Annotated in this window: 46 protein-coding genes (2 of these 46 cut by a window edge); 19 read left to right on the forward strand and 27 right to left on the reverse strand. The window is 39.5% G+C overall.

Features of this window, described 5'->3' with window-relative positions; all coding sequences use genetic code 11:
* Both I6F42_RS04695 and I6F42_RS04700 read left to right on the forward strand, forming a co-directional pair.
* A protein-coding gene (locus I6F42_RS04695; RefSeq protein WP_169043456.1) for an OprD family outer membrane porin crosses the window boundary here: on the forward strand, positions 1–236 show its end. It extends 1,090 nt beyond the left edge of the window; 236 of the gene's 1,326 nt are visible here — the last part of the coding sequence; the start codon falls outside the window, past its left edge; it ends in the stop codon at positions 234–236.
* A 107-nt stretch (positions 237–343) separates the two neighbouring features.
* Entirely contained in the window at positions 344–1,213 is an 870-nt protein-coding gene (locus I6F42_RS04700) for an alpha/beta fold hydrolase (RefSeq protein ID WP_169043457.1), read from the forward strand.
* A gap of 68 nt (positions 1,214–1,281) precedes the next feature.
* Here the strand turns inward: I6F42_RS04700 and I6F42_RS04705 are convergent, their stop codons facing one another.
* Positions 1,282–1,671 (reverse strand): DUF2750 domain-containing protein, encoded by a 390-nt coding sequence (locus I6F42_RS04705; protein ID WP_007585609.1) that lies wholly within the window; start codon positions 1,669–1,671, stop codon positions 1,282–1,284.
* Positions 1,672–1,918: 247 nt separating this feature from the next.
* Here I6F42_RS04705 and I6F42_RS04710 point away from each other — a divergent pair, with 247 nt between their 5' ends.
* The 10 genes from I6F42_RS04710 to I6F42_RS04755 all read left to right on the forward strand — a co-directional run bounded on the left by I6F42_RS04710 (position 1,919) and on the right by I6F42_RS04755 (position 21,186).
* A complete protein-coding gene (locus tag I6F42_RS04710; RefSeq protein WP_007585611.1) occupies positions 1,919–2,962 on the forward strand; it encodes an alkene reductase in 1,044 nt (347 codons plus the stop codon).
* A gap of 202 nt (positions 2,963–3,164) precedes the next feature.
* Entirely contained in the window at positions 3,165–5,534 is a 2,370-nt protein-coding gene (locus I6F42_RS04715) for a TonB-dependent receptor domain-containing protein (RefSeq protein ID WP_197151206.1), read from the forward strand.
* A 73-nt stretch (positions 5,535–5,607) separates the two neighbouring features.
* Positions 5,608–6,735: an alkaline phosphatase family protein gene (locus tag I6F42_RS04720; protein ID WP_197151211.1), complete on the forward strand. Its 1,128-nt coding sequence runs from the start codon at positions 5,608–5,610 to the stop codon at positions 6,733–6,735.
* A complete protein-coding gene (locus I6F42_RS04725) occupies positions 6,732–7,793 on the forward strand; it encodes an alkaline phosphatase D family protein (RefSeq protein ID WP_197151212.1) in 1,062 nt (353 codons plus the stop codon). The genes I6F42_RS04720 and I6F42_RS04725 overlap by 4 nt, the downstream gene beginning before the upstream one ends.
* Positions 7,794–7,953: 160 nt before the next feature.
* Complete coding sequence (gene recC, locus I6F42_RS04730) at positions 7,954–11,253, forward strand: exodeoxyribonuclease V subunit gamma (protein WP_010554051.1); 3,300 nt, start codon at positions 7,954–7,956, stop codon at positions 11,251–11,253.
* Positions 11,240–14,818, forward strand: coding sequence for an exodeoxyribonuclease V subunit beta (gene recB, locus I6F42_RS04735; RefSeq protein WP_010554052.1), 3,579 nt, complete (start codon positions 11,240–11,242; stop codon positions 14,816–14,818). The genes recC and recB overlap by 14 nt, the downstream gene beginning before the upstream one ends.
* Positions 14,815–16,869 (forward strand): exodeoxyribonuclease V subunit alpha, encoded by a 2,055-nt coding sequence (recD, locus tag I6F42_RS04740; RefSeq protein ID WP_010554053.1) that lies wholly within the window; start codon positions 14,815–14,817, stop codon positions 16,867–16,869. Before recB ends, recD begins: the two co-directional genes overlap by 4 nt.
* A gap of 193 nt (positions 16,870–17,062) precedes the next feature.
* On the forward strand, positions 17,063–18,388 hold the full coding sequence (locus tag I6F42_RS04745) for a PAS domain-containing methyl-accepting chemotaxis protein (protein WP_010554054.1): 1,326 nt from the start codon (positions 17,063–17,065) through the stop codon (positions 18,386–18,388).
* Positions 18,389–18,998: 610 nt separating this feature from the next.
* Positions 18,999–20,069, forward strand: a complete 1,071-nt coding sequence (locus tag I6F42_RS04750) for a hypothetical protein (protein WP_007585627.1) — start codon at positions 18,999–19,001, stop codon at positions 20,067–20,069.
* Positions 20,070–20,124: 55 nt separating this feature from the next.
* Entirely contained in the window at positions 20,125–21,186 is a 1,062-nt protein-coding gene (locus I6F42_RS04755; RefSeq protein ID WP_010554055.1) for a hypothetical protein, read from the forward strand.
* Between the two features lie 68 nt (positions 21,187–21,254).
* On the opposite strand, the gene ttcA is transcribed toward I6F42_RS04755, so the two are convergent.
* The 11 genes from ttcA to ccoN all read right to left on the reverse strand — a co-directional run bounded on the left by ttcA (position 21,255) and on the right by ccoN (position 31,389).
* Complete coding sequence (gene ttcA / locus I6F42_RS04760) at positions 21,255–22,169, reverse strand: tRNA 2-thiocytidine(32) synthetase TtcA (RefSeq protein WP_007585631.1); 915 nt, start codon at positions 22,167–22,169, stop codon at positions 21,255–21,257.
* Positions 22,170–22,339: 170 nt separating this feature from the next.
* Positions 22,340–23,266 (reverse strand): universal stress protein UspE, encoded by a 927-nt coding sequence (gene uspE, locus I6F42_RS04765; protein ID WP_010554056.1) that lies wholly within the window; start codon positions 23,264–23,266, stop codon positions 22,340–22,342.
* A gap of 103 nt (positions 23,267–23,369) precedes the next feature.
* The gene (locus I6F42_RS04770; RefSeq protein ID WP_007585636.1) at positions 23,370–24,107 is read right to left on the reverse strand and encodes an FNR family transcription factor; all 738 of its coding nucleotides are present in this window, start codon (positions 24,105–24,107) and stop codon (positions 23,370–23,372) included.
* Positions 24,108–24,174: 67 nt separating this feature from the next.
* Positions 24,175–24,846 (reverse strand): sulfite exporter TauE/SafE family protein, encoded by a 672-nt coding sequence (locus I6F42_RS04775; RefSeq protein ID WP_010554057.1) that lies wholly within the window; start codon positions 24,844–24,846, stop codon positions 24,175–24,177.
* Positions 24,839–25,006, reverse strand: a complete 168-nt coding sequence (gene ccoS, locus I6F42_RS04780) for a cbb3-type cytochrome oxidase assembly protein CcoS (RefSeq protein WP_002963071.1) — start codon at positions 25,004–25,006, stop codon at positions 24,839–24,841. Before ccoS ends, I6F42_RS04775 begins: the two co-directional genes overlap by 8 nt.
* A complete protein-coding gene (locus I6F42_RS04785) occupies positions 25,003–27,378 on the reverse strand; it encodes a heavy metal translocating P-type ATPase (RefSeq protein ID WP_010554058.1) in 2,376 nt (791 codons plus the stop codon). The genes ccoS and I6F42_RS04785 overlap by 4 nt, the downstream gene beginning before the upstream one ends.
* Positions 27,379–27,386: 8 nt before the next feature.
* Positions 27,387–27,878 (reverse strand): FixH family protein, encoded by a 492-nt coding sequence (locus I6F42_RS04790; protein ID WP_010554059.1) that lies wholly within the window; start codon positions 27,876–27,878, stop codon positions 27,387–27,389.
* A 149-nt stretch (positions 27,879–28,027) separates the two neighbouring features.
* Entirely contained in the window at positions 28,028–29,080 is a 1,053-nt protein-coding gene (locus I6F42_RS04795; protein WP_010554060.1) for a c-type cytochrome, read from the reverse strand.
* Complete coding sequence (locus I6F42_RS04800; protein ID WP_010554061.1) at positions 29,077–29,262, reverse strand: cbb3-type cytochrome c oxidase subunit 3; 186 nt, start codon at positions 29,260–29,262, stop codon at positions 29,077–29,079. Before I6F42_RS04800 ends, I6F42_RS04795 begins: the two co-directional genes overlap by 4 nt.
* Positions 29,263–29,268: 6 nt before the next feature.
* A complete protein-coding gene (ccoO, locus tag I6F42_RS04805) occupies positions 29,269–29,943 on the reverse strand; it encodes a cytochrome-c oxidase, cbb3-type subunit II (protein WP_010554062.1) in 675 nt (224 codons plus the stop codon).
* Positions 29,944–29,955: 12 nt separating this feature from the next.
* A complete protein-coding gene (gene ccoN / locus I6F42_RS04810) occupies positions 29,956–31,389 on the reverse strand; it encodes a cytochrome-c oxidase, cbb3-type subunit I (RefSeq protein WP_007585649.1) in 1,434 nt (477 codons plus the stop codon).
* A gap of 340 nt (positions 31,390–31,729) precedes the next feature.
* Between ccoN and I6F42_RS04815 the strand changes: the two genes are divergently transcribed.
* From I6F42_RS04815 to I6F42_RS04825, 3 genes are all read left to right on the forward strand, one after another.
* Entirely contained in the window at positions 31,730–32,155 is a 426-nt protein-coding gene (locus I6F42_RS04815) for a hypothetical protein (protein WP_197151213.1), read from the forward strand.
* A gap of 620 nt (positions 32,156–32,775) precedes the next feature.
* The gene (locus tag I6F42_RS04820; protein WP_010554064.1) at positions 32,776–35,466 is read left to right on the forward strand and encodes a TonB-dependent receptor; all 2,691 of its coding nucleotides are present in this window, start codon (positions 32,776–32,778) and stop codon (positions 35,464–35,466) included.
* Between the two features lie 107 nt (positions 35,467–35,573).
* Entirely contained in the window at positions 35,574–36,926 is a 1,353-nt protein-coding gene (locus I6F42_RS04825; RefSeq protein WP_007585662.1) for a hypothetical protein, read from the forward strand.
* 44 nt (positions 36,927–36,970) lie between these two features.
* Here the strand turns inward: I6F42_RS04825 and I6F42_RS04830 are convergent, their stop codons facing one another.
* From I6F42_RS04830 to I6F42_RS04865, 8 genes are all read right to left on the reverse strand, one after another.
* On the reverse strand, positions 36,971–37,225 hold the full coding sequence (locus I6F42_RS04830; RefSeq protein ID WP_197151214.1) for a DUF3862 domain-containing protein: 255 nt from the start codon (positions 37,223–37,225) through the stop codon (positions 36,971–36,973).
* A 19-nt stretch (positions 37,226–37,244) separates the two neighbouring features.
* Entirely contained in the window at positions 37,245–38,081 is an 837-nt protein-coding gene (locus I6F42_RS04835) for a peptidoglycan binding protein CsiV (protein ID WP_197151215.1), read from the reverse strand.
* The gene (gene mfd / locus I6F42_RS04840; protein ID WP_197151216.1) at positions 38,081–41,554 is read right to left on the reverse strand and encodes a transcription-repair coupling factor; all 3,474 of its coding nucleotides are present in this window, start codon (positions 41,552–41,554) and stop codon (positions 38,081–38,083) included. Before mfd ends, I6F42_RS04835 begins: the two co-directional genes overlap by 1 nt.
* A 59-nt stretch (positions 41,555–41,613) precedes the next feature.
* A complete protein-coding gene (locus I6F42_RS04845) occupies positions 41,614–42,507 on the reverse strand; it encodes a carbon-nitrogen hydrolase (RefSeq protein WP_024608294.1) in 894 nt (297 codons plus the stop codon).
* Positions 42,504–43,559: an agmatine/peptidylarginine deiminase gene (locus tag I6F42_RS04850; protein WP_169043473.1), complete on the reverse strand. Its 1,056-nt coding sequence runs from the start codon at positions 43,557–43,559 to the stop codon at positions 42,504–42,506. The genes I6F42_RS04845 and I6F42_RS04850 overlap by 4 nt, the downstream gene beginning before the upstream one ends.
* A gap of 57 nt (positions 43,560–43,616) precedes the next feature.
* Positions 43,617–44,225 carry a PilZ domain-containing protein gene (locus tag I6F42_RS04855; RefSeq protein ID WP_024594380.1) on the reverse strand — a complete coding sequence of 203 codons (609 nt, stop codon included), beginning with the start codon at positions 44,223–44,225 and terminating at the stop codon, positions 43,617–43,619.
* A gap of 226 nt (positions 44,226–44,451) precedes the next feature.
* The gene (locus I6F42_RS04860) at positions 44,452–45,219 is read right to left on the reverse strand and encodes a haloacid dehalogenase type II (protein WP_010554072.1); all 768 of its coding nucleotides are present in this window, start codon (positions 45,217–45,219) and stop codon (positions 44,452–44,454) included.
* Positions 45,219–45,869, reverse strand: a complete 651-nt coding sequence (locus I6F42_RS04865; RefSeq protein ID WP_197151218.1) for a peroxiredoxin-like family protein — start codon at positions 45,867–45,869, stop codon at positions 45,219–45,221. Before I6F42_RS04865 ends, I6F42_RS04860 begins: the two co-directional genes overlap by 1 nt.
* 122 nt (positions 45,870–45,991) lie before the next feature.
* On the opposite strand from I6F42_RS04865, the gene I6F42_RS04870 reads away from it, so the two are divergent.
* Positions 45,992–46,879 carry a LysR family transcriptional regulator gene (locus tag I6F42_RS04870; protein ID WP_007585683.1) on the forward strand — a complete coding sequence of 296 codons (888 nt, stop codon included), beginning with the start codon at positions 45,992–45,994 and terminating at the stop codon, positions 46,877–46,879.
* Here the strand turns inward: I6F42_RS04870 and I6F42_RS04875 are convergent.
* The gene (locus I6F42_RS04875) at positions 46,859–47,374 is read right to left on the reverse strand and encodes a DUF2937 family protein (protein WP_024590457.1); all 516 of its coding nucleotides are present in this window, start codon (positions 47,372–47,374) and stop codon (positions 46,859–46,861) included. The genes I6F42_RS04870 and I6F42_RS04875 overlap by 21 nt on opposite strands.
* 374 nt (positions 47,375–47,748) lie before the next feature.
* On the opposite strand from I6F42_RS04875, the gene I6F42_RS04880 reads away from it, so the two are divergent.
* Genes I6F42_RS04880 through I6F42_RS04890 form a run of 3 tightly spaced genes read left to right on the forward strand, consistent with a single transcriptional unit; the run spans position 47,749 to position 52,436 of the window.
* The gene (locus I6F42_RS04880; protein WP_007585687.1) at positions 47,749–48,315 is read left to right on the forward strand and encodes an RNA polymerase sigma factor; all 567 of its coding nucleotides are present in this window, start codon (positions 47,749–47,751) and stop codon (positions 48,313–48,315) included.
* Positions 48,312–49,391 (forward strand): FecR domain-containing protein, encoded by a 1,080-nt coding sequence (locus I6F42_RS04885; protein WP_197151219.1) that lies wholly within the window; start codon positions 48,312–48,314, stop codon positions 49,389–49,391. The genes I6F42_RS04880 and I6F42_RS04885 overlap by 4 nt, the downstream gene beginning before the upstream one ends.
* A 9-nt stretch (positions 49,392–49,400) precedes the next feature.
* Complete coding sequence (locus I6F42_RS04890) at positions 49,401–52,436, forward strand: TonB-dependent siderophore receptor (RefSeq protein WP_197151220.1); 3,036 nt, start codon at positions 49,401–49,403, stop codon at positions 52,434–52,436.
* Positions 52,437–52,680: 244 nt separating this feature from the next.
* Here I6F42_RS04890 and I6F42_RS04895 read toward each other — a convergent pair whose 3' ends face one another.
* The 6 genes from I6F42_RS04895 to I6F42_RS04920 form a co-directional block, all read right to left on the reverse strand.
* On the reverse strand, positions 52,681–53,076 hold the full coding sequence (locus I6F42_RS04895; RefSeq protein WP_197151223.1) for a biopolymer transporter ExbD: 396 nt from the start codon (positions 53,074–53,076) through the stop codon (positions 52,681–52,683).
* Between the two features lie 314 nt (positions 53,077–53,390).
* Positions 53,391–53,834: a PA2169 family four-helix-bundle protein gene (locus I6F42_RS04900; RefSeq protein ID WP_007585695.1), complete on the reverse strand. Its 444-nt coding sequence runs from the start codon at positions 53,832–53,834 to the stop codon at positions 53,391–53,393.
* Positions 53,835–54,011: 177 nt separating this feature from the next.
* A complete protein-coding gene (locus tag I6F42_RS04905) occupies positions 54,012–54,950 on the reverse strand; it encodes a LysR family transcriptional regulator (protein ID WP_002961484.1) in 939 nt (312 codons plus the stop codon).
* Positions 54,951–54,966: 16 nt separating this feature from the next.
* Positions 54,967–56,685, reverse strand: a complete 1,719-nt coding sequence (gene aceK / locus I6F42_RS04910; RefSeq protein WP_007585698.1) for a bifunctional isocitrate dehydrogenase kinase/phosphatase — start codon at positions 56,683–56,685, stop codon at positions 54,967–54,969.
* 117 nt (positions 56,686–56,802) lie between these two features.
* Entirely contained in the window at positions 56,803–57,267 is a 465-nt protein-coding gene (locus I6F42_RS04915; protein WP_197151224.1) for a DUF4124 domain-containing protein, read from the reverse strand.
* Positions 57,268–57,353: 86 nt separating this feature from the next.
* On the reverse strand, positions 57,354–57,671 hold the 3' end of the coding sequence (locus I6F42_RS04920; protein WP_007585701.1) for a DUF3413 domain-containing protein. Its footprint extends 1,179 nt past the window's final position; the window shows 318 of its 1,497 coding nt (coding positions 1,180–1,497); the start codon falls outside the window, past its right edge; the stop codon is at positions 57,354–57,356.

Genomic DNA, 57,671 nt, shown 5'->3' on the forward strand with positions numbered 1-57,671 from the left:
AATTTTACTACACAGACGGCAGCGATGCTGAAAACTCTGCATTGGGTAAGTTAGGTGGTACAGCCGACGAAAAATATTGGGCTGTAGATACTCGCTATAAAGTTGAGAAAATAAAAGGCTTGAGCTTACGTTGGTTATTTGTAGATTATACAACCGAAAAATCAGGCAGTGTTGATGGTGTTAAAGGCGATAGAGCTGACCATCGAGTTTATGTAGATTACACTATTAAATTTTAACATGACTTTTAATAAGCCAATGCAAATTTTATGCATTGGTTTTGTTTCCTTTTTTCATTATCTTTATGATAAAACTAACAAATCAATAATAAAAATTAAGCTAATATATGTTTTCTCTTCAACAGTGGCAATCACAGGGTCAATTTACTCAAATTAGTGGCCATCAAATTTTTACTAAAACAGCTGGTGATATAACTAAGCCTGCGCTGCTTTTAATACATGGCTTTCCAAGTGCTAGTTGGGACTGGGAAGGTATGTGGCAAACCCTTAGTGAACATTATTTTGTAATTACACTCGATATGCTAGGTTTTGGTTTGTCAGATAAACCTAAAAATGCAGGCTATAAAATTACTGAACAAGCCGACTTATATACTCAATTTTTAAAAACGTTAAATATTAATGATATACATATTTTAGCTCATGACTATGGCGATACTGTGGCTCAAGAGTTATTAGCAAGGCAAGTCGTTAGCCAAAGTGACTTTAAAATAAACAGTGTGTGCTTTTTAAATGGTGGGTTATTTCCTGAGGTGCATAAACCCTTATTTATACAAAAGCTTTTACTTTCAAAGCTAGGTTGGATAGTGCCAAAATTAATGAATAAACAAAAATTTGCCAATAATCTACTTACTATTTTTGGTAAAAGTACACCGCCTTCAAAACAAGTGGTAGACACACTTTGGGAGCTGCTAATTTATAAAGATGGCTTAGCCGTAATGCCCAAACTCATTAGTTATATAAAGCAGAGGCAGCAAAACCGAGCACGCTGGGTTGGTGCCATCATAAATAGCAATATACCACTTACGTTTATAGCAGGTGCAGAAGACCCCATCTCTGGTAAGCATATGATTGAGCATTATAAAAAGCTTATTCCCAATGCGCGCGTACAAGAGTTTGTAGAGCTTGGGCATTATCCGCAAGTAGAAAATCCAGATGCAATTACACAGGCTTATTTGAATTTTAGATATTGCCAATAAAAACGCGGCTACTAAATTAAGTGCCGCGTTTATAAATTTTAGAACTCTGAGTATTTAGGCTTTGAACCTTAATATTTTTGCTTTGGCGCTTTTAATTGTTTTTCAAACTCATCTGAAAACAATATCGTGCCATCATCTTCCTCTGTAGGGAAGGCAGCAATAAGTAAGTCATCTTCCTCAAGACCCGGTGTCCAGCGACTAAACCAGTCAGCAAGTGGGATCGCTTTAGCGCTGCAGCCAGCCCATTCGCCAGTTGCCCATGCTTCTGCAAATTCACGAGTTGGCCAAACTGGCACACAGTCGTCATCTTCGTTGGCAAGCATAACGCAGCCATCATCATCGTTTAAAATCCATACTTGCTTGAACTGTTGTACGGTTTCGAACATATAGGCTAGGCGTTTTTTTGCTCCAAGTCCTAAAATTACTGCGTGTTCTTCGCTTAAATTTGGCGTTGTCATAATTAGCTCACTTTTAATTACTATATCTAAATTATATGCACACAAGTATATCGAGTTATATGACAGAGTGTTGAAAAGTTGCTATTTAATTTCAGCAATGCAGATCTAATTTGTAGATTGATCAGTATAATTTCTCACTAATTTCTCACTAATTTCTCACTAATTTGAGCGATCATTCAAAAATAAGCTTGAATGTTTGTAAAAAGGCCACATTGTAGTAAGCATATACTTAATGAAGGATTGAAAAATGACAACTGATCTACTTGCTCCGTTTAAATTAAATAACACGATTGAGCTTAAAAACCGCGTACTTATGGCGCCATTAACGCGTTGTATGGCTGACGATAACTTAGTGCCAACACAAGATATGGTTGAATATTATGCTCGCCGTGCCGAAACCGGTTTAATTATTAGTGAAGCAACTATTATTCGTCCAGATGGACAAGGTTACCCAAATACTCCGGGTTTATTTACCAGCGAGCAAATTCAAGGTTGGAAAAAAGTAACTGACGCTGTGCACGCTAATGGCGGCAAAATGTTTGCACAGCTTTGGCATGTTGGCCGTGTTGCACACCCTCACTTTTTTGATGGCGATGTACTTGCTCCATCAGCAATTGGCGTTGAAGGCTCTGTCCCTCGTATGCGTGAGCTTACATACATCACACCAAAAGCAGCCACTACTGATGATATTAAAAGTCTAGTTGCTGATTTCGCAAAAGCTGCTGAAAACGCAATTGAAGCGGGCTTTGATGGGGTAGAGATTCACGGTGCTAACGGTTATTTAGTTGACCAATTTTTACATTACGCTGCAAATACACGCAGCGACGAATATGGTCAAACGCCTGAAAACATGTCGCGTTTTGCACTAGAAGTAACCGATGCGGTTATTGCTGCTGTGGGCAGTGATCGTACTGCACTTAGATTAACACCGGGTGCTTACTTTAATATGAGCGAAGATAGCCGCGATAAAGCGGTATTTGATTACTTATTAACAGAACTTGAAAGCAGAGAATTAGCGTACTTACACGGCGGTATTTTTGACGACAGCATGCGCTTTGACTCGCTTGAAGGCAAAAGCATCTCTGAATTTTTACGAGCAGGCTACAAAGGTACATTAGTAGGCGTAGGTAGTTATAGTTTTGAGTCAGCAAAAGAAGCTATTAACGATGCTAAGTTTGACTTAATCGCTATTGGTCGTCCACTTATTGCAAACCCAGATTACATTAGCAAAATTGCAAACGGTGAAGAGTTAGTACCATACAGCGATGAAATGCTTGCACAATTGAAATAAATTACTATTTGTAATAAGTTCTAGAAAATAATTAAGACACCCAAAGTTAAACCTTTGGGTGTCTTTTTTTGTACATATTCCCGCCATAAATCTTCCATATTTGTTTAATTTTTATGTAAATAAAGTTCATCCTCGTTGTCATATTTAAAATTCATACTGTCCGCGTTTTCATATTTCATAATTAAAATCAAACGGGACAACAATGTACGCTTTAAAAAACAAATCGCTTTTGAGCATGGCTATTGCCATGGCTGTATCAACATCTGTTCATGCTAACGACAACACCATAGAAGAAGTAACAGTGGTTGCTAAACCAACAAGCTACGCTAACAATGTTATTGAGCCTGCAATGCTTGAGCAACAAAGTTCGGTATCGAGCATATTATCGGTTATTGATAATTTACCAGGTATTAGCATAAACGAAGGTGATGCATTTGGTGGCGACGATTGGTCTACTACAATCACCATGCGTGGTTTTAGTATTGATGGAAACCAACAACAATTAGGTATGACCGTTGATGGCATTCCCAATGGTGGCTCTAATTACGGCGGTGGTGCTAAAGCTAACCGTTACTTGGAGAGTGAAAATTTAGCAACGGTAGAAGTAGGTCAAGGTACCTCTGATATTAAGTCGGCTTCACTTGAAGCACTAGGCGGGACATTTAACTTTGTAAGTAAAGACCCAAGCCTTGAAAAAGGCACTACCTTTGCTTATACATCAGGCAGCCACGATGCCACGCGTTATTACTTTAAACACGAAACAGGCACTGTTTTTGATAACACACAAGCGTATGTAAGTTACTCGCAAACAGATACAAGCCGCTGGATTGGTTCTGGCAGTAATGGCGGTAAAGACAACCAACACGCAGAGCTTAAGTTTGTATCTAATTTTGACGATTTAACACTTACTGGTCGTTTATCTTACGATGATGTAAGCGAGACAAACTATAACAGCGTAAGCCTTGAGCAGTTTGAACAAACACCCGATTGGGATCAGCTAACATGGAATTGGACGGGAGTTCCGCACTTTGACCAAATGTTTGCAGAAGGTTGGGGAACGCTTCGTGAAAATACCTTAGGCTATTTAAAATTTGAATACGCGATTTCGCCAACTTCATTATTAACCGTTAGTCCTTATTATCATAAAAATTCAGGTCGCGGCGATTGGATCCCACCTTATTTAACAACGCCGGTTGATGAAAATGGCAACCCAACAACCGAGGGTGGCACTAATGCAGGCTCTTATGGTTTTGCTGATAGTGAAGGCAACCCGCTTGCACCAAATGCCGATTGTACGCAAAGTTTGAGCTGGCCATGGGAGTCGGGTCCTGGTTTAAATCCTGCGTGTTACGATGCAACAGCAACGCCGGTTATGTCTTACCGCCATACGCATTACAACAAAGATCGCTTAGGTGTAACGGCAAATTACCAAGCTACATTTGGTGATCACGATATCGAAGCGGGCTTTTGGTATGAGCAAAGCGAGCGTGACGAGTCGCGTGATTGGCACAAAGTAATTGACGCGCGTATTTATCATCACTTTGATAGCACACCTTACTGGACACAATACAAAAACACTTTTGATACCGATACATTCAAATGGTACCTACAAGACTCGATTAATTTTGGTGACTTAACATTAAATATTGGTGCAAAACAATATTTAGTTGAATTACAAAAGTACGACCACTTTGCTAACGAAAGATCAGATAAAGTAGATAGCGACTCAGACGTGTTATTTAGCGGGGGTGTATTGTATCAGCTAAATAACAGCACAGAATTATTTGCCAGTTACAGCGAGAATTTTTCCGCAATAAAAGACGGTGTGCTTGAGCGAGACAGCTCAACGCTTACAAACATAGAGCCAGAAACTGCCGACAATATCGACTTTGGTGTACGTTACCAAGCCGACAGATTAACCCTTACAGCAACGGCTTACAGTGTTAAGTTTGATAACCGCATTACCTTTATTGCGCCTGGTAGTGGCACAGACGGCATTGATTACACGATTGGTACAAATGGCTCGTACGTAAATGTAGGAGGCATTGACTCAAATGGGCTCGAGCTTGCAGCAAGCTATATGTTAACACCAAGCTGGAGCGTGTACTCATCGTATACTAATAGCAGTTCTGAGTATTCATCCGATGATCCAAATGCATACGATTCACAAGGCGTAATATTAAGAGATGAAAGTGGTAATGAGGTAGCACCAAGCTTTAGAAAAGGCGACAGCATAATAGATTCATCAGAAGATTTATTTGTGGTATCTACCGATTACTTTAGCGATGGCTTTCGTGTTGGTTTATCGGCTAAATACACCGGTGAGCGCTTAGGTGCATGGCAAGACGAAGACACTCGCACGCGCAATAAAGTAGACGGCTACACCGTACTTGATTTTAATGCAGGTTATTCAACTGACGTAGATGCAGGCCCGTTTAAAGCCATTGACGTATCGTTTGTTGTTTATAACGTTACTGACAAAAGCTACTTAGCAGGTGGTACCGGTAACGGCGCTACTTATTACATTGGTGCGCCTCGCACCGCAGCAGTTACATTTACCGCTGACTTTTAATTAGGTTTTAGTAATTGAATTAAAATAAAGCCCATCATTGATGGGCTTTATTATATGAAAGGGCGCAAACGCGATGAAAACAATTATAAAAGTAATACTATTTAGCTTAAGTGTATTAGCGAGTAACTTTGCAACAGCAGCGCAAAATGTAGTGCTGGTAACGCTTGATGGAGTACGCTGGCAAGAAGTATTTAACGGGGCTGATAATAGCTTAATTAATAATACTGATTTTGTTAAAAAGCCTGAGCAATTAAAGACCCAATTTTGGGCAAAAACAGCAAATGAGCGCCAGCAATTACTTATGCCTTTTTTAACGCAAGTAGTGGCTAAACAAGGCGTAATTATTGGCGATAGAGCTAACGGCTCTACTATGTCGGTAAGTAACCCGTGGTATTTTTCATACCCTGGTTACAACGAAATACTCACCGGTGAAGTTGACGAAAATATAAATAGTAACAACAAAGTGCTCAACCCAAATAAAACTATTTTAGAGCGTTTAGATAATTTACCTGAGTTTAAAGATAGCACAGCCTTATTTGGTAGTTGGGATGTATTCCCATACATTGTAAATACTAAGCGCAGTAACGTGTATGTAAATGCAGGTTTTATGTCAATTGAAGAGAATTTATTCACCGATGCGCCGCTGTTAAATGCGCTACAAAACGAAATCCCCAGTCCTTGGTATAACGTACGACTAGACAGTTTTACATATCGCTTTGCTAAAGCGTATATGTTGGCTAAAAAGCCTAAGTTGTTAGTGATAAGTTTAGGCGAAACCGATGACTTTGCGCATGATGGTCATTACGATCAATACCTTAAATCGGCAAGGCAAAGTGACGCCTTTATAAAAGACTTATGGGCAACTATTCAAACTACAGCGGGTTATAAAAATAACACCACACTAATTATTACTACTGATCACGGCCGTGGCAATAATGCCAATGATTGGCAACATCACAGCTCTAAACGTGCACTTGCTGAGCTAGAGTTAGGTGAAAATACCTACCCAGAAGGAATTGTCGGCTCTGAACATATTTGGCTTGCAGCCATCGGCCCCGCAATAAAAGGACGGGGCTTAATTAAAACTGAAAATGAGCTTAAACAAGTACAAATAGCAGCGACCGTTTTAAAGGCTCTTGGGCAGAATCCAAATGAAATAAATTCAAATATGGCGCCAGCTATTAGCGAGATTTTAAAATGAAGAACCTATTAAAACCATTAACCCTATCTGCCTTGGCGCTGAGTTTGGTTATTAGCGCAAGTGTTACTGCCGCGCCATCTAAAATTCTATTTGGTTCGTGTGGTCATCAAGATAAAAACATACCCATATTTAATACAATTAACAAAGAGCAGGGGGATTTGTTTATATTTTTGGGTGACAATATTTACGGCGATACCAACGATATGGATGTACTTGCCGAAAAATACCAACGTTTAGGGGCAAAGCCTGGTTTTAAAACGTTAAAAGCGCAAACGCCTATCATTGCCATGTGGGATGACCACGATTATGGCCAAAACGATGCAGGTAAAGAGTATCCGCATAAAGAGCAATCACGCCAAATTATGCTTAATTTTTGGGATGAACCTGTAAACTCAGCGCGTCGCACTCGTCCTGATGGAATTTATACCTCGTACATGTATGGTGAAAATGAGCAAACCATACAAGTAATAATGCCTGATTTACGTTGGAACCGTGATGCGCTAAACCATGTAGGTGAGCTTGAATACTACACTAAGCGTAAGTTAAATAACCAAGGCCCGTATAGTCCTAGTGAAGTGAAGGGCGCATCAATGATAGGTGAAGCCCAGTGGCAATGGCTTGAACAAGAGCTTAAAAAGCCTGCTGCAATAAAATTGATTGCCTCAAGCTTACAGCTTTTACCCGATTTTACAGGTTGGGAGTCATGGGCAAATTTTCCTGAAGATAGAAACCGTTTATTTGCATTGATTAAAAAGTATAAGGTAAATGGGGTAGTGATCATCAGCGGCGATACGCACTGGGGTGAAATATCAAAGTATCAGCAAAACCTTGATTACCCATTAATTGAGATGACCAGCTCTGGCTTAACTGAAAAGTGGAAAGATGTAAGCCCTAACAAACACCGAGTAGGGAATTTTACTCATAACGTAAATTACGGTGATTTAAGCATAGACTGGCAGCAAATTGACCCCACTATTTCACTTAAATTAAAAGGCATTGATGGCGAAGTAATAGTGCAAAGTGATTTTAGTTTATCAAGTATTAGCCCTTATAAATAAACTCACTACTACGCACAGTATATAAAATAGATGCTGTGCGTATAAAATCTGTAAGTTAGTTCTTAACTCTCTGATTTATTAAAGCCAATTACCCGTTTGCGCTACCCCTAATATTGAAAATATCTTACACTGGTTTTATCTCAAGCAAGGTCAGTGTTATATGCTAAATATTATTCAATCAAACCGGATGGAAGCCCTGCAAGCGCAGTTCCACCAGCTGTTAAAAGTAAACCCATTGCAAAGCCCGTTCGACAAAGAAGTAGTGCTAGTGCAATCGCCGGGTATGTCGCAGTGGTTAAAAATAGGTTTGAGCGAAAACTTAGGGGTTGCGGCGCAGGTAGATTTTCCGCTGCCGTCGAGCTTTATTTGGCAGTTGTATCAGCAATTACTGCCAAATGTCCCTAAAGAGTCGGCATTTAATAAGCCCAACCTTGCTTGGAAGCTGTTTGCCATTTTACCCATCTGTATTGATGAGCCGCTATATTTACCGCTAAAAACCTATTTAGAGGGCGATATTGACGGGCAAAAAACCTTTGCGTTATGCGAAAAAATAGCCGATGTGTACGACCAATATTTAATGTACCGACCGCACTGGATAGCCACATGGGATAGCGGCAAAGATGAGCTTGATGACGTAGATGTAACCATTGCCCCATGGCAGCCTGACTTATGGCGACGCATTGTAAAACTAAGCCAAGACCTTGGGCAAAGCCAATTTCATCGCGCTAATATGCAAGGGCAGTTACTAGCAGCACTTGAGACTATGGACAATAGCTTACTGCCACAACGCATTAGTTTATTTGGTATATCGGCGATTGCCAGCTCCCAGCTTGAGGTGTTTGAAGCGCTGAGTAAAAAAACCGAGGTTATATTATTCTTTTTTAACCCAAGTGAGCATTACTGGGGCGATATTATAGATGAAAAAACAGCAGCTAAAATAAGCGCTAAATACGCCAAAATGCCGCTGGTGGAAGCGCAACAAAAAAAACAAACCAACCCAGATGAAGAATACTACTTTATAGGTAATCCGTTGTTATCGTCGTGGGGTAAATTAGGTCGCGACTATTTTGAACAACTTGTACAGTTAGATGCCCGTTGGATTGATGGTTTTATTGATGTGTTTGACGACACCTTGCTAGGGCAAGTACAAAGCGAGATTTATCAGCTTGCGTTTAAAGGCGAATCACTGACCGATAACAAAGAGTGGTTTATAAACGACGAAGGTAAATTACCAATCAGCGCAACCGACACCAGTATTACGCTCAGCGATTGCCATACACCGCTTAGAGAAGTTGAGCGCTTGCACGACTACTTACTTAACTTGTTTAATCAAAACCCAACGCTTACCCCCAAAGACATAATTGTCATGATGCCCGATGTAGGCACTTACAGCCCTTATATTGAAGCCGTATTTGGCGGGGCACAAGGCAGCCGCTTTATTCCTTACGCATTGGCCGATTTAGCCATAGAGCAAGAAAAGCCTGTCCTTAGTTCATTTGCGAGTTTAGCTAACTTACCGTTTTCGCGCTTTGGTGTGTCGGATATTCTCGATTTATTACAAGTGACGCAAATAGCCGAAAAATTTGGGCTTGAAGCACACGAATATGAGCAAATTCAATACTGGCTTGAACGTGTAGGGGTTAAATGGGGTATAAACGCAGCGCATAAAAGCAGCTTTGATTTGCCCGCTATCGATTTAAATACCTGGCAACATGGGCTCAACCGTTTACTGCTTGGTATTGCCATGCGCGACGAACAATGCCCTTTTAACGGCATTTACAGCGCTGATGAAGTAGAAGGTATGGCGCTTGATACACTCAATAAGCTCGTGCACTTTATTGATGTACTGCAAAGCTTTAAAGAGCAGCTAACGCCCGACGATACGCTCACTAATAAAGCGCATATTTTAAGCGAGCTATTAAACGCCATATACGAAAGTGAAAGCGACGACAGCTGGGATTTATTAGTACTTCAAAACGTGCTCGAAGAGTTACAAAAACACCACGACAACGGCGATTACAGCAAGGCGGTTTCGCAGCGTATTGTTAGTTACTTAGTTAAACAAGGCATTCAAGAAAAAGGTGTAGGGCAGCGGTTTTTGGTCGGGCAAGTAAACTTTTGTACGCTTATGCCCATGCGCGCCGTGCCATTTAAAGTGGTATGTATGCTGGGCTTAAATGATGCCGACTACCCACGTAACGTACAACCCATTGGTTTTGACTTAGTGCCTTACTCTAAAAAGCAAAAAGGTGACCGATCACGTAAATTAGATGACCGTTACTTATTTTTAGAAGCGCTATTGAGTGCCCGCGACAACCTATACATGAGTTACATTGGTCGCTCGTGTTTTGATAACCAACCGCGCATGCCATCAACGCTTGTAAGTGAGCTGTTAGAGTATATTGGGCGTAGTTTTGTATTAAGCGATAAAAGCGAAAAAACGCTGCCCGCATGTCTAATCAATCAGCAGCATTTACAGCCCTTTAATAGCCATTATTACTTAGCCGATGAGCAAGCCAATACTGTGCTGAGCAACCACAGTTACAATCCAATTTGGCTGCCAAGTGAGTCAATTAAACCAGAGCCAGTTATTGCACTTGATGTGACTGTGCCAGAGCAGCTAGATCTAGATGTGTTTATTAGAAGTGTGTGCAGCGCACAAGAGAGCTTTTATCAGCAAACATTAGGTTTACGCCTGCCACAATTTAACGAAGTAGCAAAAGACGAAGAGCCATTTAGTTTAGATGCGCTGCGCCGTTATTTTTACCTTGATGAAATACTTAAAGCCAATATAAACGAGCAACCACTAAGTACCGAGCAAATACTGCAGCGGGGTGAGTTACCTCAAGCTAATGTAGGCAGCCTCATATTTGAAAGTATGGAGCACCGAGTTGATGCGCTTGCAGGGCAAGTAAAAGAGCATATTAAAGGCGGGAAAAGTGAGCCAATAGAAGTTTTGCTTACCATTGAAGGCACTAAAATAGAGGGCTGGCTCAATCATGTGTATTTGCAAAAACAAGTGTTTTACCGCAGTGCGAGTATTAAAGCGAAAGATTTAATTAAAGGCTTTATTTATCACCTCGCAGCGCAAAGTATGGATCAACAAGTAGAAACATTGTTACTTGGGCTCGATAAGCAAATTACCTTTGCGCCAATTAATAAAGCTGATGCCGATGCATTGCTGCTTGATTGGTTTGAGTTATACAAAGCACTGCGCGCAGAGCCTGTGCCATTTTTTCCGGTAAGTGGTTATGAGTACGTTAAAAGCGGCGGCGATATAATAAAAGCAATGAGCAAATTTAGCCCGCAATACATAGGGCGAGGCGAGGGCGAAAACCCGTATATTCGCTTAACGGTGCAATCGCTAAACGACTGCCAAGAAGAATTTATAAAATGGAGTGATAAATTGCTCACGCCTTTATTTGAACACGCAAAGGAGAGTGACCATGCAAGCGCTTAATCCTCTTACTATGCCGCTCATTGGTCAAAGTTTAATAGAAGCCAGTGCGGGTACTGGTAAAACTTATACAATTACGGGGCTGTATTTACGTTACTTACTAGGTATGCAAATAGAAGGTGAGTTAAATACGCCGCTCAGTGTTGAGCAAATTTTGGTAGTAACCTTTACCGACGCTGCCACCCAAGAAATTAAAGACCGCGTGCGCAGCCGAATTATTGCTGCGCGCGACGCATTGCTTGGGCAAGACCCAAACGACGAACTCATTGAAGGCGTAATTGCCAAAATTGATGATAAGCACCGCGCCTTTGATTTACTCGATGCAGCTGCTAAATCAATGGACGAAGCCGCTATTTTTACTATTCATGGCTTTTGTCAGCGGATGCTAAAGCAACATGCGTTTGAGTCGGGTGTGGCGTTTAATCTAGAATTTATTTTAGATGAGCGCGACATATTACTCGAAACTATTAAAGATTTTTGGCGGGCATTTGTATACCCACTTAATAAAGAACGCACCGATGCTATTTTAGATGTATTTGCCGCACCAGAGGCTTTATTCGCTCAAGTGGCGAGCATTTTAAACAAAGCTAATGCGCACATTACGCCCCAAATAAATTTAGATGATGTATGGAGAGCCCGTGACGAGTACATAACCCGTGTGCCTGCATTTAAAAAAGCGGTGTTAGAGCAAGAGTTTATCGGTGCTATTAAAAGCTCGGGTTTAAGCGGGTCTAAAACGCCAGCACGAAAAGGCAGCCTTGGTGCGCTTGAGGCATTTTGTTTAGGCGGCGATTTGTTTTTTGAATTTGGCACTAACAAGTATTCGTTTGAAGTGTGGAGTACAGAAAACTTAAGCGATGTAAGCAATTATAAAAAAAATCAGCCATTATTCGTGCATCCATTACTGAGTCAGTTTGACGAGCTTGCCGCCCTTAATAACACCATAAACCAAGGGCTCAAAATAGCGGTTGTACAACATGCAGCACGCTGGGTAAAAGCCGCAATAGTTAAGCGCAAGCAAGAGCAAAGCGTTATCACCCCAGATGACTTATTGACCAATTTACACAGTGCGCTTAATAACGAACAAGGCGACGTACTAGCGCAAAAAATTGCGCAGTTGTTTCCGGTTGCCATGATTGATGAATTCCAAGATACCGATCCGATTCAGTACGGTATTTTTAGTAAAATTTATGGGCAACAAAATACCACGCTTGCCATGATAGGCGACCCCAAGCAGGCTATTTATGGCTTTAGGGGCGCAGATGTTTTTACGTACATTGGTGCAAAAGAAGCTGTACAGACTGATCAGCAATTTACGCTGGGGACTAACTTTCGCTCAAGCACTGATATAGTAAATAGCGTTAATAGTTTATTTGGCAAACACGCTAACAGCTTTATTTATAACGACGCTATACCGTTTAACGCAGTAGCTGCTAAAGGTAAAAAAGCGGAAGACTCTTTTTTAATTGATGGCAAACCCGCGACCGCATTCGAATTTAATGTATTTGTGGATGAAGCCGCAGACGAAAAAAACAAACCAACCAACAAAGGTGTAGGGCAAGCACATTTAGCCACTCACTTTGCTAATAAAATAGTGACCCTGCTTGAAAAAGCAAAACAAGGGGACGCGTGTATTGGCAGTACCCCTGTAAGCGCTGCCGATATTTGTATATTAGTGCGCGACCGTGTTGAAGCGCAAATAATGAAAAAAGCGCTTAGCGAAGCCAAAATAGCCAGCGTGTATTTATCGCGCGAGAGCGTTTTTAGCCAAGAGCTTAGCCATCACCTACTTAACTTTTTAACAGCGCTGCATGGTCAATATGACGAGTCATTGCTGCGCGGTGTTTTAGCGGGTCCATTATTTTGTTTAAGTTATAACGAAATACATGCACTCGCCGATGATGAAAATAAATGGCAAGACTACTTAAACTTTTTTGCACAACTTAGCCACATTTGGAACAAGCAAGGCGCTATGGCAATGCTTGAGCGCTTAATGAGCCATAATCAGCTTAGCGCTAAATGGCAAGGATTGGGATATAACGTTGAGCGTTGGCTGACTGACTTTAGGCATTTGGGTGAAATACTTCAGCAAAAACAAATAGAGCTTGAAGGCACGCTGCGTTTGCTGCGCTGGTTTGCACAAAAGGTAAGCCAACAAGACGGTGAAACAGTACAGGTGCGCCTAGAAAGTGACGCCAACTTAGTTAAAATTGTCACTATGCATGCCTCAAAGGGGCTTGAATACCCTTTGGTATTTATGCCGTTTGCCAGTGGCTATCGCGAAACAAAAGAAGCGCTTTATCACAATAACGGCAAGCTAGTTTACGATTTAAGTAAAGACGAAGATGCACTGCAAAAAGCAGAGCAAGAGCGCTTAGCTGAAGATTTACGCCTGCTGTATGTAGCACTTACTCGCGCTGTGCATTTTTGTGCGCTTGGTGTTTATAACATTGGGCAAGGGCAAAGTAGCCGCTTAGCAATGCAAAGTAGTGCACTAGGGCATGTTTTATTTGCAGGGCTTGAGCTTGCCAGTAGCCAAACATGGCGCACGCATTTAAGTGAGTTTTGCGACGCTAATAGCGCGATGAGCTATCAGCAATTTACCTCGCAAACGTTATTAGAACAGGGAAAGCTTTGTTTTAGTAATAGTAAAATTGCGCAGCAAACATTAAGTGTTAATAGAGTAACGGCAAATATTGAGCGTAACTGGCGAGCAACCAGCTTTAGTGCGTTGAGCTTTAAAAAGCACAGCGACCAATTAGCCCCAGGGCGAAGTGATGAAGATCACGAAAAAGACGAGTTTGCAGTGCAAGAGGACGAACTGCCATCACCTTATAGTTTTCCTAAAGGGCCAAAGCCGGGTAGCTGTTTGCATGAAATATTTGAACAAATAGATTTTATTAGCCCAATAGTTCACTCAACTAATACCGAGCAAAACTTATCTGAGGTAGTTAAGCGCAGTCTTGAAAAGTATCACATAAGTGAGCAATGGCGAGAAGTGGCTGAAAAGTGGGTACTCGATGTTCTTGCGTGTCCCCTAGATAAAAGCTCTCTAGAAAACAGCCTTCTTTCATTAGGTGTGCTTACACCAAGCGACTGCCTAGTCGAAATGGAGTTTAATTTACCACTTGAGAGCTTAAGCGCACCTAAGCTAAACGAAATGCTGGTTAAACATTTTGGCTTTACGCAAAGTAAGCTTGAATTTTCACAAGTAAAAGGCTTGTTAAAAGGCTTTGTCGATTTAATATTTTGCTATCAAGGCAAATATTATATTTTAGATTATAAGTCTAATTACTTAGGCAGTACGCCAGCTGATTACGAAGGCGATATGCTTGAGCAAGCAATGAGCAGTCATCAGTATCATTTACAGTATTTAATCTACACGGTAGCGCTGCATCGTTTATTAAAACAACGTATAGCTGATTACTCGATAGAAACCCATTTAGGCGGCGTGTATTACACGTTTTTACGTGGAATGCCGGCAGGGCAAGGCGTGTACTTTAAAAAGCTAACTGTAGAGCAAGTAACTATTTTAGATGGCTTATTTAGCCAAGGAGCTATGCTATGAGTGATTTAAATGAGCAACCTGGCTTGTTTGACGATATTGACGAGACACTTAATAATGAAGCCGCAGAGCCTCTTACTTCAAAAAATGTAGCACAAGATGCCCCATTAGAGGACATTGTGTTAAATAATACGATTACCGAAGTCCCGTTACTTGAGTATTTATTAGCGCAAAATCGACTGCGTGTAGTTGATGTGAAGCTCGCTGAATTACTGTGTGCTAATGACATTGAGCAAACTCACAATGAACTGTTTTATATTATTTTATTGCTGTGCTTATCGCAGCAAAGCCAGCATAGCTGCCTAACTTTAAATGAGGTTGATTGGAGTAATCCTTTTAACTTGCGCAACAGTGACTTTAATAAACTCGATGGCAATGTACCCAGTACGCTAAGCCCGTTTAGTGATGATTTTAATGTACACACAGCGCTTAGTTATTTACAAAGCCATGAAAGCGTAGGCGAAAATAAACCACTGCAACTGTTTAACGAGCGACTTTATTTTGCGCGTCTTGCCGGTTATGAGCAAACACTTGCTGACAGATTATTAAGTATGAGCGAGCGAAAGCTCAATATTAACAACGAAGTATTGGCTGAACTTTTAAATACCTATTTTCCTGCAGATTCTGCAATTGAAACTGATTGGCAAAAAGTGGCATGTGCGATTGCTGCCACCAAAGGCTTTAGCGTGATCACGGGGGGTCCTGGCACAGGTAAAACTACCACAGTGACTAAGTTACTGGCTATTTTACAGTCACTTTATAAAACCGCGCCCCTTAGTATTAAGCTGGTGGCCCCTACAGGTAAAGCCGCTGCACGTTTAAGTGAGTCTATTTTGGGCGCTAAAAATAAGCTCACAACGATTCCTGATGATATAAAAACGCTGATCCCGCAAAGCGCTCAAACTATTCATCGCTTATTGGGTGTAAAACCGTTTACTAATAAATTTAGGCATAACAAAAGTAATCCGCTGCATTTAGATGTACTAATTATTGATGAAGCCAGTATGGTCGATTTATCGCTGATGGCTAAATTAATAGAAGCACTTCCTGCGCACGCGCGATTAATACTCCTAGGTGACAAAGATCAGCTTGCCTCGGTAGATACCGGCAGCGTAATGAGCGATTTATGCCAAGGTTTAACACTTGGGCAAACGCCAAGCTACTCGCAAGCACGTTGTGATGAGCTAAATAGCTTATGTTTTAATAATGAGCCTAAGCTCGTAGCGCAAAGCGTGAGTGAATTTAAACTCGCAGATTGCATTGCCTTTTTACAACACAGTTATCGATTTGATGCACAAAGCGGCATTGGTCAACTCGCACTTGCGGTAAACACCAATAACACCGGTATTTTAAATTACGTAGAGCAAGAAAGTAGTGAAGGGCGCTTTAACGATGTAATTTTAGATTACGACTTTGTAGCAAAACCAATTGAAAAGCTCGTTAAAAGTGCAGCAAGTCATTATGCAAAGTACCTTAACTTAATAGCTCAAGGTGCAAGTGTTGCACAGGTGCATGCTGCTTTTGCTAGTTATCAGCTTTTAGCTGCGGTACGAGAGGGCGATTACGGCGTTCATAGCTTAAATCAACGAATAGAGCGCGTGTTGCAACAGCAAGGTTTAATTACCGTAAGTCCTAATACTCACCACTACACGGGTATGCCTATTATGGTGAGCCAAAACGATTATCAACTTAAGTTATTTAACGGTGATATTGGTATTTTAATGCCCGATGAAAGTAATCAACTCAAAGCCATATTTATTGATGAGCAAGGTAATCAACGAGCATTTTCGCCAGCACGACTCCCTGCGCACGATAAAGTCTATGTAATGACTATTCATAAATCACAAGGTTCAGAGTTTAGCTACACAGCCATGGTACTGCCACCGCTAAAACAAGCGCGCATGGGTATTAACAGGCAATTAGTGTATACGGGAATAACCCGTGCTAAAAACACCTTTGAGCTGGTGGCTGATAAAAAAGTACTACAACTAGCGATGAATAAAAGCGTATCGAGAGCGTCTGGATTGTATGAAAGATTAAAGTTTGAGAATTAAAGGTTCTGCTGGGACATAGAAGTTATTTTATTGATGTATCCACATATTTGCAGATACCAGTGTTTATGTATTGGCTATTTTAAAACTTTCTGAATCTAGTAATTAAAGCTCTTATTATTTATCGCGTTATAAATAATATCTTCTATAATAAAATTAATTTCATTTCATATCGAATGTATTAGTAGGGATATTAATGTTTTTTTCTAAAAATAAACAAAACGAAATAGCTTCTCTAAAAGCTGAACTTTACCCATTACAACAAGTATGGGAAGGGCTTTACCGAGAGATGTTAGTACTAAACATTCTTTATGATGGCCGAATTTCGCACGCCAATGATAAGTTTTTAGAAAACCTAGGCTACAGTGAAGATGATCTAACTAATAATTCTTTTGACGATTTTATTACAGATTCGTCTCGTCAATCTTCAGAATTTAAAAGCCTGCAGCAAGCTATTAAAAAAGAAGGGCATTGGGGCGGTGCATTGCAAGTTATGCGCAGCGATGGTAAAGCTGAATGGTTACGTTTAATAGTACATCCAGTAAAAGGGGAGCAAGATCAGTTGCTCTATTTTTCTATATTCGGAAGTGTACTTACAAAAACAATTACGGCTTCTCGTGAGCAAAGCGATACTATTAAAGCGATATATCGCTCTATGGCGGTAATTGAATTTGATTTAGAAGGCCATGTATTAAAAGCAAATGATCAGTTTTTAGCTGCAATGGGCTATCAAGAAAGCGAAATCCTTGGCAAACATCACCGCACTTTCTGCGAAGCTTCAGAGGCTAACTCACAAGAGTACTTACAATTTTGGGCTAAATTGAGAGAAGGTAAGTTTATTGCTGAGCGTTTTAAGCGCGTAGATAAACATGGCAACATTGTTTGGCTAGAAGCGTCATATAACCCAATCTCAAATGACGCGAATGAGCTTTATAAAGTGATGAAGTTTGCAACTGTTATCACTGATCAAGTAAATCAAGAAATTGCGATATCACAAGCTGCCGAAATTGCTTATAGCACCTCAACCCAAACTGATAAAAAAGCAGAGCAAGGCGCGAGCGTTATACAAGATACAGTCGCAGTAATGACTGAGCTGGCTATTAACATGGAGCAAGCTGCAAATGAAATTTCAGCGCTTGATCAGCAGTCGCAACAAATATCGAGTATTGTACAAAGCATTAGTAGTATTGCTGAGCAAACAAATTTATTAGCATTAAATGCCGCAATTGAAGCGGCAAGAGCTGGCGAGCAGGGGCGAGGCTTTGCTGTGGTTGCAGATGAAGTGCGATTGCTTGCATCGCGTACCTCAAAAGCAACAGAAGAAATTGTAGAAGTTGTACAGCGCAACCAATCACAAACCCAAAATACGGTGGCTGTAATAGAAAAAGGTAAAGAGAAGGCAGAGCAAGGCTTGGCGTTATCTAAAGAATCTGGTGAAGTGATGCAAGAGATCCAACAAGGTGCACAAGAAGTTGTAAATGCGATTGGGCAATTTACCAGTGAACTTAAAGCTAACGGTTAGATTAGCTTCGTCCTTATTCTAAAGCGGGCACTTTCAATGGTATCCGCTTTAATCTTACTACCCTCAATATACCCCTTGAAACCCATCTAATAATTTCAAATTTAACAACTATACCTCTATTAACTCATTAATCAGTATGAAATAAGTTTCTTCTCTTCTCTAAATGATAATAAGTTGTTGCATTTTTATTCGTTGTTCCTAATACTAGAGTCTGTTGATCTTTCAAGGTTAAATTTGCAGCAGTCTGTTTGGTATTTAGGCAAGGCAGAGCCTAAGTAGTGTGGTTGTTCCCCATAAATAGGCGATAACGTAGCATTAATGCCAAACAGACGCTGCCCAAAGGGTACTTCCTAGAGGCTATTTACTCTTTGTTGCTCGGTTTTTACTTATTCTTACATGGATGTAAGCCAGTAGAGTAACGCAGGAGCAGTTACCGAGCCCACTAGGTTACAAATCTCGCGCCGTGATTAAATAGCCTCTAGTTTGAACAAATTTTAATCCGAAAAGAACAACAGACCCTAGTGAACACCTAAGCTGACAAGCTTATGTAAACCAACATGAATACCTTAAATGATAATAAAATATTAAGTACACAACATTAAGGAATTGTATGAACAACACAAAGCGCACACACAAATTAATTAAGCCAAGCCACCTAATTGGTGCGGGGTTAGCTATGTTAATGAGCTTTTCTGCAGCGAGTAAAGACTACAAAATTATATTAATTCATGGGTTACAAACTTCGCAAATAACAAATAAGTCGGGTAGTGATGTAATCAATGATGGTGAAACATATTGGCAATCGTACTGGAATAATCGTGCAGATGAGCGAATTGATTGGCCTGCTTATGAACGTATTGAAGGTAAAATTGCTACCGATTGGGTGTGGCCAAAGCTAAAGCAAATTTCACGCTCTAATTTATGCAGTGATGGCTGTGTATTTGTAACACATTCAACAGGAGACTTAGTTGCACGCCATATTATTGATAATCAAGAAAACTGGTTAGAAAACGAAGGCTTAGAGCCGCTTAATATTGTTGCTACGTTTGATTTGGCAGGCGCGGGTGGTGGAAGTGAGCTGGCTGACGTAGCTGTTAGTGCTTTAACTGGCGCATCATGGAACTTTGCGGTCGATGCTGCACTCAAATGGTGGCTAGGAAGTGATGTAACCGAAGCTGTTGGTGTATTACACGATTTAAAAGTGAATAATGCACGTAAAATTTCACCATTCCCAGATGCACGTACGCCACGTTTACGCTTTGTTGCCGATGGAAATGCATATTTGGGTTTAACGGGTGGTTTTTTAAAAGGCAATGATGATTCGGTTGTTGCATCGCACTCTTCATGTGGTGCCAGTTCGGCTGGCTCGTTTGGAAGTTGTAGCAGCAGTATTGATACAAATGGCCATTTAAAATCGCAAGGTGATGCAGTAAGTAGCTTTATGCCAAACCATTATCCAATGATGATGAGTGACAGTTATAGCCATAACGAAATACATAACGCGCAGCGAAAAGGTAATGTAACAATAGCCATGAATAACGTAAATGTGGAAGGTGACACTGTAGGTTTTAATACGTTTGATAAAACTACAGGTAGTTGGTTTTGGAAAAAACAATATCGTTATATTAAGGATTCAAATAATTTAAGCGCATCAGCACTTATTTATAATGTGATTCCATAACATACAAGGCGTGTAGTTAAAAACTATACGCCTTATAAAAGATTGAAATATAAAAATGAAAAAATTTTATGTCGTTGCTTTAATTATTAGCACTATTTTATTCTCGCTATGGTTTACAGGTAAAAATGATGCTCATAAAGTTGTTGAGCCAATAACACCTCAGGTTAAACACAGTGCGAGCGTAGCTGATTTATCGCCTGTAAAAGTGATCCCTATAGATGTACCTACAGCAAAAAAAACACAATCAAAAAAACAAATCGCGTTTAATGAAGACTTAACAAAAGCAGCGCAGCAAGTGGTTATGCAATATGAAAGTGCACTTAAATTTCCTCCTTATTCTCAGCCATTGAGTCCATTAGATGAAGATCGATTAAAGCCAAATCAATTCTACCCGGTATCGAGCCCTATTGATGAAAGTGGCGATGCTTTAACGTTAAGTCTTAAGCAATATCGTTTTGTATACCCAGAAGAAATAACAATAAAGATAAGCGCTCAAGGGCTTGGAAAAGTGGTCGTTGAACTTGCAAATACAGATACAAAAGAAGTGTTAAATACCCATACAGGCAATGCGCGTGACGGTGAAGCAATTATTACATTTGAAGAGGATGAAGATTACCCTCGTAGCTTACAAGTGTTTGTAGAGGGCGATGTTGACGGTAAAAAAGTCCCCGTAGTTGCGCAAATTCAATATATGCCGCCGAGTGCAACTTTAACAGGTTTTGAAACTGCTTATGCACAAAACGAAAATATGATTTTGCCAGCTAACATAGCGGTAGTAAAAAGTGGTTTGTATCGTGTTAGGGCTAATTTATACAGTGGCGATACACCACTTGCTCATTTAGTATCTAAAGAGCGGTTAACGAAGGGAAGGCAAACTCTTAATTTGAAAGCCCACTGGTCGGTATTACCACAAGGCATTACAGATATGCGCTTAAGCGACTTTGTTATTGAGAGAATGTCGCCAAGCCCAGGCGAGCGAAACAGCTTTGGGAATAGTGAAATAAGTCACTTTGATATTAACGATTTTTCGTACGATAGCTTGCAGCAATTACCATATCAGGCTAATGCACAAGAAAAGTTAAGTTTGGAATTTTTACAAGGCTTAGCTGAGAGTTAAAAATAGAACGCAATGCTGAATTGGTAAATTTAAGGGGGTTGTACATAAATACAACCCCCTTAAATTTGTTAGCTTAGATTTATAGTAACTACACTTGGCGCTTCTTGTTCATCAAGCTCATTAGCAACAGGCACTTTAGGAATATCTGGTTTATCAAGGGCTATATCGCCACCATCAATTACTTCACCTGTTTGTAAGTTTTTAAAATCAAACAAGTCGGCGTCAGCTAAATGTGAAGGCACTATGTTTTGCATTGCTGTAAAAATGCTTTCAATACGACCTGGGTGCTCCGCATCCCATTTAGCGAGCATTGTTTTTGTATGTTTACGCTGTAAGTTTTCTTGCGAGCCACATAGGTTACACGGAATGATAGGGTAACCTTGTACAAATGCGTATTGGCTTATGTCGCTTTCTTTACAGTATGCAAGTGGGCGAATAACCATATGCTCGCCGTTATCACTCATTAATTTAGCCGGCATACTTTTTAGCTTTCCGCCGTAAAACATATTTAAAAACAATGTTTCAATCATGTCGTCACGGTGATGCCCAAGGGCTATTTTAGTAGCGCCTAGTTCTTTTGCTGTGCGGTATAAAATACCACGACGTAAGCGTGAGCAAAGTGAACACGTTGTTTTACCTTCAGGGATAATATCGGTAACAATACTGTAAGTATCTTCTTCTACAATTTTGTATTCAACATTTAATTTATCAAGATACTGGGGTAAAACATGCTCAGGAAAATCAGGTTGTTTTTGATCAAGATTTACAACAACTAGGTCAAACTTTATAGGTGCTACACGTTTTAAATGTTGAAGCATTTCAAGCATTGTGTAGCTATCTTTGCCGCCAGAAAGGCATACCATTATACGGTCACCTTCTTCAATCATATTGAAGTCCATAACGGCTTGACCAGTTTGGCGACGTAAACGCTTTTGCAGCTTATTTAAGTTAAATTGAGCTTTAGCTTGATCTGAGTGTGACAATTACGCCCCCTAGTAAAACAATACAGCAAAGTTATTTGCTAAAAATAAAGGGGCGTATTATACCCAAACCACCTGAATATGCGAGTTTAGGATGTAATTAAAATTGATTTAAACATGCCTTATTAACACGTAAAAATAACTCGCTTATAACTTATACATAAGGCTTAAAATTAATCCTTTGCCATAGGGCTCACGTAACCATCGGGTTTGAGTGCCAGTACATCACAGTCTAGGCTATCAATTACATGCTCTGCTGTATTACCTACAAGAGCGGCACTTAAGCCAGTACGGCCAACAGTGCCAATAACAACTAACTCGCTATTAAGGCGCTTAGCTATATCAGGGATTACATCCTCTGGTAGGCCTTCTTCAATAAAACATTGCTCTGGGCTTAAATTAAACTCTGCAGCAAGTGCATTGGTTGATTCATGGTGATGCTTTTTAACTGATTCGTTATAAAGCCCAGGATTAAATTCAGGAATTTCTATTGCTATATTAATGGGCGTTGCAGGAAAGGCATTAACTAAATTAAGCTTTGCGTTGGCAAGTTCACATAAATATTGTGCGTCTTTAATAACGCGTTTATTAAGTGCTACATGTTCTTCATTTTCACTTACTGCATTTACTGCAGCTAAAATATTACCGTTTGCTGGCCACGCCATTTCTTTCACAAATAATACTGGAGCGGGGCACTTACGCACTAAATGCCAGTCTGTTGGGGTAAAAATAACTGATTTAAGTGCACCATGTTGGTGTGTGCTTTTAATTACTAAATCGTATTTTTGCTCAATTACAGTGTTTATTATGGCTTCGTAAGGACGATTATGCCAAACCACTTGGGTTTCAATATTTATATCTTTGTAAGGAGAAACTAAATCGTTTAGCCATAGCTGGCGATCTTTTAGTACGGCATCGCGCATTGCTTCGCGTTCATCGCCAGATAGCATAGTAGTCATTTCGTAAGAGAAGTCGTAAACCGTCATAAAGGCGGTAATACTTGCGCCAGATTTTTTAGCTAAATCTATTGAACGTGCTAAACCGTGTTGATCATCTTTGGTGGGGTCAATAACCGCAATAATGCGTTTAATAGTGTTCATATGCTACTCCATTTACCTAACGGGTGTACATTTAGTGTAACGTAAATATAAAACAGTTAAAGGGGTAGCATATAAATTGTTGTTCTAAATCAAACTATTTAATTTAGCGAGGCTTAACTATCGCCGCTGTTTTAGCCAAGGCATCATTATCTAAAATTGTAATAAATTTACCCTCTACTTTAATTAAGTCCGCTTTTTGAAAACGACTTAATAAACGGCTAATCGTTTCTACAGTTAGACCTAAGTAATTACCAATTTCGCCACGAGTCATTGTAAATCTAAATTCTTTACGCGAGAAACCACGCTCACCAAAACGCTCCGACAAGTTATAAATAAAACTAGCTAAGCGTTCCTCTGCTGATTTTTTATTGAGTAATAGCAGCATTTCTTGATCGTATGTAATTTCACTGCTCATTAAGCGCATTATTTGTTGGCGAAGCTTTGGTAATTTTCCTGATAGTTCATCAAGAGTATCGAATGGGATTTCGCACACCATTGACGTTTCAAGTGCTTGCGAAAAACTGGGATGAGTCATTTTACTTATTGCGTCAAAACCAACTAGGTCGCCCGCTAAATGAAAGCCGGTAATTTGCTCATCACCTCGCTCCGATAACGTGTACGATTTAAATGAACCAGAACGAACTGCATAAATAGCCTGTAAAGGTGCACCTGATTCAAATAGATAGTCGCCTTTATGGAGTGGTTTTTTTCGCTCAATAATTTCGTCAAGCTTGTCCATTTCTTGGCCATTGAGTGAAAATGGCAAACACAATTGACTAATACTGCAGTTATTACAGCTAATAGCACAATTACCTTTAGCGCGACTTTGAGAGAAATCCATAATTTAATCCGTTTAAATTTTTATACACGACTGCAAAATAACCTTAAAGGTTAATAATGCGAATAGATTAATGTACCAGTTTGTCAGTTGCAATAATCAATAAGTAGATACCATACCAAATTATAACACTGCCTAATACAATTCGGGTCCATGGATGGTTAATAATCGTATTTAGTTTTTGCGCGGTAACGCCTAATGTGATCATCGCGGGAAAAGTACCCAAAGCAAAGCAAAGCATAACTAAGGCACCGTCAAGGGCACTTGGGCTAGTCATCGCCCATGTAAGCGCTGAGTATACAAGTCCGCATGGCAGCCATCCCCACAAAGCACCGTAACCTAGGGCTTTAAAAGGAGAGTTAATAGGCATTAAATATTTATTTAGTTTAACAATGTGTTGCCACACCAAGGTTTTGCCTATTTTCTCTAACCATTGCAAAGTAGGGCCCAAGCGCATTATATACACGCCAACGAGGAGCATAAAAATAGCTGCAATGAACGAAAGTACTAAAGAGAAGGAGGTGTTTTGCCTTGCAAATTGGCTGCTAATACCAGCAACAAGTGCGCCTGCTGCCATATAGCTCAGTGCACGTCCAATATTATAAGCAAATGAATAGGTAAATGTTTTACGTTTGTCACTTGCCAGTTGTAATGAGCTTACAATACCACCACACATAGCAATGCAATGACCGCTACCGATTAGTCCCATTAAAAATGCGCTGGTATAAAGAGGGTCAATCATTACTTTTGTTATGTTGCTCTTTGTCATCTTCAAACAAAATACTATGACCTTGCTTGTTTAAATCCGAAAACTGCTCGCTTTTCACTGCCCAAAAGAAAACACCAATAGCAATAATGACGAACAAAATGGCGATAGGGATCAAAATGTAAATTATGCTCATAACTTTAATAGCCTTAGTGAATTACTAATCACAATAATTGAGCTGGCAGACATGCCAATAACAGCCATCCAAGGAGCAACTAAGCCCAACGCTGCCAGTGGTAATATTGAAGCATTATACAATAAAGACAGCGCAAGATTTTGCTTAATAATACGTCTGGTTTGTTTTGCTACATTAAGTAAGTGACCAATGGAGGCTAAATCGCTATTAAGAAGCACTACATCGGCGCTATTTTTTGATATGTCTGCACCGGTTTCCATAGCAATAGATAAGTGCGCACTGGCAAATACCGGGCTGTCGTTTACACCATCACCTACCATTGCAACCACTTCGTTTTGTGAAGACCATTGCTCAACGGCGGTTTGTTTATCTTGTGGAGAACATCCAAATTGCACACTTTCAAGTTTAAGTTGCTTAGCTACTTTTTGCCCAGCATCTGACGCGTCACCGGTTAACATGTGACACGTTAAGTTTTGCGATTGAAGTGAGTCTATAAGCTTTTTAGCATCGCTTTTCACTTTATCAACAAAGTAAAAACGTGCAACAACTTGCTTATTTATATACAAGCTCGCTTGTGCATTCGATTTTTTGCTATTAAACCAACCACTTTTACCAATTGCGTAATGATTAGTTGCATCTTGTGCGCTAATTCCCAGCCCTGGATGTACTTCAACGTTATTAAGACTGCGGTGAGCTGGCGTAAACTCATCAAATGCACTGGCGATAGGGTGCTCAGAATAACGTTCTAGCATGGCTGCCATATCTAGCACTTGCGCTTTTGTATATTGTTTATCGATTATATCTACTTCATCAAGGCTAAATTTACCTTGCGTAAGTGTGCCTGTTTTATCAAATGCAAATAAAGTAATTTGTGAGAGCGTTTCGAGCACATGCGCTTGTTTTATTAATACGCCTTTGCGGGTAAGCGTTGCCACCGCACATGTAAGCGCGGTAGGTATGGCTAAACTCAGGGCACACGGGCAGGTAGCAACTAAAACCGAAATAGTGATCCAAAATGCGTGTTCAGGATCAATTTGATACCAGCCAATAGCTGTAAGTGAAGCAAATATAAGCAGGCACGCTATAAACCATTGCGCAACTTTATCTGTAATTTCAACCAGTTTAGGGCGCTTGGTTAATGCGTTGTGTTGCAAGCGTATAATTTGATTTAAAAGTGTATTTTGACCAATTTTATTAATTTTTATTTCAATAACGCCGTCGTGGTTAACGCACCCGGCATAGACATTATGGCCAATAAACTTTGTAACGGGTTGATGTTCCCCCGTCATCATTGATTCATCAACCGTAGTTTTACCTTTAATAAGCTCGCCATCGGCAGGAATTGTTTCGCCGGCTTTAATAAGTACTACGTCATTAAGTTTTAGTTTTTTGGCTGCAATTATAAGCTCTTCGCCACTTTCGTTAATAGTGCGGGCTGTTAATGGCAATAATTTTTGTAAATTGGCAGTAAACTCGCTCGCTTTTAAACGCGCTCTAAATTCAAGATATTTACCTAATAACAGTAAAAAGGTAAACATACACACAGATTCAAAATATACTTCGCCGACTTGCATAAATGTGGCGTAACAACTTGCACCAAATGCGCCAAAAATAGCCAGTGATACGGGTAAATCCATATTGAGCTGTTTTGCTTTTAAGCCATTTATAGCATTGGTTAAAAAGGGCAGTGCGCTATATAAAATAACCGGAGAGGCCAGTACCAAGCTGATCCATCTAAAATACTGCTCAAAGTTACTGTCCATGCCTGAAAACATGCCAAAGTACATGGCGAACGCAAACATCATTACTTGCATGGTCATTAAACCAGCAACACCTAAGCGGCGAATATAGGCTTTGGCAGTTTGTTGCTTTTGTTGAGCTTCAATATCTGATTGAAACGGGTAGGCTTTATAACCAATTTTAGCCAAAGAAGTAATAACTTCACTCAATGGGGTGGTGGTTTTGTCCCATTGAATCATCGCGCGGTTGGTAGATGTATTTACATCAACTCGTTTTACAGTGTTTAAGTTTAAGAGTTGCTTTTCGATTAGCCATGCACACGCTGCGCAGGTTATACCTTCCACGCTCAACAATACTTCTGAGATATTATCGTTAGTGGCTATAAATTCGTCTTGAATGTCTTCGTTGTCGTAACTTTTTATAAATGCGAGTTGCTCAGGTACTAGCTGTTCGACCTTTCCAGCACGAACCGTTCGGTATTTATAATAATCGGTCATACCTTGATCAACAATATTTTGCGCAACAGCTTGGCAGCCAATGCAACACATTGGCTGAGCTTTATCGTCAATTATAACGTTTGCGCTAAATCCGTTTGGCACACTTTCAAGGCAATGAAAGCAAGAGTTAGACATAGTTATTACTACTTATAATTAGGAGTAACTAAAACGGTTTGTTCAGTTGGTAACGTTATATTTTCTTTCATTTTCCAACTGCCATCTATTGGCTCAATAAATACTGAATAGGCGCCTTGTGTATACTCATTAAGTAATGCAGTAAATTCCTGATTGGCATTAGGAGTAAGTGTTGCTTCAAAGTCATGCGCTTTAATGGTGCGATGATAAAACGAGAGCTTTAATACATGCACGTTACTGCTGTCGCCTTTTGTAAACTTAAAGCTTACACGCTCGTTGGTTACATTTAATTCGCCATGTAAATAAAGTGCTTTTGCTTTTTCAAACTTAGTCAGTTCTAAGTTTATTGCTTTACCTTTTTTGTAGTAGTCGTCAACAACCATATCTGGACCGTTACCTATTGCCGTAATAAATAAGCTAATACAGCCAATAATGGCAACTAACGGAAAAAAGATTAAAAACCAAGGCCAAAAATTTTTATACCACGGAGTAGGTTGCATAGTGTCTCTAAAATTAGTTTAGGAAGCGTTATTTTATAGGAATTATACGTAAAAGACTAAAAAAAAGCCTCACAGTGGAGGCTTTTTTGATCTGGATTAATCTATTGAATTAAATAAATTAATTTATAAACATTTTATTAACCGCGTGCTTATTTATCTTGCGATAAACTGTAAACATAAGCTGTTAATAAGTGAATTTTATCTTCACCTAAAATGTCTTTCCATGCTGGCATTACACCGGCACGGCCGTGGTTAAGTGTTTCTTCAACAGCACGTTTGGAGCCATTGTATAACCAAATGTTATCAGTCAGGTTAGGTGCTCCAGGAGATACCCCGGATACCATTATATTATTAGCAACAGACCCTTTACCATCAGCGCCATGACATGCAGCACACATCATTGCAAACTTAGCGGCACCTGCGTCTGCGTCTTTTTGGTTAACAGTACGACCAGAAAGGCTCAGCACATGTGCTGTCATTTCTTTAACGCCTTGTTCGCCAAGAGCAGGACCCCAAGCTGGCATTGCTGCGATACGACCATAAAGAAGTGTTTCTTTAATTTTGTCAGGTGTTCCGCCATATAACCAATCTTTATCAGTTAGGTTAGGGAAGCCAGTACCACCACGTGCATCAGAGCCATGACATTGCGCACAGTTTTGTGAGAATAAACGCTGACCAATTTCAATGGCTACTTGGCCATCTGTTTGCTCATGTTTATTACCATTATCAAGTGCTATTTGCTGTGCAGCATCACCTTCAAATTTAGAACTAACTAAATCTAAAACGGGTACTTGTGCAAGTTTATTAAAAATAGGACCAAAGCGTTCTTCTGCAGCTTCGTACTCTTTATCAAGTTTTACAAAGCGACCATCCGCTTTTGCCTCTGCAACTGCTTTTTTAGACTCAGCTAAAGACGTAATACCTTGGTTAGAACTAGTCCATTTACCTAAACCTTCCCAGTTGCCTAAACCTGGGTAAGCTGCAAGGTAATATACTGACCAAATAAAAGTTGCGAAAAACATGTACGTCCACCATTTTGGTAGTGGATTATTTAGCTCTTCAATGCCGTCAAATTCATGTCCACAGCTTTCACCTTCTTTTACGCCAGCATAGTTTTTTAAGTTCCAAACTAATAAGCCAAAGATGATGCATAAGCATGCAAGGGTTAATACAATAACCCAAATACTCCAAAAGCTAGTCATTTTTCAGACTCCTTTTCCTCGTTAGAGAGCGTGTTGTCATGTTTTTTTTCATCTTCAAAAATGGCATTAGCAGCGCTGTCAAAACGAGTTTTGCTTCGCTTGCTATATGCCCATGCAACAATCACAATAAACAATACTAAAATTACCAGAGTCAAAATACCTCTGTATGTTCCGTAATCCATAATTTTTTACTTCAAGTGGGTACCAAGTTGCTGTAAATACGCGATGAGAGCTTGGATTTCTGTTGCGCCTTTGCCATCATTCATAGCATTAACTTTATCAACATCTGCTTGAAGCTCTGCATCATCGCCATAACCTAAACCCGGATGTTTTGGGTTTTCTGGGTTAATAGCAAAAGTATCACGGAAAAGTTGTAGTTTTTTCAGAGTAAGGCTTGTATCAACCGTATTCTCTGCTAACCAAGGAAAGCCTGGCATGTTTGACTCAGGAACCACAGCACGTGGATCAACTAAGTGAGCATAATGCCAATCGTCCGAGTAGCGCTTACCAACACGAGCCAAGTCAGGACCAGTACGTTTAGAACCCCATAAAAACGGATGATCCCATACTGATTCGCCTGCTACAGAGTAGTGACCATAACGCTCAACTTCATCACGAAAAGGACGAATCATTTGTGAGTGACAGTTAGAACAACCTTCACGTACGTAAAGGTCGCGGCCTTCCATTTCTAAAGCGTTAAGAGGGCGTAAACCCTCCACTGGTTTAGTTGTATCGTCTTGAAACATTAGCGGAGTGATCTCAACTAACGCGCCGAAGCTAATAGCAAAAACAGTCAGAATAGCCATAAGGCCAACGTTCTTTTCTACTATTTCATGTTTGTTTTGTGAATTTTTCTTGCTCATCATCTCACTCCGTTATGCTAATTGTGCTTGCGCGTCTAGTTTCAGAGATTCTTTCTCAGCTGAAATAGTGCGGTAAACGTTATAAGCCATAACTAACATACCCGTTACGATGAATACACCGCCTACAAAGCGCATGATATAGAAAGGATGCGACGCTTCTAAAGACTGCACAAAGCTGTACATTAATGTACCGTCAGCATTCACTGCACGCCACATTAGACCTTGCATTACACCTGAAATCCACATTGCAACAATGTATAAAACAACACCTACAGTGTGTAACCAGAAGTGGGTATTAACCAATTTAACGCTATACATACGACCTTGCGCGAATAACGCAGGAATTAAGTGGTAAATAGCACCAATTGAAATCATAGCAACCCAACCTAGTGCACCTGAGTGTACGTGGCCGATTGTCCAATCTGTATAGTGAGATAACGCATTTACAGATTTAATTGCCATCATTGGACCTTCAAACGTAGACATACCGTAGAAAGACAATGAAACAACTAAGAAGCGTAGTACTGGATCAGTACGTAGTTTATGCCACGCGCCAGATAGCGTCATAATACCGTTAATCATACCACCCCAAGACGGTACAAATAGGATAATAGACATAACCATACCTAAACTTTGCGTCCAATCAGGAAGCGCTGTGTAGTGAAGGTGATGAGGACCAGCCCAGATATATAATGAAATTAGAGCCCAAAAGTGAACTACCGATAAACGGTATGAGTACACTGGACGACCTGCTTGTTTAGGTACAAAGTAATACATCATACCCAAGAAACCAGCAGTAAGTAGGAAACCTACAGCGTTATGACCGTACCACCACTGAACCATAGCATCTACGGCACCTGCATAGATTGAATATGATTTAGTTAACGACACAGGCACTGCCATGCTGTTTACAATGTGTAGTACTGCAACAGTAATAATAAAGCCAGCATAGAACCAGTTAGCAACATAGATGTGCGACACTTTACGCTTAATCAAAGTACCAAAGAATACAATAGCGTAAACAATCCAAACCACAGCGATTAAAATATCGATTGGCCATTCAAGTTCTGCATATTCTTTTGAGCTAGTAATACCTAACGGTAGCGTTATTACTGCTAATACAATAACTAGCTGCCAGCCCCAAAAAGAAAAGGCGGCGAGTTTGTCTGAGAAAAGACGCGTTTGACAAGTACGTTGTACGACGTAATAAGACGTCGCAAAAAGTGCACTGGTACCAAATGCGAAAATTACTGCGTTCGTGTGTAACGGACGTAGTCGAGAGTAAGTTAACCATGGTGTATCAAAGTTAAGTGCTGGCCAAGCTAATTGGGCAGCAATCAGAACCCCAATACTCATGCCAACGATGCCCCAAATCACTGTCATAATAGCGAATTGGCGTACAACCTTATAGTTATACTCAGTTTGTGATGCTACTGTTTGGCTCATTTTCTGGCTTCCGCTGCAATAAATGCGTTTAGAAATGAATTACCCACCTTTAAAAGTGGGGCCTACTATTTTCTCAAGCGTGTTATCTAAAACTTTCAATACATGAAAGCTTCAGAAAAAAAAACTTGAGAAACCCTTATTTTTTGCGGGTGAAATGATAAATTTTTTGGCCTAAAAAAGATAGGTCAATTACATAAAATTATGACATCAATCAATGTTTGTGAGCTTGTTGTTTATTTTTTGATACAGTTTGTGCCTAATTTGGCTTAATAGTAACACTCGCACTTGTTATTTGCAGTCGCGATTATTAGTATTTGTTTTTCTTTAGTGCGAAATTGTTATGCTTATATATAGATTAAGTTTATTCACGGCGGTATTTTTTTTATTAACAGCGTGTGATTTTTCTAAAAATACAGATGAAAAATTTCTTAAAAACGAGCAGTGCGAAGCCAATTTGCCTTGTACTTTTTCAAATGATGTTAAAGTATGGTTAAGCGAGAAAACCCTTTCCCCCGAAACCCCATTTACTATCTTTAGTGACTTACCTGTGAACGTTACAATTGAAGATGCCAAGCTTAAAGGCATTACTATGTATATGGGTTACATTCCTCAACAATTTAAACAACACAATGGCCTGTGGCAAAGCATTACCATGGTTGGCATTTGTTCTGAGCAAAATATGCTCTGGAATTTGGAACTAACCGTTAAAGATAATGCCACTTCTGTAATACAAACTCTCAATTATTCTTTTTACGTAACGTATTAAAGTTGCGCCAGCAAACTCTTGCATACAACTTACATTTTTGATGTGAGTTCGTTTTCTTATACATACGATTATTTGAGTGACAAGATCAATAAAATTGCCTTTTTAGGTTTTGATACTGATAAAGCTTCAATGGTGAATGAGTGCTCTCAAAAAGTTCAACTTTAATTGCGACTGAATAAAAAATCTAATCAAAAAACGTCTTAAAGTAGCTAAATCAGACTATTTAATCGCTAAGCATGCATAAATATGGTTAGTAATTAACATTTAGTTTTGCGGTTTTAATAATGCACTGTGATTAACTTGTTAATTTATCTAAATTTGGTACATCATTCGATTAATTACATTTAATTACAAAGTGATGCGGTTTGATTTCATCTGTATTGCTTAGTTGTTTATTTATACTCAAAGCCTTGATATAAGTATGTATTTACTTGTTAACAATGAAACAAGTTGTAACGTATGTTCCTAATAAAGTTATTCTATTTTGTTGTGATATATAAAATAAACAGCCGTTAAGTTTTCGTTCAGTTAAAGACGCCTAAGTTGCCCGCCTAACTCACTATTCTTATAACAAGTGAGCATTACCAATAAAGGTAAATTTCAACAAGTAGGGTTCTTTCATGAAAAAATCAACTCTTGGTTTAGCTGTCATTGCAGCGATCCCAATGTTCTCTAGTGTGCAAGTTTTAGCGGCAGACGAAGCTGCAAAATCAATCGAAAAAATTCAAGTGACGGGTTCTCGTATTAAGCGTTCTGACATGGAAACCGCTAGCCCAGTTACACTCATTGGTGCAGATGAGATCAGAGCTTCTGGCGCTACATCAGTTGATAGTGTGCTTCAGCAAATGACCGCCACTGGCGGTGCAATGACTAACCCTGGCGTTAACAATGGTTCAGGTGGTAATGCATCTATTAACTTACGCGGTTTAGGCTCACCACGTACTTTGGTACTTGTAAATGGCCGTCGTATGATCAATTCAGGTACTGGTGCAGCATCTACTGTTGATTTAAATACGATACCAGTTTCAATGATTAAGCAAATTGAAGTACTTAAAGACGGCGCTTCAGCCGTATATGGTACAGATGCTGTTGCTGGTGTTGTAAATATTATTCTGAAGAATGATTTTGAAGGCCTTGATTTAAACGTAAACACTGCAATGACGTCAAAGCACGATGCAACTGAAAACTCTATTGACTTTACAGTGGGTACTTCATTTGATAAAGGCAATATTGTCTTTGGTGCACAATATACAAATCGTGGTGAAGCAAGCCAAAGTAATCGTGATTTCTCAAGCTGTCCAATACTTGAAGATGAGAACGGTTTATATTGTGGTGGCTCTTCATTCAGTGAAGGCGGCCATATTCAAAGCAATTTGACTGCGCCCATTTTGAATGAAAAAAATGAAATTGAACAAACTGGAGTTGCTAATGATAGTGGCTTGAGCGGGTTAGGTGGAAGTTTACATCGTTACTCAACAGCTGCCGATGCATATAACTACGCAAGTAGCAGTTACTTATACACACCAATGAACAGATTAAATATTACAGGTCTTGGAACGTATGAAATATCTGATGACACAAGCTTTTTTAGTGAATTTACTTACACTAAGCGTTGGTCAGAGCAACAGTTAGCACCGCAACCAATTAACTTTGCATTTGATTACGACCCTAGCACTATGGGTGACAGTCTGTTAGGACAAACCTACGACAAGCGCGAAGTTGCAAATAACGCATTTGTAAAGGATGCTGATGGTCAGTATGTGACAACAGCTACAAACTACGCTGCTGGTGATCCAATTAGCTACCGTCGTAGAATGAGTGAAAGCGGTACACGCAATTATTCTCAAACAGTTGATACTGTCCGTATTGTAGTTGGTGCCGAAGGTGTAATTGATGATTACTCTTGGGATATTTCAGCTAACTTCGGTCGTAATGATTCAGTAAGTAAAACAAGTAATCTTCATAATGTTTCGTCTCTAACAGCAGATGTAGAAGCTGGAACATTCAATCCTTTAAGCGAAGCTGATTGGGCTCAATCTAACGTAAGTCAATATATTTACAAAGAGCAAGAATCAGGTGGAAGTCAATTATTTATTGTATCAGGCTCTCTTTCAGGTGAACTGTTCGAGTTACCAGCTGGCTATGCTGCGTTTGCTGCAGGTGTTGAGCACCGTCAAGAAAAAGCATGGCAGGATCCAGATTCAATAGCTGCACAAGGCCTAGGTAACGACCCTCGTATTGATCCAACAAGTGGTGGTTTCAATGTAGATGAAGCATATGTAGAATTTGCAATCCCATTATTGGCTGATGCTCCTTTTGCCGAAAGTGTTGAGTTAAGTGCTGCAATACGTGCGTTTGACTACAGCACATTTGGTTCAGATAATACTTGGAAGCTAGGTCTAACTTGGCGCGTAAATGACGAACTAATGCTACGTGGTGTTCGCTCAACAGCCTTCCGTGCACCTACAGTAGATGAGCTATATTCTGGTAAAGCCATATCTTATGATTCAGTTGATTACGATGGTGCTGATAACCAGGCTGAAGTAACAGTTGGTGGCAACAGTAACTTGACTCCAGAAGAAGCAGACACACTAACGTTTGGTGTTGTTTATGAGCCACAATGGCTTGACGGCTTTTCAATGACTGTAGATTACTACGATATTGAAATCGAAAACGCTATTAGCAGTTACACGAGCCAGTTCGTTGTAGATCAGTGCATTAACCCTAATGGTACAGGAACTACACTTTGTGACAATACAGGTGCTTTTCTTCGTACAGATGGTCGAATTGTATTTAATAACCAGTTACGCAATATCGGTTCAGAGAAAACATCAGGCATAGATTTGAACTTAAAGTATTCATTTGATGCCTTAGGCTTAGCATGGAAAGCAGGCTTAGATACAACGTATTTAGATGAATATGTTGTTGATACAGGTGCTATAATTGACTATCAAGGTTATATTACAAATGGTAGTGGTGGTTATGCTGACATTAAATCAAATCTTCACTTAACAGTAAGTGGTGATAGCTGGGATGCTACTTACGAAGCACGTTACGTTGCTGGGATGGATAGCTTTACTTGTAGACTTGATCAGAGTGAATGTGTAGCACCAACGACACCATCAATTGTATATCATGATATTAGTGGTTCTTACGTGGTTAATGACTTAGTAACTGTCTCTGCTGGTATTAATAACATGTTTGATAAAGAGCCTCCGTACTACACAGGTAATTACGATTCAAATACTGATCCGTACACTTACGACACATTAGGTCGTCGTTTATTTGCTGGTATCAATATTAAACTATAATAACTAGCACATTAATCGTATTAAGGCTCAGTATTTACTGAGCCTTTTTTATTGAACAAAACAAAGGAGACAAGTACACTAAAACGATATTTTAGAAGGAGAACTGATTGTTAAAACAAGATGAAAACTTATCTTTTGTCATTGAACCAGAGCTAACTCCTCGTTCTGAACAGCGCATAGATCTGTATTTTTCTATCCCTAATGAAATGGGGATTAATCCGCAAACGCTTACCGAAGAATCTTACTTTAATAACCACTTTAAATCGCATTTAGCCTACAATGCTAACAATATACACTTGCCATTAGTACGAAGCCGTTTTGTTAGTAAAAACAAAGGTGAGCAGCAAGATTACCGTCAAAACCTTAATTTATTTTGTTACCAAGTGCGTTTAGCCCTTGATGCCGACATTAAAGACGCGTTAAAAATTGATGAAGCAGAAGACTTTTATAAACGCGCTAACGAAGTATATGAACAAAGTGAAGGACTTTTAAAAAAGCTGCGTCGCTACACGCCAGATGACGAAAAACTACTTCCATTTTTTACCAATGCGGACAACTATTTAAGTTGGCATGTCGAGCAATCATTTTTAAAGCTTTTAGATGAAGGCCCACGTAGTAGCGATTATGCAAAAGAGCGTAACGATTTACTGCAGTTTTGTAAAAACGAAAATACGTACCGAGCAGAGAAAAGCTACAATTCTGAAACCACCATGCAAGACGCAAATCGAATAACAAATAAAATGCGCTTGTTACAACGTTTAATTGAGCATGGCGTTATATTACAGCGCCAAACGCGTTTTCTTAACAGCTACCTTAAACGATTAGTTAAAGGCACTGTAACAGCTGTTATCATGGCATTTGTGATGGTTGTGATACTTAATGCCCGCTCAACGTTTACTGAAGTCACCGCGACGCTTATTTTAATTTTGGGGGTCATTTACGGACTACGTGAAATATTTAAAGAAGACATTACACGTATGATCTGGCGAGCTATTGTACAAGGGCGACCTAAGTGGCGATTTAGTTTTAAAAATAGTATTACCAAAGACAAAATAGCGAGTCAGCTAATTTGGCTTGAATACACACGCTTTAAAAAAATACCTAAAGAAGTTAGATCTATTTTTTCAAAGCGTCGTCAGCAAAATAAACAAGCCGCGCAGTGGTTACACTTTGCAAGTGAGACACGTGTTAGTGCAAAAGAATTTTTACCCGGTTACGATACACTGCAACAAACACTGCAATTTAGTCTTGCACCATTTGCGCGTTATTTAAAGCGTGGTGAAGGGAAGTTATATCATTTAGATAGTAATAAAATTTCTAAGCAGGCGGTTGAACGGCGCTATCAACTTAACATGGTGCTTGTGCTAACTGAGGAAGATAGAACACTCTACCAACGCTATAAAATAACGTTAAATCGTAGTAAAATCGTTAATATTGAGCTTATTTACTCCAAAAAATGAGTTAAAAAAGGGCTGATACAATCAGCCCCTAATATTTGGTTAGTTTATTTATCAGCTAAGCCATGTCTGCTATATAAAGTTACTTTGTCTGATACTAGCGTGATCTCGATATTTTTTGCTTCGTCGCCCCACACACAATTAGTATGCAGTGTTTTTTCAACACAATTATCTGCACTTCCCAAAATGGTTTCAACTTCAGTCTTGTCCATACCTACTTTGATTTTTTCGTAACTCTCAAGACTTACCTTAGAACAAGCCGCAAGGCTTAGTGTAGCTGCGATGATAAGGAGTTTTTTCATTGTTATATCCTACTTAGTATTAATGTTTGAATTTTCTGATTTGGACGATCATGCCCATTCGTGGGTGGTCAAAGTAATGTACTTCACCACTTATTACACGTCTAAACTGAGAAAAGCGGGCTGACTCTATATCGCCATTTTCTAGTTTTTGGCTAATATCAAAATTAGCTGTAATGTATAAATAATGTCGTAAGTGTATTTTAAATAAACCGTCTAGTTCCCATTCTGCTTTTGATTGGTTTGGGTCGTTAAACAGTTCAGGTTGTGAGTTTAATAAACTTACAAAATCAGGATTTGAATAGCTAGGGGTTACGTTGGAATCACTTTTAAGGTGTTTACCTGCTATTAAATGCATACTTGGAGCACGCGATTTACTTGCGCCTTTAAAGCGCCAGCCAGTATGTAGAATAGGTGTTAATCCTTTGCGATCTAGCTGTCGGTACTGCGCTTTAAATTGCAGTTGTTCTGGCGCTAATAAATAAGTTTGCTGCATATCATCTTTAGCGGGTGCTAGAGGTGTTACAGGTAGCTCATCGTAGCTTTGTAGGTAGTTTGTACTGTCACCGCATACACCCGATTGTGGGTTTGAATTAACTAATGAGTCGGTAAAAGAGCGTTTTTGAAAACGCTCATCACCATCTATACAGGCTTGCATTGCTTGCTCTGTATAAAGAGGGGTCATTAAATCTAGAGAGTTTTTATCCTCAATAGCTTTGTGCTTAAGTGTAAAATCTTCTTGCAAATAGGGAGCAGGGCGCTGCTTAAATACAAGCACCTCAACCTCAAACCAGCGTTCTGCAAATGCAGTGCTGCTAAACAAGCAGCATAAAATAACTAGCGATTTTTTTAGCAACATTAATGGCTAACCTTTTTTTCGAAATCTGCAATCATTGCAGTGACCATTTTTAAGCGTTCGCGGGCATTTGCCTCACTAATTGCAAAGCGCAGTTTATTTGCGCCATCCATTTTGTAAACCTTAGGTGCACTTTGTATCAAACCAATGATGAAGCTAGGGTTAACCTTGGTATCTTGGCTAAACTCAAAGTAACCACCTTTTGGGTTTGCCTCAATTTTAGTTATACCTAAATTACTAGCCTTCATTTTTAATAATTGTAGGCTAAATAGGTTTTTAGCAGCATCAGGTAGTAAACCAAAGCGGTCTATTAGTTCTACCTGTAGTTCATCCATATCATCAAGGTTAGCACAACTTGCAATGCGCTTATACATACCCAAGCGTGCATTAACATCGTGTATGTAGTCATCAGGTAATAATGCAGCCAGTTTTAAATCTACTTCGGTTTGTTTTTTAAGTAGATTTTCAAGCGTTGGCTCTTTTCCTTCACGTAGCGCATTTACGGCTTGCTCAAGCATTTCCATATATAAACTAAAGCCGATTGTTTGCATTTGACCTGATTGATCGTCGCCAAGTAACTCACCAGCGCCACGAATTTCTAAATCGTGTGTAGCAAGGGCAAAACCCGCGCCTAAATCTTCCAATGATTCGATTGCTTGTAAGCGTTTACTCGCGTCTTTAGAGAGTGCTTTAGGGTCACCTGTGAGTAAATAGGCATACGCTTGATGATGGCTTCGACCAACTCGTCCACGTAATTGGTGTAATTGCGCAAGGCCAAGTTTATCGGCTCTATCCATAATAATGGTGTTGGCTGTCGGTACATCAATACCGGTCTCGATAATCGTGGTACATACCAGCACGTTGTATTTTTGATGATAAAAGTCAGTCATTATTTGCTCAAGCTCTTGCTCGCGCATTTGACCATGGGCTGAGGTGACGCTTGCTTCAGGGACCCATTCACTAATTTCTTGCGCAACACGGTCAATAGTTTCCACATTGTTATGCAAAAAGTAAACTTGGCCACCGCGTTTAATTTCACGTAGTACAGCTTCGCGTATTAGTTCTACATCGCGTTGGCGTACGAAGGTTTTTACCGCTAAACGTTTAGCCGGTGGCGTTGCGATTATTGATAAATCGCGCATGCCGCTCATGGCCATGTTAAGTGTACGCGGTATTGGCGTTGCAGTTAGTGTGAGTATGTCTACATCGGCACGCAGGGCTTTAATTTTCTCTTTTTGACGAACACCAAAGCGATGCTCTTCATCAACAATGAGTAAGCCTAAATCGTTAAATTTAATGTCATGCTGAATAAGTTTATGTGTGCCAATAACTATATCGAGCTTACCGTTTGCCATTTTTTCAAGCGTGTCTTTTTGCTCTTTAGTGGAGTTAAAGCGCGAAAGTACACCAACTTCAATAGGAAAATCAGCAAAACGATCTTTAAAGTTTTCATAGTGCTGCTGAGCCAGCAAGGTGGTAGGCACTAAAATTGCCACTTGTTTATCATCGTTAACCGCTACAAAAGCAGCGCGCATGGCCACTTCTGTTTTACCAAAGCCTACGTCACCACACACTAAGCGGTCCATGGCTTGCTTTGATTGCATATCACCTAACACCGCTTCTATGGCGTTGCGCTGATCGTCAGTTTCTTCAAACGGGAAGCTATCGCTAAATTGGCGATATGCAGGGGCGTCTAGAGTAAACTTATTACCGGGTTTTGCTTGGCGCTGTGCATAAATGTCGAGTAATTCTGCTGCTACATCGCGAACTTTTTCAGCCGCACGTTTTTTTGCTTTTTCCCATGCATCTGAGCCAAGCTTATGCAGCGGGGCGCTGGCTTCTTCACCGCCAGAGTAACGACTCAGCATATGCAGTGCAGACACTGGCACGTAAAGTTTAGCTTCACTTGCGTAAGTAATCGTAACAAACTCAGTAATTACACCTGCGGCATCAATTGTTTGCAAACCTTGGTAACGCCCAACGCCATGATCGAGATGCACAACAGGTTGGCCTTCTTTAAGCTCAGCTAAATTACGGATTAGCGCATCTTGGCTGGCTTCGTACTTGTGCTTGCGGCGTCTGCGCTGAGATACTTTTATACCAAGCAGTTCTTGCTCGGTAATAATAGAAAGGCTTGGTTTAGTACCAAGTACAACACTTTGTTCAAGCGGGCTTACTATTAAACCTACATCACTCGCGCTTTTTGTAAATTGTTCGAGTGTTTCAAATTCTTTAAATTTTAAACCGCTTGGCTTTAGAATGCTCAGTAATGATTCGCGACGACCATCGGATTCAACACTTAATAAAATACGGCCTTTTTTCTTTTTTTGCTCTGCTACATAATTTATAAACGCGGCATAAGGTTCATGCTGCTTATGATCAATTCGAATAGCAGGCAGCTCGCTAACGCTTAAGTTTTTATTGCCCGCTTTAGTACCAAGCTTTGCAAGAGATAAACGAATACGTGCAAAATTGCCTAAATTAGAAAACAGCTCTTCAATAGGCTGATAAAGCGCATTAGGTTCAAGTAATGGACGAAGTGGGTCAACTCTGCGGTTCTCATAGCGTACATTTACATCGTGCCAAAAATTATCTGCTGCGTGCTCTAAATCACCTAGTTGCATAACAGTTGTTGTATCTGGCAGGTAGTCAAAAATAGTCGCTAGCTTTTCAAAAAACAACGGCATGTAGTATTCGATACCAGCAGGCCAGTTACCTTTGCTTACTTGCATATATACAGAGTCTTGCTGCGAGCTTGCACCAAATTTTTCGCGGTAGCTTATTCTAAAACGTTCAATATCAGCGTCGTTAGTAGGAAATTCATGCGCTGGAAGTAGCTCAATTTTATCTACTTTTTCATCAGAACGCTGCGTTTCTACATCAAATAAGCGAATTGTGTCGAGTTCGTCATCAAAAAAATCGAGTCTAAATGGATGCGGGCTGCCCATTGGATATAAGTCAACGATAGAGCCGCGTATAGCGTATTCGCCGTGCTCCATTACTTGTTGAACATTTAAATAACCAGCTTGCTCTAAATTGTCACGAAAGTTATGTGTGTCTAGCTTGTCGCCCACTTTAAAGTTTATTGTTGAACCGTAAATAAACGAGGCCGGGGCTGTGCGCAACATTAAGGTAGATACAGGCACAATTAACACACTTTGTTGTTCTTTTTTTAAGGTATTTAAAGTGGCTAAACGGGCTGAAATAATATCTTGATGGGGAGAAAAGTGATCGTATGGCAGAGTTTCCCAATCAGGAAATACCATTACTGGGTTATCGGGTAATAAATATTCTAATTCTGTTTCAAGGCGTAGTGCGCTTGGTGTATCAGGTGTAACAATCAAGACTAAGTTGTCTTGTTGTTTAACGCCTTCAGCAATGGCAATACTTAAACCACTTCCGCTTAGCTGGCCCCATTGAATTTTATCTTTATGAGATTTTACCCAAGGCAAGGCTGCCCATTGCTCAAACGCCATTTATTACTCCATTTATAGTTGGCTCTTAGCAAGTAAGAGCCATCTTGAGTTAAGTTTACTTAGTCTCGGTATATTTTTGTTAGGTCTTTATAGTGATCAATTCGTCGGTCACGCAAGAAAGGCCAAATACGTCTTACGTTTTCTGAGCGTTTTTGATCAATTTCAACCACTAAAATTTGTTCATCAGTATTATTAGCCTCTGCTAATAATTCACCTTGTGGGCCTGCAATGAACGAATTTCCCCAAAACGCAATACCATCGCTTTGCGCACTTGGGTCACTTTCATGGCCGACACGGTTACAGCTAATTACCGGTACACCATTGGCAACAGCATGGGCACGCTGACTAATAACCCACGCATCTTTTTGACGAGTTTGCTCAGCAATGTCGTCGTTAGGATCCCAACCAATAGCGGTTGGGTAAATTAACACTTCAGCGCCTGCCATTGCCATTAAGCGGGCAGCTTCAGGAAACCATTGATCCCAACATACTAGCACGCCTAATTTACCCACCGAGGTTTGAATAGGCTCAAAACCGATATCACCTGGGGTAAAGTAGAATTTTTCGTAAAAACCAGGGTCATCAGGAATATGCATTTTGCGGTATTTACCCGCAATACTGCCATCTTGTTCTAATACAACCGCGGTGTTGTGATAAAGGCCCGTAGCGCGTTTTTCAAATAAAGAGGCCACAATAACAATGCTTAGCTCTTTAGCAAGCTCACCTAAGGCGTTACTGCTAGGGCCTGGAATGGTTTCGGCTAAATCAAATACGTCAACATTTTCGGTTTGGCAAAAATAGAGGCTTCGGTGTAGCTCTTGAAGCACAACCAGTTTTGCACCTTTTTGAGCGGCTTCACGAATGGCACTCATCGATTTTGCCATATTGTGCTGAGCGTTATCGGTATTGCTTTGTTGCACTAACGCAACGGTTAATTTTGCAGGGCTTGTCATTGTGCTGCTCCAGCTAAAAATCCACGAGGTAATTGCATTGTAATACAGTGCAGGCTGCCAAATTGTTCAATTATTGGTTGGCAATTAACGCCAATAATAGTGTGTTGTGGGTATGCTTTTTGAACTTGTGCTAGAGCACGTTCATCATTGGCATCATTATACGTTGGCACAAGCACAGCATTATTAATAATTAAGTAGTTAGCGTAGGTAGCCGGTAAGCGTGTTTGCTCATCGTCATAAGCGGCTTTTGGCCACGGTAACTCAATTAAGTTATATGGGGTGTTATCGGCAGTTTTAAAGGTTTTTAGTTGTTTTTCCATTGCATCAAGTGCGCTAAAGTGCTCATCAGTTTTATCGTCACACTGCACATATACAAGGGTATTATTTGGAGCAAAGCGCACTAAGGTATCAATGTGGCTGTCGGTGTCATCACCCGCTAAATAGCCATGATCAACCCATAAAAAACGTGTTGCTCCCAAGTGCTCTTTTAAAAGTATTTCTATGTCAGCAGGGTTTAAATCTGGGTTACGGTTTTTGTTAAGCAAACATTCGCTGGTTGTTAGCAACACACCATGCTCGTTTATTTCAATACCGCCACCTTCAAGTACCATATCGAGCGCTTGATATTGGTTGTTTGTGCTACTTAGCTCTTTTACCAAAATACGATTAATTTGATTGTCTAATGCGCTTTCAAATTTATTGCCCCAACCATTGAAAGTAAAATCATATACTTTTAGTTGCTCTGGTGAATCAATAGCGGCGCAAGTAAGCGGACCATGATCGCGCGCCCAGGTATCGTTGGTAGGCGTTACTACAAAATGAACACGATTAAGAGAGATGTTAGCGCTATTTAGCAATGCTGTAATATGCATTTTTAAGGCACTGTTATGCGCCACAATAACAAGCTGTTGCTGCGTTGTTATATGCTTAGCAAGCTCAATATATACAGGTTCTACACGTGCTAAGTTGTCGGCCCAATCGGTGTCTTTGTGAGGCCATGTAAGCATAACAGCGTCTTGCTCGGCCCATTCTGGTAAAAGTCTAAAGTTCATGAATTTTATATACTAATTAAGATGACGCTAGTTTAGCATTTTACATAAAGATGTCAGCTAATTATCACTGTTTAGGTCGGCTTGGTTTTGATCAAGTTCTTGACGTTTTTTAAGTTGGCGGGTTTGAGCATGTAAACTTGCTCTAACAATAAGTTCTTGGTCAGTGGTTCTAATTGCGGTAAAGAGTAGGGTGTATTGGTAATGTTCGCTATCTTGTTTTTCTACTGCCACAACTTCGGTGTAACAATAAACCGCAGAGGCTTCGTGGTGCAAAAACAGTTTTGTTCTAAACGCTTGGCCAATTGAGTGTACTTCGGGTGATGTAAAGCGAATACCGCCACCGCCGTAGCTATCACATTGTATTGCATTATCTTGGGCTTGTTCTGAGGCCAAAATATGGCTCATTATTAAATCTATTTTACGTGACTGCGCTTGTAAAAATGTAGCTAGCTCTTGTGCTATATCACCTAGGTTACGTAGTGGTCGTAACGAGCTTTGCTCAAGTTCACTTACTTCATTTGCTAATCTAAATAGTGGGGGGATATCGTCTTCTAGCTCAAGCTGCGATTTAGGAACTTGTCCGTTCGATACGGCGAATAAATTCACTCTTATACTTTCATTAATTTGAAAGTACTGCTCAAACTCACCTAATCTTTCACTATTCATTATGTTCTCCACCACGTATTTATTTAATAGTAGCGTTGTGAGTACTAAATTGCTAGCAGATAAAGTAACTCATAGCGGGCTAAATGCTTTGTTTACATTCAATTTTTTAACATGTTTTTTATGAAAATAAATACACTAAAATTCTAAATTATTAGGGTTAGGTATAAAAAAGCGGCCAATGTCATCCTAACATTGACCGCTTGGGTATTGATTCATCAGCGCATACTTATTTAAGTAGAGCGGCTAATTCATGTAAATCTTTCACAACGTGATCTGGTTTTTTAGCTAATGGGTAAAGTGCTTTACCTGGGCGTGCAATGAAAGTGGTTTGTAAGCCTGCTTCTTTTGCGCCAGCAACATCCCAGCCATGGGCTGCAACCATCATAGCTTCATTTGGTGCTACATTTAGCTTTTTAAGTACCCATTCATAAGCACGTAAGTCTGGTTTGTAAATTTTAATATCTTCAATGCTGTAACGTGCATCAAAGTAAGACATTAAACCGGCGCTTTCAAACTGTGCCTTTACACCTTTGTTTGAAGAATTTGTAAGGCTTACTAATTTATAGCCCTGTGCTCTAAGTTTTGCCAGTCCTTCTTTAACATCACTGTGTGGAGGAAGCGTTAAAAGAGGCGTAACAATAGCTGTTTTAGCTTGTTCACTTGTAATATCAATATTGTTGTTTTGAGCAACCATAAGGAGTGACGCCACCCCGATTTGCCCAAAGTCGTGATAACTACCGCTTACTGTATCTACTAATGAATGGTGCAACATAGTTGAAAACCACAGTGGTAATAAATCTTCACGCCCGCCTAGTGCTTTACCAATAGAGGTACGCATTGACGTTAAATCAAGTAGGGTTTCGTTTACATCAAAAATAAGCACTTTGGGCTTTGTTTGTTCTTTTGGTTCATCAGCGACTGCATAACCAGATACAAGGCTTGTGCCTACAAGTAGTGAAAGAGTAAGTGTTTTTAACGATTTTAAAATAGACATTAGTTATTCTCCGATTCAAGTGCTGCCATAACATCAGTAGGTTCTGCGCGTAGGGTGTAGTCTTCGTTTAAAAATGCGTATGTAATAACACCTTCTTGGTTTATCACATAAGTAGCCGGTAGCGGCAATTTAAAGCTTTTATCGCCATAGTAGTGTTCAAAATCAATACCAAATTGTGTGTACAACGCTTGAATACGCTCATCAAGTGTAAACAATAAACCAAATTGCTCAGCTACTTTATTACCAACATCTGAAAGCACATCAAACTCAAGATCGTTTTTTTGTGCAGTTGAGAGAGTTTCATCAGGCAGTTGTGGTGATATTGCGACTAACTGAGCATTTTGAGTTTTAAATTGCGGTAAGTAGTCATTAAGTGCTTTTAGCTCTAAATTACAATATGGGCACCAGCCACCACGATAAAAGCTAATAATTACCGGGCCTTTTTTTAATAAATCCGCAAGCTCAATCTTTTCGCCTTTATGATTGGCTAGGCTGAAGTTTTCTACTTTTTGACCAATTTGCAACGCATTGTCTTTAATATGCTGTGCAATAAGCTCTTCGTTTGTAGTGTTCATTAATGCTAAAACGTCAGCCGGTAACTTGGCATCTTTTTGTACGTTATAGGCATCTATTTGCGCTTTTAAACTCATGATTGAACCTCAATAATTAGACTATTTGCAATTATAGTGTTTTACATATTTAAATAAACATTGCAAAACTGAAAGCTTCATTCGAAAATGTTAAACATTGAAAAGTGCACAATGGCATCTTTATGTATAATTTAAGCGATCTAGAAACATTTATAGCAGTAGTTGAAAATAAAGGGGTGCTTGCTGCTGCGCGTGAGCAGCGTTTATCGCCTGCAACGGTAAGCCATCGCTTAAGTAAATTAGAACGTGAGCTTGCAACAGTACTTGTTTTTAGAGATAGCCGACGAGTACGGTTATCTCCCGCAGGTGAAATATTTTATACGCGAGTTGGCGCTATAATGGAGGCGCTGCACGACGCTGAGCATAGTATTGGTGCGCGTAGTTCATCTGTGAGTGGTTTATTACGCGTGACTATGCCCCCTTGGATTTTTTCAAAATACGTAATGCCAAGGCTTAATGAGTTAGAGCAGGCCTATCCTGAACTAAAACTTGATTTTTTAATTACTGATCATTTTGTAAATGTGGTTGATGACGCACAAGATGTGGCAATTCGTGTAGGACAATTAAATGATTCCGGTTTACTGTCACGAAAAATAGTAAACAACAAACGTATACTTTGCGCAGCTCCTAGCTACATAAAAAAATATGGCATGCCTAAAAGCTTAGCTCAATTGAGCGAACACTATTGGGTTTGCCTGCCGTGGCAGCGCCAATTAAAGCTTTTTGATGAACAAGGTAAAACACATACTTTTAATGCAAGAACACGCTTTACTATTTCTAATTCCGACAATATGACTCAAGCAGCCATTGCAGGTCATGGCATTGCAATTAAATCAATGATAGCTATTCATGAAGATATTAAAAATGGCATTTTAGTTGAAGTTATGCCCGGTGTAATGGCACAAGATGATGCACCAGTTTGGTTTTTGCGTCCGCAAAATAGCTTAACTACCCGCAAAACCGATGTATTTTATGACTTTATGAAATCACTATTTTTGAGCTGCGAATAAGCGTTTAAATGAGCGTTTTACTCCAGTTAAAAACAAATAACCAGTAAGCTCGGCAAGTAGGGCAACTATAATAGCTGCAACAATAGCGGCTATAATAGAGTCTTTTTTTAAAATGATTTGACCTTCAAAGCGTTGCCACACTTGTTGCTTTACATCGCTCATGCCACTGATCATAGTAAAAATATATGGAGATTGCGCAAACCTATTTACAGCGATTTGTAAGTCTTGTTGTCGTGTGTAAAGTGTACTGATATTACTTGCACCTTTATTCACAATCCCATCATCAATATTTTTATAGTGTTTAATTAGCTTATTTAAATCATTATTAAAATACTTAGCTGCATCGCTTTTAAAAGGCGCAATGGCATTATTAGCTTCAATTAATTGGGCTGATAATGCTTGGCCAAAATCGCTTACAAATGCAGGAATTTGCACTCCAAGTAGTAAACCGAATGCAAAGAAACTAAGTCGGATATAATCTAAAAATTTACTCATTTATCTTCCTATCCATTTAAATAACCCAGAATTAACATTTGAGCTTGTTTTTATATCAAAAACTCGTAATCTAATGGGGCGTGTTGACCTTTGTGGATTGAAATTTGTTCAATCTAGGGTCGATTTAATCGCGGCGCGAGGTTTGTAACCTAGCGGGCTAAGTCAAAACCGAGCAACAAAGAGTTAATCGTCCCTAGATCGAGCTCAAAGGGCAGCGCATGTTTGGCATTTATGCTGCGTTATCACCTATTTATGGGGAATAACCACACTACATAGGCTCTGCCTTGCCTAAATACCAAACGTACTGCTGCAAATTCAACCACGAAAGGCCAAAACGCCCTAATAATAAAAATAACAACAGGTGGATGTTAAGGATGACGAAAAAAGTAAAATTCACGTCAACATTTGTTGATATATCTAAACAGCTCAAACGTTTTGTATCGCGCATTGTTCAACCCGACGATGTAGAAGATATTGTGCAAGAAACTTTTGTAAAAAGCTACGAAGCTGATTTAAAGCAAGATATACAGTTTACCCGCAGTTACATGCTTAAAACAGCAAAACACCTAGCACTTAACCATATAGCTAAGTGGGACAACAAATTTAATGATTCGTTAGAAAACGATAACGAATTACCCGTATTACTCAAATCAATGAAGCTTGAGGATGAATATACATCTAAAGAGCGCTTTTTACTTTTTTGTAGAGCTACTGAGCAACTAAGCTCATCGATTCGTAAATGCTTTATATTAAAAAAAGTTTACGGCATGAGCCAAAAAGAGATCGCAGACCAAATGCAGTTAAGCCAAAGCACTGTTGAAAAACACATTGCCAAAGGGTTGTTACAAACCATGTCGTACATGCGTGAACATGAGCAAAGCCCTCAAACAAACCCTAAAGCTCAAGCACACCCTATCTCAGTTAAGAGGGTCGCAGAATGAGTAATGTTCATCAATTTAATTCAAAAGATTTAATTTTAGAAAAGTCATGTGATTGGATAAGCGCGATTGATCGTGGTTTAACTGATGATGAAAAAGAGCAATTTAAATTATGGATGATGCAAAGCATCGCCCATCAAGACTCTATATACGAGCTTGCTCAGCTTTGGGATGAGCTTTCGGTGTTAAATGAATTAAGTCATTTATTTCCTCAGCGTAACAATACTAAAGCATCAAAAGATAAGTGGATGTTTTCTTACTCAATTGCAGCGAGTTTATTTGCAGCACTAATGGTATGCAGCTACTTATTAATTAATTTAGAAAACGGCTATAACCAAGAGCTTGCAAAAGTTAACTACACTAAAATTTACAAAACAAAAGTAGGCGAGCAAGCAACGTATGTATTGCCAGACGGCACTATAGTGCAGCTTAATACTAATAGCTTACTAGAAGTTGCTTATAGCAAAGGCCGCAGGCAGTTGTTACTTAGTCGAGGAGAAGGGCGTTTTAATGTAGCAAAAGATGCCACGCGTCCGTTTAGTGTTATGGCCGGCGACAAAAGCTTTACCGCACTCGGTACCGTGTTTAATGTACAGCGTAATACCTCATCAGATTTAGAGCTTGTTGTTACCGAAGGCAAAGTGATGATCACCGACCCTAGTGTAGCGGTTGATGCAAATGACTTTAAAGATTATCAGCTTGCAGATAACAGCACGCAAAAAATTCGTCTAATTAATGCCAATATTGTTACCTCAGGCGAAAAAGTAATTATAGAGCAGAGTGTTACAAAGCCAATTACCCAGCTTTCAATGAACGACGTACAACGCGATTTGGCATGGCAAAATGGCATGCTTATTTTTAATGGAGAAGAGCTAAGCGATGCTTTAAATGAAGTAAGTCGCTATACCGCCACACGCTTTGAGCTTTCATCAGCCGAGCTTGCCAGTATTAAAGTAGCTGGTGTATTTAAAGCGGGTGACGTTGAAGGTTTACTTGAGAGTTTACAAACTAATTTTTCGATTGATCATGAGCGTTTAGGTGAGCATGTAGTAACGCTAAAACACCATACAGAATCATAAGTAGACGTTATGCAAATCAAACTAATGTTAGATAAAGTTGCATCAATAAAGATTGAACGTAAAAAAAACATTAAAAAAAAGAAACAAAGCCATAGAGGATTTTTGTTTGTCAGCTGTTTATATAAGTTGCGCAGTAACCAAACGCATTTATTGAGTGGATTTAGTGTGCTTGTACCGGCTATTTTTAGCTTGAGTGTACAAGCAGCAACTCAAACCACTGGGCAAATGGTGCAATTTGATATAAAAGCGCAGCGAGCAGACAAAGCCTTAATTGAATATGCTAAACAAACAGAGCAAACCGTGGTGTTTTCTTATGAGTTGGCAAAGCAGTATGACGCAAATTCAGTTTATGGATTTTACACTCAGCTAGATGCTCTAGAGGCATTATTAGGTGGGACTGAACTCGATGCGGTTGTTGATCAAAATGGTTTACTGAGTATAAAACTCAAACAAATCAACAGGAATGATAACAACATGATGAAGCTTTCAGCGGTCAGTGCAGCAGTATTACCAGCTTTACTTGCAGTAAATTCGCAAGGTGTAAACGCAGCAGAAGAAGTCGCTCAAGAAAAAATTGAAAAAATTGCTATAGTCGGTAGCCGTGTAGCAGGACGTTCAGTTGAAGATTTACCCGTTCCAGTAGATATCTTAAGTGCAGAAGCGCTTGAAAATACGGGCCAAACAGAAGTTGGTCGTATGCTACAGTCTATCGCCCCTTCATTTAACTTTTCAAGCTCTGCAATTAGTGACGGTACTGATGCTTTAAGACCTGCGACACTTCGCGGTTTGGGCCCCGATCAAACATTGGTGTTAATTAACGGCAAACGTCGTCACCAAGCAAGTATTATTCATATTAATGGCTCTGTTGGGCGTGGTACCGCAGGTACTGACATGAATGCAATTCCAGCCTCTGCAATTAAACGCATTGAAGTATTACGTGATGGCGCTGCTGCTCAGTATGGTTCTGATGCAATTGCAGGTGTTATTAATATTGTGCTTAAAGATGGTAGCGAAGGTGGCAAAGCGGCTATTAACTACGGTCAATATTCTGAAGGCGATGGCGAAACCATTAACCTTGATTTTAATAAAGGCTTTGCGCTAGGTGATGACGGTTATTTAAATACAACTATTAATTACCGTGACCGTGCACCTACTAACCGTGCAGGTTTACATGGCTCTTGTCAGTTTTATGGTTGTACAGAACTAAGTGACGGGACTTTACTTGCTGGCGATCCGCGTGAGCTGACAGCCGATCGTGATACATTCAGAATTGGTGATGCTGATTCTCAGCAGTTTGGTTTAACAATTAATACCGGTTACGAGTTAGGTGATGGCGAGCTTTACGGCTTTATTACTTACTCAACACGTGAAAATGAGTCGGCTGCATTTTTCCGTCATAATGCAAATGCAGGTGGTAACCCAGTACTACAAGATAATGATGCGACGATTCCGCTAGGTTTCTTACCAAAAATTAATACAACTATCGACGATATCTCGTACAACTTTGGTTATAAAACTGAGTTTGATAACGATGCAAGCCTTGATTTATCTTACACCTATGGTGAAAACAGCATTGATTACACGACAAGTGACACTATCAATGCCTCATACGCTAACTTTTTACGTTATGACCAAGGTTTAAGTGCTGCTGATATTCGTACAACAATCCCACGTGAAGCGTACGCTTACGGCATGGAATTATCACTGCAAACAATCAATATTGATTTTACGCAAAACTTTGATGATTATTCTTTAGCAATGGGTGCTGAAATCCGTACTGACGAATATCGCATTTTAGAAGGCAATGAGTACGCATACCGCGATTACGATACAACCAACGGTGTAAGTATTTACAACGGCTTAAGTGGTGGTGTTGGTTCTGAAGATGCATCAGGTGGTTCACAAGGTTTTGGTGGTTCAGCTCCTGCGTCATCAGTTGATGAATCGCGTGATGTAATTTCATTTTACATAGATGCAGAAGCTTATGTGATTGAAGATGTAATTTTATCGGGTGCACTTCGCTACGATAACTACAAAGGCTTTGGTGATACAGTAAACTTTAAGCTTGCTGGTAACTGGTCTGTAACCGACGATATTTCACTACGTGGTGCATTAAGCTCAGGTTTTAGAGCGCCTTCAATGCAGCAGCTTTACTTTAATAACGTAAGTACGCAATTTGTTGTTGGTACTAATGGTAATTTAGTTGCAGAAGAGGTTGGTACATTTAGAAATGATTCAACACTTGCGCAAAGCTTAGGTATTCCAAAGCTTAAAGAAGAAAAATCACAAAACCGTAGTTTAGGTATTGTATATAACGTTACAGATAATATTAATGTAACCGTTGATTACTACTCAATTGATATTGACGACCGTATTGTAATTAGTGACCGCTTAGGTAAAGGTTTATCTACAAGCCTTGATGCTGCACTAAATAGTGCGGGTGCTGGCGTAGGTCAGTTCTTCTTAAATGGTGCTGATACAGAAACTCGTGGTGTTGATTTTGTAGCAACGTGGAACACTGAAGGTTTAGGCGGCACGCTTGATTTTACACTTGCAGCTAACTTTACTAAAACAGATGTTGTATCGTTATTTTCGCCTGCTGGCTCAAGCCTTGAGACAGTAAACGTAGAAGATATATTTTCAGCTGAAGACATCTCTATTATTGAAGAGTGGCAACCAGAGGATCGTATTAACTTAAGTGCGCTTTATCAACGTGACGATTGGACAGTTAACCTGTCTCTTAATCGTTTTGGTGAGTACACAGTAGAAGATGGTGGTCGTCAAACGTATGGCGCAGAAATTTTAACAGACGTTAAAGTTAACTACTTCGTTACTGAAGATTTGTCGGTAAACATTGGTGCAAATAACTTGTTTGACGTTTACCCAGATAAAAACGAAATAGGTAACTCTCGCTCAGGTACTATTGTGGATGCTAGTGGCAACACAGTAATAAGCAGCTCAGGTGTGTTTGACTACTCACGTCGTTCTGCTCCATTTGGATTTAACGGAGCTTACTACTACGTAGGCGCAGAATACCGTTTTTAATTACTAACCTGAACTCTGGTTAAGATATTTAAACTTTGATTTCTCTAGCCAGAGATTTTCAGTGAAAACAAGGCGAATTTATGCGTCAATAGCTGGCCTATTGCAATTAAATTCAACGCAGTTAACGCTGACAATAGCTGCTAGAGATAGATTTATTAGCCAGAATTTAGGTTAAGTAACCTCCCTTTCGTTATTTAACTCAAAGGGCCGTAAGGCCCTTTTTTTAGTTTTATATTGGGCTGTTTTATTTAGAAATCAAACTTATTGAATAATCATCGTATTGCTTAATATTATTCATTACACTCATTAAAGTATTATGTGTACTGTTTTCGTCTGCGGTTATAAGTACCGAACTTATTTCATATTTAGCCGCGAACATCGCTAAATTAGTCGCAACTTGCTCTAAATCAATTAACCTCCCTGAAAAATATATTCCGTTACTTTCATCAATTCTAAATAAAGCATTTTTAACAGGCTTATCTATTTGAGGGCTGTCGAGTGGTCGGTTTAATTCAATAGCCACAGGTTTTACAAAAGATGTAGTTACAATAAAGAAAATTAGTAATATGAACACTATGTCTAACATCGAGGTCATATCTACATCAGCATTATTTTGCAGTTTAGTTAGTTTACTTTTCATATTGGACCTTATTTTTAATTAAATGCTGCGGCGCCACAGCAAGGTTTTAGGTACCTACTAACAAAATTAGCACAGCAAAAATAAAGCGTGGTTAAATAAATATTCTAATAACATTAAATATTTGTATTCATTATGTATTTAAAATGTGGCGAAATAAGGTGGTGTTTGTACCAATTTGCTTATATATGGGGTCTATTTAACATCGTTATAGTGTGATTTAATTCGTTAAATTGCTTAAAGATTTATGCAGATTGGTATGAGAGGCAATAAAAAACCCAGCGCTAGGCTGGGTTGTATTTATGCGTTATGTAAGCTTACTGCTTTTGCATACGGCTCATTTCTGCATGGCAGCTTTGCATTGTTAATAATGTTTTAGCCAGTGCAGCTTCGCAATCAGCCGGTTGTGGTTTATCCATAGCGGCTTTAATTTCTACAAGCGTTTTATCTTCTACTTCTTCAAGCTCTTTTACATACGTGCTGTCGTTATGTGAGGTGAATGTAGTAAGTAAGGCTGTGTATGCACGTCGTGCTTCAACTGCGAAAGATGAACCATCTTCGCGTTCGCCTTTTTCATTAATTGCATATGGCTGCAAACGCTCAACACTCACTTTTCGGGCATCTATCATACGCTGAAAAAGTGCGCCGATAGCAGGGTCTTCAACTTTTTCCTGTGCTTTTTGATAAAAGTCGATGCCGCTGTTCATAACTTGAATGATGTCAGTAATATGATTTACTTCTGATCCTTGATGGGTGTTCATAATGACCTCTTTTATTAAATGAATGTATAGTTCAATTTAATAAAAGCAATGTATGTTCCACGTTTTTATTTTTATGTAGTTATTTGATTTTATTGGTTTAATTTAATTTCAGAAAGAGGCTAAGTTAATGAGGAAAGTATTAACCTAGCAATTTTTACATTATATTGTGTAATAAAGTTATTTTAGCTCTTCAGCTACTTCAGCTACTTTTTGGCGTAACCAGATGTGGCTCGCATCGCGATGTAACAGTGGGCTCCAAATCATATCAAGCTCAAAAGGAGGAATTGGAAACGGTGGCTCTAAAATTTTAAGCCCCGGATCATCTAAGTATATATTTGCGGCTTTTGAAGGAAGGGTCGCAATTAAATTTTTCTCTTTAGCTAAATGAATCGCTACATGATAGTTACGCGTAAAAGTGGCAATGTTACGATGTTTACCAAAGTGGGCAAGTGCTTCGTCAACCCAACCAAGTTTTTGCACATCTTTAGGGTCCATGCCCACGCCTACACCAAAACCTGTTTTACTCACCCATATATGGCGTGCTTTTAAGTAGCTGTCGAGGCTAAAGTTTTCAATAATAGGGTTGTCGGCCTTAACTAAGCAGCAAAAACTGTCTTTCCAAATACGTTTATGATGAAAAGACTGAGGTAAGTTTTCAAAGCGGTTGATTGCCATATCTACTTTACCGTTTTCTACGTCATGAAAGGTTACATCACTTGGTGTGAGTATATCTAAAGTAGTATCGGGGGCTTCTTCGTGTAGTTTACTTAAAAGCTTTGGCGCTAACGTACTTGCAGCGTAATCACTGGCCATTATTCTAAATACACGTTTACTCTGGCTTGCCTCAAATTCTCTATTAGGTGCTAGGGTTTCTTCAAGCGTCATTAATATGCCACGAATAACGGGTTGTAACTCTAAAGCGCGCTCTGTCGGGACCATACCATCGCTGGTACGAACTAAAATAGGGTCGTTAAATAAGTTACGAAGACGTTTAAGGCCATTACTCATTGCGGGCTGCGTAATACTCAATTGATTAGCAGCGCGTGTTACGTTGCATTCTCGAAGCAATGTATCGAGATAAACGAGTAAATTTAAATCTATTTTACTTATATTCATTGTGTGTCCTTTGCGTCTACCAGTGATGGATAAATCGCTGTGCTGTCGGGTAAGGGTAAATATGACTTACCTGCCCATTTTTTATATTTTGTTGCGCCTGCTTCCAAAAGCTAACATCTATAAGCTCTGGATGAGTGCTGAGAAAAAACTTTTTATACATAGGATTAGGCATTACAAATGTACATAACTGCTCTGGGAATACATCTTGTGGTGCAACAGAGTAACTTTGTTCATCCATTAAATAATCGTCGTAGCTCTTTGCTTTTGGTAATGCTCTAAAGTTCATATCTGTTAGGTATTGAACTTCATCGTAATCGTAAAAAATAATACGTTTGTGCTTACTTACACCAAAGTTTTTTAAGAGCATATCGCCAGGAAATATATTAACGGCAATCATTTCTTTTAGAGCTTGCCCGTATTCTTCAATCGCGTCTGCGGCACTTTCTTCATCAGCATTTTCTAAAAATAAATTGAGTGGTGTCATGCGCCGTTCAATATATAAATGCTTGATGATCAACCATTCGCCTTCAATTACCATTGATGAGCCAATTGTTTTATGTAATTGCGCAAGTAAATTACTATCAAAACGCGCCAAAGGAAATACGACGTTAGAATACTCTATGGTATCGGCCATTCTGCCAACGCGATCATGGTTTTTTACTAGTTGATAACGCTTTAATACGGTATCACGGCCGAAGGGCTTACTTTCACCAAATTTGTCTTTTATTACTTTAAAAACATAACCAAATGAGGGAAGGGTAAATACCATCATCACCATACCGGGAGTACCCGGTGCAATTGTAAACTCATCACTAGAGTGAGATAAGTGATTTAAAAACTCTCGATAAAACTCAGTTTTACCCTGCTTATGAAAACCCACTGCGTTATAGAGCTCAGCAAGTGTTTTGTTTGGCATAAGCTGATTCAAAAACCGGACAAGTGCTGAAGGTGCATGAGTCTCTACCATAAAGTAGGCACGGGCAAAGCCAAAAATGACACGCATTTGAGATGATTTAGTTAAAAGTGCATCTAAATATAATCCGTTATCTTCATCGTGTAACACGGCGATTATAAAAGGCTGAACCCCACTTTTTGAAACAACACGACCAACAATATAAGCTGCTTTATTACGATAAAAAGGTGTGTGTAAAATATCAAAGCGCATTTGCCAAGGTTGATGATGTGTATCGGGGGCTTGTTTATAAAAAGCTTTAACAAGAAGGCGAATATCACGCTCTAAATTTACAAATGGGGCTTTAAAATCAAAATGATTAATAATGCGCTTTATTGTTGGCTTTAGGCCATCAACTACTGGAAAGTATGTCCTATATTCGGCCTCAACAGGCACTGAAGGAGCATCTTTCAAAGTTGCTTCTACAAATATAAAGTCATTATGAAAATAGCGCCTGTGGTACAGCCGGCAAAATACAGAGTTATAAAAGGTTTCGGCGAGCTCTGCTTGAGGGTGGAAACATAAAAAGTGCTGATATATCTTTTTAACTTCGAGCCATAGGCTTTCATCTAATTGCTCTGTTGGGGTTTCTTTTTTTAGCGCTTGTGTGGTTTCGTTAACACGATCATCATAATAGCTGATACGCAAACGGCTGATATCATTAATTGCTTGCCAATCTTTTTTTGCAAAGGCGAGAGGGGCTTTGGCCGTTGTTTTTTGAAATAGCTGATAGTGCCTTTTAAAACCCGTTAAAATTAATTCAGCAATATGGCGAGGCTGCATTTGCACTCCTTAATAGTCCCTAGAGCTTATACTCTATTTTGTTAAGGGTATGTTATTTTAAGTTTAAAACCAAGATAAATATTACTTGCTAATTAAGAGTGATTTATTGGTATTGAGCTATCTTTTTTCGAGAATTTTAATTTGTTTAGTAATAACCAATACATCTTTTTTGTACTCTTTATTAATTATTTTTAGTTTTTTAGTAATGTCTTTGGTAATACGCTTTTTATCTTCAATGGCTAGAATATGATTTAATCGTTCTTGTTGTTTATATTCAGCACGCTCTTTATTACGATCAAGTATTGTTAGTTTATGGTTATTACTGCGAAACTCTGCCTGTAAGCCAGATAGAAGCCTTTCACGCTCAAGTTCGTTTAGTTGTTTAGTGTAGTCAACCTTAGGACCAGAATACTGATTACCCGTCGTGTTAACTTTATAAGTCGTTGCTTCGTCGTCACACGGCAGTTGAGAAAAGACAGTGCCTTTTTCTGTTACACATTTGTAGTAAGTGGTATCGCTAAAGCTAAAAAAACTGATAAGTAAAAAGCTAGAATGGAGAATATAACGAGAAGTTTTAAACATACATGTCATCCTTGGTTTTTATATCTAACAACAATATAAAACTATAACCTAGCTTGGTGGTATATCAAGCTAGGTTAGGATAACTGTTATTGGGTAAAGGTTTTGAGCTTTTTAATACTCTGTACTAAAAATGGTATATCTAAACCTTGTTCAATAGAAAAACCTTCAGCGGCAGAGATGTTTTTAAAGTTACCATCTGAATCTATTAAGGTAATCCTATCTTTTTTATAGGCTATAACGACACCCTGAGAGTAGTTAACGCCCATATCATCTTTTTTCTTGTATAAATTAACGCCCAGCATTGTTTGCTTAGCAATGGCTTTACAATTTAAATATTGGCCAACACTTGTTGCAATTAAATCGCTAGGTTGAATAAGTCCATCTACTTTAGAAATACGTTTGTC

It is taken from the genome of Pseudoalteromonas sp. SWYJZ12, assembly GCF_015864395.1.
In the GTDB taxonomy this organism is placed as follows: Bacteria; Pseudomonadota; Gammaproteobacteria; order Enterobacterales; family Alteromonadaceae; genus Pseudoalteromonas; species Pseudoalteromonas arctica.

Bases quoted from the DNA above. Each gene is read 5' to 3' on its own strand.
- I6F42_RS04700 (WP_169043457.1), top strand. From the start codon at position 344: ATGTTTTCTCTTCAACAGTGGCAATCACAGGGTCAATTTACTCAAATT.
- I6F42_RS04705 (WP_007585609.1), bottom strand. From the start codon at position 1,671: ATGACAACGCCAAATTTAAGCGAAGAACACGCAGTAATTTTAGGACTT.
- I6F42_RS04710 (WP_007585611.1), top strand. From the start codon at position 1,919: ATGACAACTGATCTACTTGCTCCGTTTAAATTAAATAACACGATTGAG.
- I6F42_RS04715 (WP_197151206.1), top strand. From the start codon at position 3,165: ATGTACGCTTTAAAAAACAAATCGCTTTTGAGCATGGCTATTGCCATG.
- I6F42_RS04720 (WP_197151211.1), top strand. From the start codon at position 5,608: ATGAAAACAATTATAAAAGTAATACTATTTAGCTTAAGTGTATTAGCG.
- I6F42_RS04725 (WP_197151212.1), top strand. From the start codon at position 6,732: ATGAAGAACCTATTAAAACCATTAACCCTATCTGCCTTGGCGCTGAGT.
- recC (WP_010554051.1), top strand. From the start codon at position 7,954: ATGCTAAATATTATTCAATCAAACCGGATGGAAGCCCTGCAAGCGCAG.
- recB (WP_010554052.1), top strand. From the start codon at position 11,240: ATGCAAGCGCTTAATCCTCTTACTATGCCGCTCATTGGTCAAAGTTTA.
- recD (WP_010554053.1), top strand. From the start codon at position 14,815: ATGAGTGATTTAAATGAGCAACCTGGCTTGTTTGACGATATTGACGAG.
- I6F42_RS04745 (WP_010554054.1), top strand. From the start codon at position 17,063: ATGTTTTTTTCTAAAAATAAACAAAACGAAATAGCTTCTCTAAAAGCT.
- I6F42_RS04750 (WP_007585627.1), top strand. From the start codon at position 18,999: ATGAACAACACAAAGCGCACACACAAATTAATTAAGCCAAGCCACCTA.
- I6F42_RS04755 (WP_010554055.1), top strand. From the start codon at position 20,125: ATGAAAAAATTTTATGTCGTTGCTTTAATTATTAGCACTATTTTATTC.
- uspE (WP_010554056.1), bottom strand. From the start codon at position 23,266: ATGAACACTATTAAACGCATTATTGCGGTTATTGACCCCACCAAAGAT.
- I6F42_RS04770 (WP_007585636.1), bottom strand. From the start codon at position 24,107: ATGGATTTCTCTCAAAGTCGCGCTAAAGGTAATTGTGCTATTAGCTGT.
- I6F42_RS04775 (WP_010554057.1), bottom strand. From the start codon at position 24,846: ATGATTGACCCTCTTTATACCAGCGCATTTTTAATGGGACTAATCGGT.
- ccoS (WP_002963071.1), bottom strand. From the start codon at position 25,006: ATGAGCATAATTTACATTTTGATCCCTATCGCCATTTTGTTCGTCATT.
- I6F42_RS04785 (WP_010554058.1), bottom strand. From the start codon at position 27,378: ATGTCTAACTCTTGCTTTCATTGCCTTGAAAGTGTGCCAAACGGATTT.
- I6F42_RS04790 (WP_010554059.1), bottom strand. From the start codon at position 27,878: ATGCAACCTACTCCGTGGTATAAAAATTTTTGGCCTTGGTTTTTAATC.
- I6F42_RS04795 (WP_010554060.1), bottom strand. From the start codon at position 29,080: ATGACTAGCTTTTGGAGTATTTGGGTTATTGTATTAACCCTTGCATGC.
- I6F42_RS04800 (WP_010554061.1), bottom strand. From the start codon at position 29,262: ATGGATTACGGAACATACAGAGGTATTTTGACTCTGGTAATTTTAGTA.
- ccoO (WP_010554062.1), bottom strand. From the start codon at position 29,943: ATGAGCAAGAAAAATTCACAAAACAAACATGAAATAGTAGAAAAGAAC.
- ccoN (WP_007585649.1), bottom strand. From the start codon at position 31,389: ATGAGCCAAACAGTAGCATCACAAACTGAGTATAACTATAAGGTTGTA.
- I6F42_RS04815 (WP_197151213.1), top strand. From the start codon at position 31,730: ATGCTTATATATAGATTAAGTTTATTCACGGCGGTATTTTTTTTATTA.
- I6F42_RS04820 (WP_010554064.1), top strand. From the start codon at position 32,776: ATGAAAAAATCAACTCTTGGTTTAGCTGTCATTGCAGCGATCCCAATG.
- I6F42_RS04830 (WP_197151214.1), bottom strand. From the start codon at position 37,225: ATGAAAAAACTCCTTATCATCGCAGCTACACTAAGCCTTGCGGCTTGT.
- I6F42_RS04835 (WP_197151215.1), bottom strand. From the start codon at position 38,081: ATGTTGCTAAAAAAATCGCTAGTTATTTTATGCTGCTTGTTTAGCAGC.
- mfd (WP_197151216.1), bottom strand. From the start codon at position 41,554: ATGGCGTTTGAGCAATGGGCAGCCTTGCCTTGGGTAAAATCTCATAAA.
- I6F42_RS04845 (WP_024608294.1), bottom strand. From the start codon at position 42,507: ATGACAAGCCCTGCAAAATTAACCGTTGCGTTAGTGCAACAAAGCAAT.
- I6F42_RS04850 (WP_169043473.1), bottom strand. From the start codon at position 43,559: ATGAACTTTAGACTTTTACCAGAATGGGCCGAGCAAGACGCTGTTATG.
- I6F42_RS04855 (WP_024594380.1), bottom strand. From the start codon at position 44,225: ATGAATAGTGAAAGATTAGGTGAGTTTGAGCAGTACTTTCAAATTAAT.
- I6F42_RS04860 (WP_010554072.1), bottom strand. From the start codon at position 45,219: ATGTCTATTTTAAAATCGTTAAAAACACTTACTCTTTCACTACTTGTA.
- I6F42_RS04865 (WP_197151218.1), bottom strand. From the start codon at position 45,869: ATGAGTTTAAAAGCGCAAATAGATGCCTATAACGTACAAAAAGATGCC.
- I6F42_RS04870 (WP_007585683.1), top strand. From the start codon at position 45,992: ATGTATAATTTAAGCGATCTAGAAACATTTATAGCAGTAGTTGAAAAT.
- I6F42_RS04875 (WP_024590457.1), bottom strand. From the start codon at position 47,374: ATGAGTAAATTTTTAGATTATATCCGACTTAGTTTCTTTGCATTCGGT.
- I6F42_RS04880 (WP_007585687.1), top strand. From the start codon at position 47,749: ATGACGAAAAAAGTAAAATTCACGTCAACATTTGTTGATATATCTAAA.
- I6F42_RS04885 (WP_197151219.1), top strand. From the start codon at position 48,312: ATGAGTAATGTTCATCAATTTAATTCAAAAGATTTAATTTTAGAAAAG.
- I6F42_RS04890 (WP_197151220.1), top strand. From the start codon at position 49,401: ATGCAAATCAAACTAATGTTAGATAAAGTTGCATCAATAAAGATTGAA.
- I6F42_RS04895 (WP_197151223.1), bottom strand. From the start codon at position 53,076: ATGAAAAGTAAACTAACTAAACTGCAAAATAATGCTGATGTAGATATG.
- I6F42_RS04900 (WP_007585695.1), bottom strand. From the start codon at position 53,834: ATGAACACCCATCAAGGATCAGAAGTAAATCATATTACTGACATCATT.
- I6F42_RS04905 (WP_002961484.1), bottom strand. From the start codon at position 54,950: ATGAATATAAGTAAAATAGATTTAAATTTACTCGTTTATCTCGATACA.
- aceK (WP_007585698.1), bottom strand. From the start codon at position 56,685: ATGCAGCCTCGCCATATTGCTGAATTAATTTTAACGGGTTTTAAAAGG.
- I6F42_RS04915 (WP_197151224.1), bottom strand. From the start codon at position 57,267: ATGTTTAAAACTTCTCGTTATATTCTCCATTCTAGCTTTTTACTTATC.